Origin of the sequence: Streptomyces longispororuber, assembly GCF_024448165.1 — a bacterium.
Taxonomy (GTDB): Bacteria; Actinomycetota; Actinomycetes; order Streptomycetales; family Streptomycetaceae; genus Streptomyces; species Streptomyces longispororuber_A.
The window spans coordinates 1-41748 of the sequence record NZ_JAMOLN010000074.1 but is presented as its reverse complement, the minus strand read 5'-3'; the positions used below and the strand labels follow the sequence as shown (position 1 = coordinate 41748).

The following is a 41748-nucleotide window of genomic DNA, read 5'->3' as shown; positions in this document are numbered from 1 at the left end:
ATGCGGCACAGGTTCGCGTGCGCGGGGCGCTCCGCGACATGGACAAACGTGTCCCGGGCACTGGACATCCGTCGGCACCCGGGACCGGCGCCGTGACTCCGGGTGTCCGTGGTCCGGTGCGGGTCCGGTGGGGGCTGGTCGCGCAGTTCCCCGCGCCCCTGGAGCATGCGGCTTCGCCGCAGCCCCATCGGCGCCCCCTGAGATGGCGCACGAAGTGCGCATCGCAGGGGCGCGGGGAACTGCGCGAGCAACCACGACGAGAGCCGCACCCCGCGACGAGAGCCCCGCACAGCAGACGCAGTCCGTCTTCAGGGGCGCGGGGAACTGCGCGGTCAGCCCCCACGCACCCGCACCCCCGTGCCTAAGCTGAGTCTCTGAAGGTACAGGGGGCGGCATGCGGCACCAGAACACCCGGAACACCGTGACCGGCACACAGGTGGACGGGGCACTCGTACAAGTCGGCGGATCCGTGGGGCAGTTGACCGTGCACACGGGCACCGCCGCGCCCGGCCCCACGGAGCGGCCCGACGCCTGGGTCGCCGCGGTGCGCGACTCCGGTGTGTGGCGGCACGTACCGCCCCACCGCGACGTCGAACCCTGGCGGACCGGCGCCGCAGTCGTGGCCGCCCGCCTCGCGGAACTGCGGGACGCGGCCGAGCCGCGCCTGCTCGACGACCCCTGGCAGGACCCGGAGTTCCCGGAGCGTTTCACGGACCGGATGGAGTGGCTGCTGGGCGAGCCGGACCCCGAACCCACCAGCGGCACGGGCACCGGCCTCGACCTGTACCCGGCGGAAGCCGCCCTCATCGCACTCCTGCCGTTCCTGTACCGCGTGCACACGCTGGACGCGCTGCTCGGGCTCCGCGACGTGGAACCCTGGGACCTGTCGAACCGCCCCGCCGCCGGGGAGCGGCGCCGCGCCTTCGAGGCGTACGGCGCCCGGTACCGGCTCCTCGTGCAGCGCGCCCGGCTGCGTCCGCACGCGGCGCCGCCGCTGGGCTGGTGGCTGGCCCACCGCTGGCTGGTGCACCGCGGCGACGACGTGTCGCCCACCCACGTCCGGCACACGCTGGATTCGCTCGGCGAGGCGGCCGGCGCACTCGGCGACGTGCTCGCCCCGGCCCGCGTCGCCCGGCTGCTGCACGGGGTGCGCCGCGGCCCGGACGTGTGCAACCCCGACTTCCTGGACTCGCTGCCGCCCGACGAGGGGCTGCGCGGCCCGGGCCAACAGCGCGTCCGCGAACAGCGGTTGGCGCTCCTCGCCGCGTCGGCCTTCGCGCTGGCGATCGAGCCGACGGCCCTGCCCGATGTGGTGGCCGAGCACCTGGGCATCCCGCACCCGGTCCTCCTCGACCAGCTGCGGGACACCCTGGCCGGGGCCTCGCTCGGCGGCTCGCGCGACCAGCCCGTCCTGCGCGCCGCCTGCCACCACGAGGCCGTGATCGAGGGGCTGCACGCGTACGCGGCGCGGGTCGACGAACTGCTGCGCGCGGTCCGGCGCACCGCGCAGGAGCGGATCACCCAGACCTTTCCCGCGCTGCCCAGCCACCTCTCGTCCGACGGGGTGGCGCCGGCCGAGGACGCCTTCACCAGCTGGGCGAGCTTCCGTCTCGACGAGCGCCGGGTGCGGGACCTGCTGATGGGCGAGCAGCTGTACAAGGACCGCGATCTCGCGCTGCGGGAGCTGTACCAGAACGCCCTGGACGCCTGCCGCTACCGCCGGGCACGGACCGAGTACCTGGACCGGAGCACGCCGGGGGCGTCGTTCGCGTACACGGGCGGCATCACGTTCGTGCAGGACGTCGACGCGGACGGGCGGGCGTACATCGAGTGCCGGGACAACGGCGTCGGCATGGGCGAGGCCGAACTGCACGGGGTCTTCTCCAACGCGGGAGCCCGGTTCGCCGAGCAGCCGGACTTCCTCGACGAGCAGGCCGCCTGGGCGGAGGCCGAACCGCCGGTCAGGCTCTTCCCCAACAGCCGGTTCGGGATCGGCGTGCTGAGCTACTTCATGCTGGCCGACGAGATCCGGGTGACGACCTGCCGGATGGGTCCCACGGGCACGACGGGGCCGCTGCTGGAAGCGTCGATCTTCGGGCCGGGGCACCTCTTCCGCATCGCGCGGCTGGCGGACGCGGGACCGGAGCCGGGCACCACCGTCCGCCTCTACCTGCAGGCGGCGTCCGACGGTGTCCGGGCCCCGTCCTGCCCCCGGGTGCTGCGCCGGCTGCTCGGGGTCGCCGAGTTCGCGACCAGCGCCCGGCACGACGAGTACGTCGAGGAGTGGGCGGCGGGCGAGTTCAAGGCGGGGCGGGAGCCCGAGGACGGAAGTGTCGGGCTGACCGGCCGCGGCCGGCTGCTGCCCTGGCCCGACGCACCGGAGGGCGTCCAGCTCTTCTGGTGCGAGCGGGGCGGTGACCTGCTGGTCGACGGACTGGTCGTGCAGCCGTCCGTACGGGGCGGCGCGGTCTCCCGGGAGCCGTCCGGCCTCACCGGCCTCGTCGTGAACCTCTCCGGCCCGCGCGCCCCGCAGCGGCTGTCCGCCGACCGTCTCGAAGTCCTCGACGACCTGCGCCCCTTCCTGACGGACGTGCTGCCGGACGCGGCGCGGCACCTGGTGTCGGCCCGGCCCGACTTCCTCCACTTCGCCTGGCTGTGCCGGGCCGCCGACGGCAGCCTCGTGACCGCCGACCTGATCACCGAGGAGTGCGTGCGGCAGGGCCGGGTGATCGGCGGACGCGCCCGCGAGGTCGACACCGCACGGGCGGGCTGCCTTCCCCTGGACGCGTCCGTTGTCCGTCCGGCGCTGACCCGGTACGACGAGACGGAGGCCGGTTCGCTGGCGGACGCCCACCCCGCGCTCCCCGACCACGTCTTCCTGTGGCGGATGCTGGCCCACGGCACGCACGAGGCCCTGCCGGAACTGAGGACGCTCTGCCCCGAACTGGCGGCTCCCATGGACCTGTTGCCCGCTCTCCCCTCGGACCAGCGGCTCCTGGACCTGCACGCGTTCCCCTACCGCCACGACCCGTTCGCGGCCTGCGAGAAGCTCATCGAGATCGCCGCGGCGCTCGCGCTGCCCGCGCGCGACGTGGCCGAGCGGGCGGCGCTGCTGGGGCTGCACGAGCTGCCGCCCGACGTCTTCGACGCCGAGGTCCCGCCGGATGCGCAGGACACGGAGTTCGCCTCGGCACAGGCGCGCGCCGCGATCGCGCGGCGCCGCCCGGTCAGCCCGTCCGGTCTCGTCCGTGAAGCGGTCTCCACCGGTTCCACGGTCGCCGAGGTGGCGCGGCTGCGGGCGGCCGAAGGCTGCGTGGTGCCGCCCGAGTTCGTGGAGTGCGCCCGGCTCGCCGAGGCGGACGAGAAGCTGTCCGCCCGGGTGAAGCAGTACGGCAGCGACTGGTTCCGGCCCGGCCTGCCGGTGCACCCGGGCATCATCGCGGAGCTCGCCCTGGATCTGGAGGAGACGGTGCCCGAGGTGTGCGAGCGCCTCGCCCTGTGCGGCCTGGAAGCGGACGGCACCGGCCTGCCGCGCGAGCCGGTGGACAGCCTGCCCGCGCTGCTCCGGCAGTGGCCGGTGGACCAGGAGGTGTGGCTGCCCCTGGACAAGCCCGTGCCCGCCCTGGACGTCCTGATCGCGGCGGAGAACCTGGGGATCTCCCAGGACCGGGCGATGGACTGGTACACCGGGATGGGCTTCACGCTCCCCGTCCCCTTCCCGAGCATCCACCCCGACGAGCTCCAGGAGTACATCGACCTGCTGGCGTACGAAGGGGACGAGTACGGATACGCGCCGGCGCCGCTGCGCCCCGGTGACGCCGTCCCCTACTGCCACCTCATCGAGGTGGCCCAGGACCTGGAGCAGCCGCTGGACGAGATCGCGCGGCGGCTGCGCACCTTCGGGCTGACGGTGCCGCTGACCCGGCCCGCCGCGCCGGACCCGCTGGACGACGAACTGTTCCAGCTCGAAGGGCCGCTGGACTGGATCGACGTGAACACGGACGAGGACCTCCCCTTCGCCCATGTCCTGGGCGCCGCGCGGACCCTGCTGCGCTCGCCCGCCGAGATCACGGCCCGGCTGACCGCCTGGGGCGTCGCCGTGTCGTGCCCGAGGCTGCCGGAGGGCCTGTCGGAGTCCACCGCCCTGATGCTGCTGTCCGGCGACGACGACATGCTGCTCACCGTCGCCGACCACGTCGACTTCGAGACGCTGGTCCGCAAGGCCCGCGGGATGCACGAGCCGGTCGCCCGGGTGCACGGCTGGCTGACCGCGCTGGGACTCGACGTGGCCGACCCCGCCGCGACCGTCGTGGCGGCGCTGGCCCGCGTGCCCCGCCGCCGCGGCTGACGCGGCGGCGGGGACCGGCTCACATCCCGGGGATGCCGCGCGCCGCGAAGGCGGCCCGGACAGCGGTCGCGGCCTTCGTCCCGTACATCCGCTGCGCCGTCGCGACGGTCGTCGCGGCGGCGTCGGCGAAGCTGGTGTCGGGGGCGAACCCGAACTGCGCGTTCACGATGATCCGGTCGGCCGTGCGCGCGCCGAGTGCGCCCCGGACGTCGAAGAGCGCCCGGGACCAGATCTCGCCGTCCGCGTGCACTTCGCCCACCCGGTCCGCGTACGTCTTGTCGGTGTCGACGCGGCGCAGACAGTGCGGGGCGGTGTTCGTGTACTCGACGGAGTCCCAGTCGGCGACGCAGGCCAGGTCCGTCTTCATCGGCCAGCCGTACTTGGCGTCGGCCGCCGCGCCGACCTCGACCGCGAGGTAGTCGCCGAACGCCTCGCCGATCGAGCCGGCCTCCAGCGAGGTGCCGAAGCCCGGGACCTGGGCGTTGTGCACGGCGTGCCCGTACTCGTGGACGATGACCTCGGCGTCCTCCGCGTCGTCGACGCCGCCCTTGCCGAAGCGGATCTCCGCCTTCTTGTCGGTGAAGAAGGAGTTGTCGGCGCCCCACTGGTTGATGCGCACCGGCTGGGCGCGGTCGTTCGCGCCGGGCAGGTCGCCGCCGAAGCCGAGGCCCTGCAGGTACTCCTGTGCCTCGTTGACCCAGAAGTACGCCATGACCTGCTCGAACCGGTCGTCGTGCCGGTCGTACCCGGCGACGTCCGCGGCCTTGGCCGGCGCGCCGGTCTCCGATCTGACGTAGGCCCACGTGCCGGACAGGCCGCCGCTGCCGTCGAGGTTGCGGAGCGCCGCCTGCGCGTACGCGGTGGCGGGGACGGCCGACGCCGCGTCCTTGGCGTCGGTGAGGGACTGGTCGCCGGTCGACTGGACGGGGTTGACCATGAAGATCCGGGCCTGCGGCGCGGCGGGCGCGGCGAGGGCGGGCGACGCGAGGGTGGTGAGGGCCACGGTGAGGGTGGCCGCGGCGAGCAGACCGCGGGGTGTGCGGTGGGACATCGAACATCCTCCGGATGGGTCGGACGCGGGGGGTGGCTGCTGCGCGTCGCGGATCCTCCCGCATCCTGAACGCCTTGGCCAGAGTGCGTCGCACGTGATCCGATGTGCCGCATGAGCAGCAGCAGCACTGTCACCGTCACGACCTGGTCCCTCGAACAGACCGCACCGTCCGACCTGCGCCCGGCCGCGGCCCCGCCCGGCGACGACGTGCGCATCGTCCGCGCGGAGGTGCCCTCACCGGAGTTCAGCCGTTTCCTGTACGCGTCGGTGGGCGCCGACATCAAATGGGTCGACCGGCTCGGCTGGACCTACGCGCAGTGGGCCGAGCAGATCGGCCGGCCGGGCTCGGAGACGTGGGTCGCCTACGACCGGGGGACCCCGGCGGGTTTCGTGGAGCTGGCGGCGCAGGACGACGGCGTCGTGGAGATCGCCTACTTCGGCCTGATCCCGGCGTTCCGGGGCCGCCGGATCGGCGGTCACCTGCTGTCGTACGGCATCGCGCGCGCCTGGGACCTGGCCGAGCGCCGGCCGGAGCGGACGCCGACGAAGCGGGTGTGGCTGCACACGTGCTCGCTGGACGGTGAGCACGCGATGGCCAACTACGAGCGCCGCGGCTTCCGGTTGTTCCGGACGGAGACCGCGGAGCAGCCGGAGGTGGCCAGTCCGGGGCCGTGGCCTGGAGCGTTCCCCTCCGCCTGACCTCATTCCGGGCGTATACGACCTTTCACCAGCACTTCATGTGACCGGCGCCACCAAAGTCCACGATCCGAGACGTTCTCGTCCAGATCGTGGACGATGGTGGACCGGGCCCAAAGTCCCATGACACGCTTCCGTCATGTCTACAGCTGGAATTGCCTTGGTGAGTCGGCGGCACGTCGACTTCGGCCGCATGTCCAGCGCCATCTGTCCGGCGCGCTGACAGAACCAGCCCCGCCGACTTCCGTTTCACCTGATCTCCCTGCGCACCGCCGCGCCCTCGCGCGAAGTGTGCAGGTCAGAGCCGTCTAAGCCTGCCTTGAAGGACGTACACCCATGGCTGCCACCCCTGAAAAGCCTGCCGACGCCGCGCCCCGCCGCAAGGTGAGCCGTCACCGCGGCGAGGGTCAGTGGGCCGTGGGCCACTTCACGCCGCTCAACGGCAACGAGCAGTTCAAGAAGGACGACGACGGTCTCAATGTGCGGACACGCATTGAGACGATCTACTCCAAGCGCGGTTTCGACTCCATCGACCCCAATGACCTGCGCGGACGCATGCGCTGGTGGGGCCTGTACACCCAGCGCAAGCCCGGGATCGACGGCGGCAAGACGGCCGTCCTGGAACCGGAGGAGCTGGACGACCGCTACTTCATGCTCCGCGTCCGCGTCGACGGCGGCCGGCTCTCCGTGGCGCAGCTGCGCGCCATCGGCGAGATCTCCGAGCAGTACGCGCGCGGCACCGCCGACATCACCGACCGGCAGAACATCCAGCTGCACTGGATCCGGATCGAGGACGTGCCCGCGATCTGGGAGAAGCTGGAGGCCGTGGGCCTGTCCACGACCGAGGCGTGCGGCGACTGCCCCCGCGTGATCATCGGTTCCCCGGTGGCCGGGATCGCCGACGACGAGATCATCGACGGCACGCCCGCCGTGGACGAGATCCACGACCGGTACATCGGCAACAAGGAATTCTCCAACCTGCCGCGCAAGTTCAAGACCGCGATCTCCGGCTCCCCCGTCCAGGACGTGGTCCACGAGATCAACGACGTGGCCTTCGTCGGCGTCGAGCACCCCGAGCACGGGCCCGGCTTCGACCTGTGGGTCGGCGGCGGCCTGTCCACCAACCCCAAGCTCGCGCAGCGGCTGGGCACTTGGGTACCGCTCGACGAGGTGGCGGACGTCTGGGCCGGTGTCGTCGGCATCTTCCGCGACTACGGCTACCGCCGGCTGCGCAACCGCGCCCGCCTGAAGTTCCTGATGGCCGACTGGGGCCCGGAGAAGTTCCGCCAGATCCTCGAGGACGAGTACCTGAAGCGCAAGCTCGTCGACGGCCCGGCGCCCGCCGAGCCCTCGCAGCGGTGGCGCGACCACATCGGTGTCCACCAGCAGAAGGACGGCCGCTTCTACGTCGGGTTCGCCCCGCGCGTCGGCCGGGTGGACGGCACCACGCTCACCAAGATCGCCGAACTGGCCGGTGCGCACGGCTCGGACCGGCTGCGCACCACCGTCGAGCAGAAGATGATCATCCTCGACGTCGCCGAGGACCAGGTCGACTCGCTCGTCGCGGGTCTGGAGGCGCTGGACTTCCAGGTCAGGCCGTCGCCGTTCCGGCGCGGCACGATGGCCTGCACCGGCATCGAGTTCTGCAAGCTCGCCATCGTCGAGACCAAGGGCCGCGGCTCGCAGCTCATCGACGAACTGGAGCGCCGCCTCCCGGACTTCGACGAGCCGCTCACCATCAACCTCAACGGCTGCCCGAACGCCTGCGCCCGCATCCAGGTCGCGGACATCGGTCTCAAGGGCCAGCTGATGCTCGACGCCGACGGCAACCAGGTCGAGGGCTACCAGGTGCACCTCGGCGGCGCGCTCGGCCTGGAGGCCGGGTTCGGCCGCAAGGTGCGCGGCCTGAAGGTCACCTCGGACGGTCTGCCGGACTACATCGAGCGGGTGCTCAAGAACTTCCAGGCGGAGCGCGAGGACGGCGAGCGCTTCGCGACCTGGGCGGCCCGCGCGAGTGCGGAGGCCCTGTCGTGAGCGAGCGTGCCGCACCGTTCTTCTGCCCGTACTGCGGCGACGAGGATCTTCGACCCGGAGAGGAAGGTCACGGCGCCTGGGAATGCGCGTCGTGCAACCGGGCCTTCCAGTTGAAGTTCCGCGGGCTGCTCGCCCGTGGGCTTCAGCGCACCGACGGTGGAGGGGAACAGATATGACCACGGCTCAAGTGGCTTCCGATACCGATGAGTTGAAGGCGCTCGCCGAACAGGCCGGGCGCGACCTGGAGGACGCCTCCGCCCTGGAGATCCTCACGTGGGCGACGGAGACCTTCGGCAAGAAGTTCTGCGTGACCTCGTCCATGGAGGACGCGGTCGTCGCCCACCTCGCCTCCCGCGCGATGCCCGGTGTGGACGTCGTCTTCCTCGACACCGGCTACCACTTCGAGGAGACGATCGGCACCCGCGACGCGGTCGAGGCGGTGATGGACGTCAACGTCATCACCCTGACGCCCCGCCGGACCGTCGCGGAGCAGGACGCCGAGTTCGGCCCGAAGCTGCACGACCGCGACCCCGACCTGTGCTGCGCGATGCGGAAGGTGAAGCCCCTGGAGGAGGGGCTGACCCGGTACGCCGCGTGGGCCACGGGCCTGCGCCGCGACGAGTCCCCCACCCGGGCGAACACCCCGGTCGTCGGCTGGGACGAGAAGCGGCAGAAGGTCAAGGTCTCGCCGATCGCGCGCTGGACGCAGGACGACGTCGACGCGTACGTCGCCGAGCACGGCGTCCTCACCAACCCCCTCCTGATGGACGGCTACGGGTCCGTGGGCTGTGCCCCCTGCACCCGCCGCCTCCTGGAGGGCGAGGACGCGCGCGCCGGACGGTGGGCGGGCCGGGGCAAGACCGAGTGCGGGATCCACGGCTGATGACCGCAGCGACACAGACTTTGGAGAAGCAAGTGACCGGAGCCACCATCTGGCTCACGGGTCTGCCGAGTGCCGGCAAGACCACCATCGCGAACGAACTGGCGGACACCCTGCGCGCCGAGGGCCGGCAGGTCGAGGTGCTGGACGGCGACGAGATCCGCGAGTACCTCTCGGCGGGCCTCGGCTTCAGCCGCACGGACCGCGACACGAACGTCCAGCGCATCGGCTTCCTCGCCGAACTCCTCGCCCGCAACGGCGTGTTGACGCTCGTGCCGGTGATCGCCCCGTACGCGGACAGCCGTGAGGCCGTGCGCAAGCGCCACCAGGCGGGCGGCACGGCGTACCTGGAGGTGCACGTCGCCACTCCCGTGGACGTCTGCTCCGTGCGCGACGTGAAGGGTCTGTACGCCAAGCAGGCCGCGGGCGAGATCTCCGGTCTGACCGGGGTCGACGACCCGTACGAGGTACCGGACTCGCCCGACCTGCGCATCGAGTCGCAGAACCAGACCGTGCAGGAGTCCGCGGCCGCGCTCCGCGTGCTGCTCACCGAGAGGGGTCTCGCCGCATGACGACCGTAGTGACCGTCTCCGAGGAGACCGACAGCCCGTACGCGCTGAGCCACCTGGACGCCCTGGAGTCCGAGGCGGTGCACATCTTCCGCGAGGTGGCGGGCGAGTTCGAGCGGCCGGTGATCCTGTTCTCCGGCGGCAAGGACTCCATCGTCATGCTGCACCTGGCGCTGAAGGCGTTCGCCCCCGCGGCGGTCCCCTTCTCGCTGCTGCACGTCGACACCGGGCACAACTTCCCGGAGGTCCTGGAGTACCGCGACCGCGTCGTCGCCGAGCACGGTCTGCGGCTGCACGTCGCGTCCGTGCAGGACTACATCGACCGCGGGGTGCTCAAGGAGCGCCCGGACGGCACCCGCAACCCGCTGCAGACGGTGCCGCTCACCGAGAAGATCCAGGCCGAGAAGTTCGACGCCGTGTTCGGCGGCGGGCGCCGCGACGAGGAGAAGGCCCGCGCCAAGGAACGCGTCTTCTCCCTGCGCGACGAGTTCTCCCAGTGGGACCCCCGGCGTCAGCGCCCCGAACTGTGGCAGCTCTACAACGGCCGCCACGCGCCCGGCGAGCACGTCCGCGTCTTCCCGCTCTCCAACTGGACCGAGCTGGACGTCTGGCAGTACATCGCCCGCGAGAACATCGACCTTCCCGAGATCTACTACGCGCACGAGCGGCCGGTGTTCCAGCGCAGCGGCATGTGGCTGACGGCCGGCGACTGGGGCGGCCCCAAGGACAGCGAGACGGTCGAGACCCGTCTGGTGCGCTACCGCACCGTCGGCGACATGTCCTGCACCGGCGCCGTCGACTCCGACGCCACGACCATCGACCGGGTCATCGCCGAGATCGCCGCGTCCCGCCTCACCGAGCGCGGCGCCACCCGCGCCGACGACAAGATGTCCGAGGCCGCGATGGAAGACCGCAAGCGCGAAGGGTACTTCTAGACATGAGCACCACCACTGCCGAAGAGCTGGCCGGTCTCTCGGCCACCACCCTGCTGCGGTTCGCCACGGCCGGCTCCGTCGACGACGGCAAGTCCACGCTCGTGGGCCGCCTGCTGCACGACTCCAAGTCGGTCCTGGCCGACCAGCTGGAGGCCGTCGAGCACGCCTCGCGTTCGCGCGGCGCCGCCGAGCCCGACCTCGCGCTGCTCACCGACGGCCTGCGCGCCGAGCGCGAGCAGGGCATCACGATCGACGTGGCCTACCGCTACTTCGCGACCCCGCGCCGCCGCTTCATCCTCGCGGACACCCCGGGCCACGTGCAGTACACCCGGAACATGGTGACCGGCGCCTCCACCGCCGACCTCGCCGTGGTGCTCGTCGACGCGCGCAACGGCGTCATCGAGCAGACCCGCAGGCACGCCGCCGTCGCCGCGCTGCTGCGCGTCCCGCATGTGGTGCTCGCGGTCAACAAGATGGACCTCGTCGGCTACGAGGAGACCGTCTTCGCGACGATCGCCGAGGAGTTCACCGCGTACGCGAGCGACCTCGGCGTCCCGGAGATCACCGCCATCCCGATCTCGGCGCTCGCGGGCGACAACGTGGTGGAGCCCTCCGCCAACATGGACTGGTACGGCGGCCCGACCGTCCTGGAGCACCTGGAGACGGTGCCGGTCAGCCACGACCTGACCAGCTGCCACGCCCGGCTTCCCGTGCAGTACGTGATCCGGCCGCAGACCGCCGAGCACCCCGACTTCCGGGGGTACGCGGGGCAGATCGCCGCGGGCACCTTCCGCGTCGGCGAGTCGGTGACGGTGCTGCCGTCCGGCCGCACGTCGAAGATCGCCGGGATCGACCTGCTGGGCAAGGCCGTCGACGTGGCGTGGACGCCGCAGTCGGTGACGCTCCTGCTGGAGGACGACATCGACATCTCGCGCGGCGACCTGCTCGTGCCGAGCCATGACGCGCCCGCCACCTCGCAGGACGTCGAGGCGACCGTCTGCCACGTCGCGGACACGCCGCTCGCGGTCGGCCAGCGGGTGCTGCTCAAGCACACCACGCGCACGGTCAAGGCGATCGTCAAGGAGATCCCGTCGCGGCTCACGCTCGACGACCTCTCCCAGCACCCCGAGCCGGGGCAGCTCGTCGCCAACGACATCGGCCGTGTCAAGGTCCGCACCGCCGAGCCGCTCGCGCTCGACAACTACGCCGACTCGCGGCGCACCGGCTCCTTCCTGCTGATCGACCCGTCCGACGGCACCACCCTCGCGGCGGGCATGGCGGGCGAGTCCTTCGCGCAGACGGCACAGACGGCACAGGCCGAGCCGGCCACGGACGACGAGGGCTGGGACTTCTGATCATGAACTCCTTCGACTACTACGGGACGTTCGCCAAGGAGGGCGGCCGCGTCGGCAGCGGCACCCTCGGCAGCGGGCAGGGCGGGGTCGCGCGATGTGCGTAGTCATCCGCTCCCGCACCCCCCGCACCGCGTACCACGTACGACGAAGACGAAGACCTGCCGACTTCCCGGCCACGCCCTGAGCGCGTGACCCGCCGGGCCAACGAGAGGAACCCCTCCCGTGCCTGCCAACCGTTCCACCTCCGTGCGCCGCGGCCTCGCCGCCGTCGCCGCCCTTCCGCTCCTCGCGCTCGCCGCGACGGCCTGCGGCTACGGCTCCGACGCGGAGGACAGCGCCAAGGAGAACGTCGCCGCCAAGGGCAAAGCCCTGTCGGCCGACACCGTCAAGATCGGCTACTTCGGAAACCTGACGCACGGCACCGCCCTCGTCGGCAACCAGAAGGGCTTCTTCCAGAAGGAGCTCAAGGGCACGAAGGCGTCGTACCAGGTCTTCAACGCCGGGCCCTCCGAGATCGAGGCGCTGAACGCCGGTTCCATCGACATCGGCTGGATCGGCCCCTCCCCCGCGATCAACGGCTACACCAAGTCGCAGAGCAAGTCGCTGCGCATCATCGGCGGTTCGGCGTCCGGCGGCGTGAAGCTCGTCGTGAACCCGAAGAAGATCAAGTCCCTGGACGACGTCAAGGGCAAGAAGATCGCCACCCCGCAGCTCGGCAACACCCAGGACGTCGCGTTCCTGAACTGGATCGCCGAGAAGGGCTGGAAGGTCGACGCGAACTCCGGCAAGGGTGACGTCTCCGTCGTCCGCACGGACAACAAGATCACCCCGGACGCCTACAAGTCCGGTTCCATCGACGGCGCGTGGGTGCCCGAGCCGACCGCGTCCAAGCTGGTCGCCGAGGGCGGCAAGGTGATCCTCGACGAGGCCGACCTGTGGCCCGACAAGAAGTTCGTGATCACGAACATCATCGTGTCCCAGAAGTTCCTCAAGGCCCACCCGGACGTCGTCGAGGCCGTGCTGCGCGGCTCCGTGAAGACGAACAAGTGGATCAACGCGAACCCGGACGAGGCGAAGGCCGCCGCCAACAAGCAGCTGGAGAAGGACTCGGGCAAGGCGCTGCCCGCAAACGTCCTCGACCCGGCGTGGAAGTCCATCGAGTTCACCGACGACCCGCTGGCCTCGACGCTCGACTCCGAGGCCGACCACGCGGTGAAGGCCGGACTCCTGGAGAAGCCGAACCTGACCGGCATCTACGACCTGAAGCCCCTGAACAAGGTGCTGAAGGCCGAGGGTGGCACCGAGGTCGACGACGCCGGTCTCGGCGTCAAGTAAGCACCCAGCCAACCCAGTTCCCAGGAGGTGACGACCATGGCGACGACCCTCGCCAAGGCTGCCGACTCCGCCGCGGTGGCGGACGGCCAGGCGGCCCGGATCGAGCACGTCTCGAAGTCGTTCGGCACGCCCGCCGGCCCGCAGCTCGTCCTGGACGACATCAGCCTCGATGTCGCTCCGGGCGAGTTCGTCACCCTCCTGGGTGCCTCGGGCTGCGGCAAGTCGACCCTGCTCAACCTGGTCGCGGGGCTCGACGCCCCGTCGGCCGGCTCCATCGCGACGGACGGGCGGCCCGCCCTGATGTTCCAGGAGCACGCCCTGTTCCCGTGGCTGACCGCGGGCAAGAACATCGAGCTCGCCCTGAAGCTGCGGGGCGTGCCGAAGGGCGACCGGCGCACCCGCGCCCAGGAACTCCTGGAGCTGGTGCGGCTGCAGGACGCGTACGGCAAGCGCGTCCACGAGCTGTCCGGCGGCATGCGGCAGCGGGTGGCGCTGGCCCGGGCGCTCGCCCAGGACGCCCGGCTGCTGCTGATGGACGAGCCGTTCGCGGCCCTCGACGCGATCACCCGCGACGTCCTGCACGGCGAACTGACCCGGATCTGGGCGGAGACGAACGTCTCCGTCCTGTTCGTCACGCACAACGTGCGCGAGGCGGTGCGGCTCGCGCAGCGCGTCGTGCTGCTGTCGTCGCGGCCCGGCCGGATCGCCCACGAGTGGACCGTGGACATCCCGCAGCCGCGCCGCATCGAGGACTCGGCCGTGGCCGAACTCTCCGTCGAGATCACCGAACAACTGCGTGGGGAGATCCGCCGCCATGGCAAGGACTGAACCGACGGCCGTGGCCGACCGGGCCGAGGCGGGCAAGGACGATCTCGCCGGTCTGGAGGCGGGCCTGGACGCGCTGGAGACGGTGCAGTCGGGCCGCACCCCGTTCTCCCGGACGTTCCGGGAGAAGATCTTCCCGCCGCTCGTCGCGATCGTCGTGGTACTGGCGGTCTGGCAGGCGCTGGTCTCGTTCAAGATCGTCGACGATCCGACCAAGCTGCCCGCGCCGTCCGCCGTCTGGGACGAGGTCCAGAACGCCTGGCTGCAGGGCACCCTGCTCGAATACATCTGGACGAGCGTCTCGCGCGGTCTGCTCGGCTTCCTCTTCGCCCTCGCCATCGGCACGCCGCTGGGTCTGCTGGTGGCGCGCGTGAAGTTCGTGCGCGCCGCGATCGGCCCGATCCTGTCGGGCCTGCAGTCGCTGCCGTCGGTGGCCTGGGTACCCCCGGCCGTCCTGTGGCTCGGCCTGAACAACTCGATGATGTACGCGGTGATCCTGCTCGGCGCGGTCCCCTCGATCGCCAACGGACTGGTGTCCGGCGTCGACCAGGTGCCTCCGCTGTTCCTGCGGGCGGGCCGTACGCTCGGCGCGACGGGGGTGCGCGGGCTGTGGCACATCGTGCTGCCCGCGGCGCTGCCCGGCTACCTCGCCGGCCTGAAGCAGGGCTGGGCGTTCTCCTGGCGCTCGCTGATGGCGGCGGAGATCATCGCCTCCTCGCCCGACCTGGGCATCGGCCTCGGCCAGCTCCTGGAGAACGGCCGCAACGCCTCCTCCATGCCCATGGTGTTCCTCGCGATCCTGCTCATCCTGATCGTCGGCATCGTCATCGACCTGCTGATCTTCAGCCCGCTGGAGCGCCGCGTGCTGCGCGGCCGTGGCCTCCTCGTCAAGAACTGAGCCACCTGATGCGAACCTCCCCCGTCCTCCTGGTCATCGCCCACGGCAGCCGCGACCCGCGGCACGCCGCGACGGTGCACGCCCTCGTGCGCGAGGTGCGGGCGCAGCGGCCGGGCGTGCGGGTGGAGACGGCGTTCCTCGACTTCAACGTCCCGTCGGTGCACGGGGTGCTGGAGTCCCTGGCGGCGGACGGCGTCCGCGACGTGATCGCCCTCCCGCTGCTGCTGACCCGCGCCTTCCACGCGAAGGCGGACATCCCGGCGGTGCTGCGCACGGCGCCGCGCGGGCTGCGGATCCGCCAGGCGGACGTCCTCGGCCCGTCACCGCTGCTGGTGTCGGCGCTCGAACGCCGGCTGTACGAGGCCGGGCTGAGCCCGGCCGACAAGCCCACGACCGGGGTCGTCCTGGCCTCGGCGGGCTCCTCCGACCCGGAGGCGATCGCAGTGATCGCTGAAATCGCGCGGGAGTGGCGGCACACCGGTTGGTGCGCCGTGCGGCCTGCGTTCGCCTCCGCATCTCTGCCGCGCACGGCCGACGTCGTGCGCGAACTGCGCGCCCTCGGCTGCGCGCGCGTGGCCGTCGCCCCGTACGTCCTCGCCCCCGGCCGGCTGCCCGACCGCATCGCGGCGGGCGCGGCCGAGGCGGACGTCCTGGCCGACGTCCTCGGGCCCGCGCCGGAGGTGGCCCGGGTCCTCGTCGAGCGCTACGAGGAAGCGCTGGTACGGGAGTTGGCGGCGGTCGGGGCCTGATCCGGGCCCGACTCCAGGAGCACCTCCACCGTCCGCACGATCCGCTCCAGCAGCTTCTCGTCGTACGGCAGGAACGGCAGCGCCCGGGCCTTCGGTCCGTCCGGTACGGCGATGTCGACCGGCTCCCCGCCGCGGCTGACGCGGCCCGTGGCCAGGTGCACGGTGTGGCCGTGGACCGTGACGTGCCGGTCGGCCACCTCGGCGCCCGGGGTGGCGGCGAGGATCCGGCGCAGGGCGGCGCGGCGCAACCGGGCCTGCTCGCCCAGCGGTTCGGCGTGCAGGCGGCGCAGGCTCGCCCGGCGCTCCCCCGTGTCGTCGGTGGTGTCCCACCAGGCGAACGCGCCCACGCTGACCAGCAGGTCGACGGCGCGCAGTGCCTCGGAGCGGAGCACCGGGCCGAGGTCACCGAGCGGCCGGTCGAACCGGACGGCTTCGACGGAGAACCAGCCGGTGGTCCCCGGGAAGAGGCTCCCGCCGAAGTCGACCCCCACCTCGACCGGGCCGAACCGCCGCCACAGCATGTCGTCGTCGATGGTCCAGCCCTCCCGCGCGGCCAGCCCGAGCACGGTCTGCGCGTCGAGCATCGGCCCGTCGAACAGGGCGGCTTCCCGGCCGGGCTCCGGCAGCGGGTACTGCTCGCGGAAGGCCTGCCGGAACGGCTGGCGGACGGCGAGCGCCACGACACGGTCGCGCCAGGCGGTCCGCTGTGCGGCGGCTCCGGCGCGGGCCGGGTGCCAGAGCCGGACGGCGGTCGCCGGGTCGGCGTCGGGCAGGCCGTCGTCGGCGGGCAGGAAGGCGTGCCAGTCGCCCGGGGCCCGCTCGATCTCCCAGATGAGGCGCCGGGTCACCGTGTTCCCCACCACGTGCTCGGCCAGCTCGGTGCGCCAACGCCCGTACCGGTACACGGTGTCGAGGACGTAGCCGCTCTCCAGGGCCAGGGCGAGGGTGCGCTGCTGGGCACGGAGCTGCTTGACGAGGGTGCGGGCGGCGGCCACGGCTTCGGGGTGGTCGCGGCGGGCGGCGGCGGGTGCGGTGCGCAGGGGTGTGCCGTCGTCGGCGCGCTCCCAGGTGAGCGAGGGGCCGTCGGCGGCGAGCGCGACCACCGCGGTGTACGGGCCGACGGGCAGGCGGCGGACGCCCGTCGCGGGATCGAGGCCCAGGTCCGGGAGGCGCAGGGCCACTTCGGGGCGCTTGCCGAGGTTCTTCTCGGCGCGGCGCAGGCTGCGGTCGAGCTTCTTGGCGAGGCCGGCGTGCCGGACGACGCGGCGGGCTTCCCGCAGCGCGTCCAGGGCTTCCGGGGTGGGCTGCTCCTCGACGGCGTGGGCGAGACCGATGCTGACGCTCTGCGAGGGCACGGTCTTCGCGGCGGTCGGGGCGACGCTCACCTTCGGCAGGATCTCGGCGAGCAGCGGCCCCGCCCACGGTTCGTCGCGCCGCAGTCCGGCGCCCACCGCGTGCCGCAGGGTCTCGCCGTCGGGTCCGGCGAACGCCGTGTCGGAGGCGTACGGCAGCTCGCCCCGGTGCAGGGCGGCGAGCTGCCCGGCGGCCGCCCGGGCGATCCGGTGCGCCGCCCGCGCGTACCGGTCGTCGGCGGCCGGGCGGCCGGCGGCGTCGGGCAGCGGGGGCCAGTCCTGCGGCGCGCGGTAGCGCTTGTCGTCGGCGAGCAGGGCGCGCTCGTGGACGTCCGCCGCACGCAGCCCGTCGAGTTCGAGCAGGGCCAGGGGACGCTCGGCCAGCACGGCGGCCAGCCGCTCGCCCGCCGCCCGCTCGGCGTCCGGCCCGGCGAGCGCGGCGACGGCGAGGATCGCGGCGCACCGGTCCGGGTTCGGCCCGGCGTCCACGGCGGCGCGCACCAGGACGGCGGCCGGGGCGGCGAGCGCGGCGGTGTCCCACGGCTCGGCGCAGCGCGCCAGGACGGCGGCGGCGAGGTCCACGTCCGGCGGGCGGGGCGTCGTCGCGAGCACGGCGAACAGCTCGGCGCAGGCCTCCGCCGTGAACTCGGGTGCCCCGCCGTGCCACTGCACCTGCCGGGCGAGCCGCACCACGTCGTCGCGCGGGTCCCCGGGGCCGGACTCGGCCTCGCGCCGCTCGGCGATCACCCGGTGCACGAGCGGCAGCAGCGAGCCGAGTTCGCGCGGGGTGAGCGCCCGCACGTCGTCGGGCCCGGGCAGGAACCGCGGGTCGGACGGCGGCGGCCCGCTCAGGGCCGCCCGCAACCGGCGTACGTGCGGCGACAGTTCGTTCGACGTCATGGTCACGAACGTAGCGACGGGGTCTGACAACCGGGCCCCGGCCGGCCCCTCAGCCGCACAGCCGCTCCCCCAGCTCACTGCGCACGTACCGCACGCTCCGGCCGCTCCTGGCCCGGGTCAGCAGCCCCGCGTCGTACAGGACCGCGAGGTGCTGGCTCACCGCGCCCGGGGTGACGGCGAGGAGGTGGGCGAGCTCCGTCGTGGACGCCGGTTCGGCGAGCAGGTGCAGGAGGCGGGCGCGGGCGGCGCCGAGCAGCCGGGTCAGGGCCTCGTCGGTGACCGGGGGCGGCGTCTCGGAGATCGTGGCGCGGCCCCGCGCCGGGTACACGAGCATCGGCGGCAGCGTGTAGTCGATCGAGGTGTGCGCGCCGGCGGCGAAGAGCGTCGGCAGGACGACGAGTCCCCGGCCGCCGATGCGGACGTCCGCCTTCGGCCACGGGTGCCGGTCGAGCTTCTTGACGAGGGTGAGCACCTCGCCGTTGAAGGTCAGCCGGGGGTCGAGGCTCGCGAACAGGCCGCGCGCACCCTCCTCGGCGAGCACCTTGCCGCGGTGCGCGAGGTCGGCCTCCAGGATCGTGTGGGCGCGCGGCCACCAGTCCGGGGCGAGGCAGCTGTGCCAGTAGGCGGCCAGGACGTGGCAGATGCGGTCGAGGAAGGCGGCGGGTTCGGCGAGCCCGTCCCGTACGACGGGCGGCAGCGGGGCGCGGCCGTACGCGGCGGTGAACTCGCCCGCCAGCAGCGCGGGGTCGGTGCGGGACAGCTCGTCGAGCTGCCGCTCGAAGCCGGGGCGCGGCCGGTCAGGGCGCGGGGTGAGGAAGTCGGGGATCCACAGGCTCGGTGCGATCAAGCCGGTCAGCAGCTCGGTGTCCAGGCGCGCGAAGGCCGGGGCGAGGCGGCGCAGCCAGGGCCGCTGGTGCGGATAGCGGGCGGGGTCGCGCCAGGTGCGCAGCGAGTACACCGCCTCCTGGAAGGGCGAGTAGGCGAACGAGGTGCGGGCGAGGTCGCCCACCACGAAGCGGAACTCGATCATCATTCACCCCCAGCCTTTAGCGCCACGCTAAAGGAATGCCGACGGGCGGCGGAACCTCGTTTCGTAGTGGGCATGACCACAACGCCGACCACGACGCCGACCGCACCGCTGCCGCCGGACCCGCCCGGGCGGACCACCCGCCTGGCCGGGATGCTGCCCACCGATCCGCTGCTGCTGCGCCTGTCTCGGTTCACCCTGCTCAACGCGTTCGGGCGGGGCCTCTTCTTCCCGGTCAGCGTCCTGTACTTCACCCGGGTCATCGGACTGAGCGCCACGTCGGTGGGCGTCGGGCTCACCGTGGCCGGTCTGTTCGGGATCGCGGCGGGGGTGCCGGCCGGGCGGGCCTCGGACCGGTGGGGGCGGCGGCCGGTGCTCACGGGGCTGTGGATCGGGTGCGGCGGGGCGCTGGCGGCGTACCCGCTCGTCGGCTCCTACGCCGCGTTCCTCGCGACGGCGATCTGCTACGCGGCGCTGTGCCAGGCGAGCATGGGCGTGCGCAACGCGCTCTACGCCGACGTGCTGCCCGCCGGCGCGCGGGTGGAGGGGCGGGCCCATCTGCGGATGGTCACCAACGTCGGCATGGGCGTGGGCGGCGCGTTCGGCGCGCTGGCGCTGCAGATCGACAGCCGGGCCGGGTACACGGCGCTGATCCTCGTCGACGCGCTGACGTTCGTCGGGTCGGCGGTGCTGGTGCACCGGCTGCCCGGTGGGGCCGGGCGGCGGGCCGCCGCCGACGCTCCCACGGGCAGCCGCTGGCGGGCGGTGCGCGATCTGCCGTTCCTCGCGGTGACGTTCCTCAACGCCGTACTGGCCCTGCAGTACAGCCTGTTGGAGGTGGGCCTGCCGCTGTGGATCGTGCAGAACACCGAGGCGCCGCGCTGGTCGGCGGCGCTGGTGATGGTCCTCAACTGCGTGCTGGTGGCGCTGCTCCAGGTGCGGGCGACCCGCGGGGTGGAGGACCTGCCGGGCGCCGTGAAGGCGATGCGCCGCTCGGGGCTGCTGCTCGCGCTGTCCTGTGCGGTCTTCGCGTGCACGGCGGGGCTCTCGCCGCTGTGGGCGGTGGCGGTCCTGGTGGTCGGGGCGGTGGTGCAGGTCCTCGCCGAGGTGCTGTCGGCGGCGGGCGGCTGGACCGTCGGCTACGGGCTGGCCGACTCCCGGGCGCAGGGCGTCTACCAGGGCGTGTTCAACTCGGGCCAGGCCGCGGCGACGATGGCCGCGCCCGCCCTGGTGACCGCCACCGCGATCGAGCACGGCACCACGGGGTGGGCCGTGCTCGGCGTGCTGTTCGTCGGCGCCGGCCTCGGGGTCGGTCCCGCCGTGCGGTGGGCGGGCCGGGACGCGGAGTGGCGCGGCGAGTGAGCGGGCCGGTCGTCGGGGTGCGGACGGGGTGCTCGGACGGGCTCTCTCGGCGCGGACCCTCTCAGCGCGGATCGCGCCCGCTGAGGGCCAGCGCCCGCGCGAACTCGTCCGCCCCGTCCGGCAGTTCGGTGGCGGCGGCGAACCCCTCGTACTGCCGGTAGACCTCGGCGTTCGCCGTGACCACGGCCAGCAGCAGCCGGCCCGCGTCCGCCGAGACGCGGAACTCCTGGCCGGTGGCGGCGGCCACGTCCCAGCCGTGCAGGGCGAGTTCGAGCAGCAGCAGCGCGGCGACCTCGGGGGCGGGCTGCGCGGCGAACCCGAGGTCCACCTCGCCCTCCCACGCGGCCGGCTCCGCCCAGGCGGCGACGGCCCGGTCGAGCCGGGCGGCGAAGTCGTCCGCCCAGCCGGGGTCGGCGGTGAAGTCCCGCCCGGTCAGTTCGTCGGGCAGCTGGACGCGGCGGGCCCGGTGCTCCAGGCCGTGGGCGCCGTACAGGACCCAGTGGTTGACGAGGGTGCGCACGTCCCAGTCGGCGCAGCGGGACGGCGCGTCGAGCTGGTCGGGCTTGACGCCGGAGGCCACACGGGCGGCCTCGGCGGCGCATTCGATCAGACAGGGCTGGACGTTCTCACGGCGCGGTTCCATGCCCCGGACACTACGGGCGGGCGCACCCGCCCCGCTTGAACAAACGCGACGGCGTCAGCTGCCGGACGCGGTGCGGGCCACCCGCGCCTCGACCGCCGCGACCAGGTCGGCGACCGAGGTCGCCCCGGGCGGACGGCCTTCCCGCGCGGCCTCGTTCGCCCGCTCCTGGAGGACGTCGTTGACCGGGGTCGGCACCCCGTGCAGCCGGCCGAGCAGGGCGATCTCACCGTTCAGGTAGTCGGCCTCGATGGTGCCGGCGCCGCGCTGGAGCGACTGCCAGGAGGAGCCGCCGCCGCGCGGGGACCCGTCGAAGGGCTCGAAGCGGATCTTGTCGGCCCGCACCCGCTGCTCCTCCTCCGGGGAGGTGTACGCGATCCCGGCCGCGGCCAGGACCGCCTCGCCCTCGGCGCGGGCCCGGCGGAACAGGGCGATGCCCTCCTCGCTGGTGAGCACCCCGGAGACCGCCTCGATCGAGTTGGCCAGATTGGCCAGGAGCTTGGCGTACTTCCAGCGCATCGCGTCGGCGACGACCGGGGCGTCGAGCCGGCACCGCTCCAGGCCGGCGGCGATCTCCCGGGCGGTGTCGTCGGCGCCCGCCGGATAGCGCCCCAGGTGCAGGATGCCGGTGAGCGGGGTGCCGTCGGCGCGGACGACGCCCGGCTCGACGAACGCGGCGGGCAGCCACACGCACATCGCGTACACCCGCTGGAAGGTGCGCAGGGCGAGCCGCTCGCTCTCCACCCCGTTCTGCGCGCACACCAGAGGCAGCCGCTCCGCCGCGGTGCCGCCGCCGTCGACCGGGCGCGGCCCCCACGCGGCGAGCGCGGCGGCGCTGTCCTGGGTCTTCACGGAGAGGACGAGGACGTCGTCGGCGCGCAGCACGCCGAGGGCCTCAGGACCGTTCACGACGGGCAGGCGGTGAGTGTGCGGCCCGTCCGGCGTCTGCAGGACGAGCCCCTGCTCGCGCAGTGCCTCGTACTGCTTGCCCCGTGCCACGAGCACGACCTCGCAGCCGCCCTGGGCGAGCCGTCCCCCGACGGCCCCGCCGACCGCCCCTGCCCCGATGATGACGTAACGCATGCGGCGACCCTTTCACAGATGGGTGCAGGACGCATCGGTTACCGTCGGGCCATGACCGACACCGCTGCCCCGTCCACCGTCCGTCTCGGTTCCGAGCTGCCCGTGCGCCGTCTCGGGTACGGCACCGTGCATCTGACGGGGCGTGGCGCCTGGGGTCCGCGGGGGTCCGACAGCAATGCGACGGCGGTGCTGCGGCGGGCGGTGGAGCTGGGGGTGACGCTCGTCGACACCGCCGACAACTACGGGCCGGGGGTGGCCGAGGAGCGGGTCGCGGCGGCGCTGCATCCGTACGCGGAGGACCTGGTGGTCGCCACCAAGGGCGGGGTCGTGCGCACGTCGGCGGAGGCGTGGCACGTCGCGGGACGGCCCGAGCAGCTGCGGGCGATGTGCGAGGCGAGCCTGCGCCGGCTGCGGGTCGAGCGGATCGACCTGTACCAGCTGCACCGCCTTGACCCGGACGTCGCCATGGCCGAACAGCTGGGCGCGCTCGCGGAGTTGAGGGACGCGGGCAAGGTCGGGCACGTCGGCCTCGACTCCGTCACGGCGGAGCAGTTGCGGGCCGCGCTCGACCTGGACATCGTGCCGATCGCCTCCGTGCAGAACCGCTACAACGTCCTGGACCGGGTCTCGGAACCGCTGCTGGAGCTGTGCGAGGAGCGCGGCATCGCGTTCCTGCCGTGGTTCCCGCTGGGCAACGGCACGCTGCCCGACAACCCGGTGTGCGCCGAGATCGCGAAGGCGCACGGCGCGACCCCGTCCCAGATCGCGCTCGCCTGGCTGCTGCACCACTCCCCCGTGCTGTGCCCGACGCCGGGCACCGGATCGGTGGCGCACCTGGAGGAGAACATCGCGGCGGCCGACGTGCGGCTCACCGCGGACGACCTGGCCCGGCTGGACGCGCTCACGGACCGGCGGTGAGCTCCACCAGCTTCACCACGGTGTTCCAGTTGCGGCTCGTCGCGATCAGCCCCTTGGTGAGCGCGGGGCGCGCCAGCCGGGCGCCGAGCTTCGAGGTGCCGAGGCCGTCGGGGGCGTAGAGGTAGAGGACGCGGTCGCCGAGGCGATAGTCCTCGGGCGCGTACGCCGCGGGGTCCACGGCGGCGAAGCGTTCCTCGGTGACCGGCTCCGAGAAGTACGTGACGTGCAGCTGCTTGCCCTGCAGTTCGGCGGCGGGGAACGGGCACGCCTCCATGACCGCCCTGAGGTGGGCGTGGTCCCGTACGACGACGTCCACGGCGAAGCCGAACTCCTCCGCGACGGCCGCCTCGATGTCCCGTGCCCAGGACGTCTCGTCGCCCGAGTCCGCGGCGAAGGTGACGTTGCCGCTCTGCAGGTAGGTCCGGACGTCGGTGCAGCCCAGCCGCTCCACGACCGGCCGCAGCCGGGCCATCGGGACCTTCTTGTTGCCGCCCACATTGATGCCGCGCAGCAGCGCCGCGTATCGCTCGGTCGTCGTCATCCGCACACGATAGGACGGCCGCCGCGCCCCGTGGGGGTGGGCGCGGCGGCCGCCGGCTCGGGGATCGCGGTGGTTACTCGACGATCTTCAGGAGCTTGTTCGCGGTGCCGTCCGACGCGTTCTTGATGGCGTCGGGGGTGGCCCCGTCGGTGAGCGCCTTGGCGACGTCGGCCGGGGCCGCGTCCGGGTGCCCGCCCAGGTAGACGGCGGCGGCGCCCACGACGTGCGGCGTGGCCATCGACGTACCGGAGATGGTGTTGGTGGCGTCGTCGCCGGTGTTCCAGTCGGACGTGATGTCCGAGCCGGGGGCGTAGATGTCCACGACGGAGCCGAAGTTGGAGAAGTCCGACTGCTCGTCGTCCTTGGTGGAGGACGCGACCGTGATGGCCTCGGGGACCCGGGCCGGGCTCGACGAGGAGGCGTCGGCCGACTCGTTGCCCGCCGCCACCGCGTAGGTGACGCCGGACGCGATGGACTTCTGGACGGCCGCGTCGAGCGCCTCGTCCACGCCGCCGCCGAGCGACATGTTGGCGACGGAGGGGCCCTGGTGGTTCTGGGTGACCCAGTCGATGCCCGCGACGACCTGCTCGGTGGTGCCGGAGCCCTGGTCGTCGAGGACGCGGACGGCGACGATCTTCGCCTTCTTGGCGACGCCGTGCGCGTCACCGGCGATGGTGCCGGCGACGTGCGTGCCGTGCCCGTTGCCGTCGTCGGCGTTGTCGTCGTTGTCGACGGCGTCGAAGCCGGACGAGGCGCGGCCGCCGAAGTCCTTGTGCGTGGTGCGGACCCCGGTGTCGATGACGTACGCGGTGACGCCCTCGCCCGCGGTGTCGGGGTAGGTGTACTTGCCGTCGCCCGCGGTCTCCGCCTGGTCGATGCGGTCCAGGCCCCACGACGGCGGGTTGTCCTGGGTGGCGTCGATGTGGAACTTCTTGTTCTGGACGACCTTGGCGACGGACTTGTCCGCGGCGAGCTGCTTGGCCTCGGTCTCCGAGAGACCACTCACCGAGAAGCCGTTGACGGCCGACTTGTAGTTGCGCTTGAGGGTGCCGCCGTACTCCTTGGCGAGCCCCTTCTTCGCGGTGGTGCCGGTCTTCTGGTCGAGCAGCACGATGTAGCTGCCGGAGACGGCGCCCTTGGCGTCGAGGCCGTACACCTTGCCCTCGGCGGGTGCGGCGGCGCCGGCGAATCCGCCGGTGAGAACGGTGACGCCGACGGCGGTCGCGGCCGTGGCTATCGCGGCGGTCAGCTTCATCGAACGCGCACGCTTGTGAAGTGCCATGAAGAGTGAACTCCTCGCGGTGTGTGGGGGGTTGTGGAGAGTTCAACGACTACTACGTGACTTCTACGCGCGTGGGGGCGCGTAATTTCACGTGACCTCCGGCAATCTCCGGAAGATGTCCGGGGGTTGAGACGAAACCCTGACCGATTGACGCGACCAGATCAAGACCTACATACACCTGTGACTTGTTCAACAAGGTTCTGTAATAACAAACCGGACAGATCCACCTGACCGGCCCGTCGGCTCAACCCCTCATAGATGTAAGGGGCGTCGGTCATCCTGTACGCCGAGACGGCCGTCCACGCTTCGTCGAGCAGCACGACGAAACGGCTTTATCCCGCCCATACCTTCGAATCCGGAGGTGACCTCATGGCGAGGAACGGGGAAGGCCGGGACCGGCGGGTGCGCGGCTTCGCGGCCCGGGCCGGCGGATGGAGCGTCCGGCACCGCTGGGCGGCGGTGGGGATCTGGGTGCTGTTCGTCGTCCTGGCGATGGGCCTCGGCTCGGCGGCCGGACGCGTGGACGTGTCGGACGGCGACCAGCTCAGCGGGGAGACCAGCCGGGCCGCCCGCATCGTGGACGACGCGGGGATCGACGAGCCGGCGGGCGAGACCGTGCTCGTCCAGGCCAGGGACGGCCGGCTGACGGCCACCGCACCCGAGTTCAGGAAGGCCGTGGCCGACGTGGTCGCGGCGGTGCAGGGTACCGGCGCGGTGACGAACGTGCGCTCGCCCTACGCGGCCGGGGCGCAGACGGTCTCCCGGGACGGCCGCACGGCGCTCGTCCAGTTCGACATGCGCGGCGACCCGGACACGGCGTCCGACCGGGTCGAGCCGGTCCTGAAGGCGGTCGAGGGCGTCGCCGACGACCACGACGCGCTGCGGATCGAGGAGATCGGCGGCGCCAGCATGGGCAAGACGTTCGACGACGCCTTCGGTGACGACTTCCAGCGCGCCGAGTACTCGGCGGTGCCGGTGGCGCTCGGCATCCTGCTGATCGCGTTCGGCGCGCTCGTCGCCGCGCTGCTGCCGGTGGCCCTCGCCATCACGGCGATCATGGCGACGATGGGCCTGATGGGCGTGGTCAGCCATCTCCAGCCGATGAGCGAGACGGCCAACTCGGTGATGCTCCTGGTGGGGTTGGCGGTCGGCGTCGACTACTGCCTGTTCTATCTGCGCCGCGAGCGCGAGGAGCGGATGAAGGGCCACGACCCGAAGACCGCCCTGCGGGTGGCCGCGGCCACCAGCGGCCGGGCGATCATCGTCTCCGGCGTCACGGTGTGCGTGGCGATGGCGGGCATGATGTTCACCGGTCTCGCCGAGTTCCAGGCGATGGGCCTCGCCTCGCTGATGGTGGTGGCGGTCGCGATGGTGGGCTCCGTGACGGTCCTGCCCGCCCTGCTCTCGCTGCTCGGCGAGCGCGTGGAGAAGGGCCGCATCCCCTTCCTGCACCCGACCAGGCGCAGGAAAGGCGGCAACGGCAACGACGGCAGCCGCTTCTGGAAGCGCGTCCTGACCGTCGTGCTCGCCCGGCCCGCCGTCTCCGTCGTCGTCGCCGTCGGCGCGCTGCTGGCCATCGCCGCGCCCGCGCTCGGCATGAAGACGCAGAACCTCACCCTGGACCAGGAGTTCGGCGACTCGCTGCCGATCGTGCAGACCTACGACCGGGTCAACGCGGCGTTCCCCGGAGGCTCGGATCCGGCCGAGGTCGTGGTGCGGGCGGACGACATCAACTCCGCCGCGGTCCGCGACGCCATCGCCGACTTCCGTGCGCAGGCCGTGAGTTCGGGCGCCTCGCGCGGCCCGGTCGAGGTGACGGTGCACGGCGGACAGAACGTGGCGTTCATCGACGTGCCGCTGGTGGGCGGCTCCGACCAGGGCAAGGCGGAGCAGAGCCTGGCGCTGCTGCGGGACCGGGTCCGTCCTGACACCCTCGGCACGGTCGACGGCGTCGAGGCGCCGATCACCGGGCAGGTCGCGGGATCGAAGGACTTCAACGACCAGATCGTCGGGTCGGTCGTCCCGGTCTTCGTCTTCGTGGTCGTCTTCGCCTTCCTGCTCATGCTGCTCTCGTTCCGCTCGCTGACCGTCGCGATCACGTCGATCGCGCTCAACCTGCTGAGCGTGGGCGCCGCCTACGGGATCCTCGTGGCCGTCTTCCAGAACGGCTGGGGTGCCTCGCTGGTGGGCGCGGAAGGGGTCGGCGCGATCATCTCCTGGCTGCCGCTGTTCCTCTTCGTCATCCTCTTCGGCCTCTCGATGGACTACCACGTGTTCGTGGTGTCGCGGATCAAGGAGGCGCGGCTGCAGGGCCGTTCGAACCACGACGCCATCCGGCACGGCGTCGTCACGACGGCGGGCGTGGTCACCAGCGCGGCCGTCATCATGGTCGCCGTCTTCTCGATCTTCGGCACGCTGTCGATGCAGTCGTTCAAGCAGATGGGCGTGGGCCTCGCCGCGGCCATCCTGATCGACGCGACCGTCATCCGGGGCGTGCTGCTGCCGGCCGTGATGGCCCTGCTCGGGGAGCGCAACTGGTACCTGCCGAAATGGCTGCACCGGCTGCCCGACCTGACGCACGACGAGGTCGCGCTCGACGCGCCGCGGACGGGGTCCGACGAGGGGGCGGTGCGCGTTTCTCCATAAACCGTGGCCGGTAACAGGCGGTGCGGGAGGGCCCGTTGGTTCCAGCCGGAACCGGCGGGCCCTCCCACGCATCTCCGGGCCAGACGCGTTTCCACGGTTCCAGGGGGAGGATCACTGATGGACAGGCGAAGTCTGCTCAAGGGTGTCGCGGCGGGCGCGCTGGCCGCGCCGGCGGCGGCGCTGCTGCCGGCCGGGGCGGCGAGCGCGGCACCGGCGGCGTTCGACGTGCTGGTCGGCGACATCACGTCCGGCAGGATCATGCTGTTCGACCGGAACAAGGCGTTCACCTCGGCGAACGTCAAGTGGTCGCTGGACCCGGCGGGCGGCCACCCGATGGAGCACCGCTTCCGGGCCACGGACGGCGACGGGGAGATCCTGCTGGTCGCGGCGGGGACAACGACCAGCGGCACGGCGAGCATCTACCGGCGCAGCGACAAGCAGAAGCTGTGGTCGGCGAACGTGCCCAACTATCCGCACTGCATCGAGCGGGCCCGCGGCACCGGCGTGGTCGTCGTCGCCGGGCGCAGCGACGGCGGCAGCGGCGGCACCGCGACGGGCGGCAGCCTGCACGTCTTCCGGCCGCAGAACAAGTACAGCAGCTCGCTGGTACCGGCCCAGACGATCCCGTTCCACCAGGCCCACGGGCTGCTCTGGGACCCGCAGCTGGACCGCATGTGGGCGATCGGCGGCAGCGTCCTGACCGCCTACCGGATCGAGACGACCTCGACCTCGGCCAAGCTGGTCGAGGACACCGCACGGCGGATCACGGTCACCCGCGGCCACGACGTGCAGCCCGACTACCGGGACACGGGCCGGCTGCTGATCTGTGAGACGGGCGGCGTCCACGCCGTCGACAAGGCGACCATGAAGAAGACGCAGCTGCACGACCGCGACCTGGTGAAGTCGTACGTGCAGCACGCGTCGGGCGAGCAGATGTGGACGGGCGCGGTGGCCGACGGCAACGCGTTCGGCACCCGGTACGTGCACTTCAACCTGGGCACGACCCGCCCGGTGGAGACCGCGGGGGCGGTCGTCTACCGGGCGCGGATCGACACCACCTTCTACCAGTGACCGCCCCTATCCCTGGGGCAGTTCGGCCTCGATGAGGTCGGCGGCCCGCCGCGTGCCGCCCTCGTCCGCCATGTCCCGCTGGAGCGCGGCGAGGCGGCGCGCGACCTCCGGGTCGTCGACGAGTGCGAGCACCGCGGCGCGCAGCGTCCCGGCGGTCGCCTCCTCCTTGGGCACGTGCCGGGCGACGCCGAGGCCCTGGAGCATGTCGGCGTTGCCGAACTGGTCGACGGCCTGCGGGACGGCGACCATCGGCGTGGCGGTGGCGAGCCCTTCCTGGCTGCCGCCGGCGCCGGCGTGCGTGATGAAGGCGTCGGCCTGCTTCAGGATCGCCAACTGCGGGACCCACGACCGCACGTCGATGTTCGCGGGCACCTCCCCGAGGTCGTCCGCGGTCACGTGGTGGCCGACCTGGAGCACGACGTGCCAGCCCGGCAGGCCGCCGAACGCCTTCACGCACTCCCGGTAGAACTCGGGCTGCTTGGTGAAGGAGGAGCCGAGCGAGACGAGCAGCACGCGCTCGGCGTCGGCCGGCCGCGCCCAGTCGCCCTGTGCGCCGCGGTCGCCCTGGCAGGCGCCGACGAAGGTGTTCCGCTGCTCGTCGACCCGGTCGGCGTGGGGCTGGAGGGCCTTCGGGATGAGGACGAGGGTGCGGTCGTAGACGCCCCAGAACTCGTCGGCGCTCCGCGGGACTCCGTACTCCTTCAGCCACGCGTCGAACTTCGCGAAGTACGCCTTGCCGCGCGGCGTCGCACGGGGCTCGGCCCACATCGGCTTCGCGACCTCCTCCTCGTAGCCCTCCCAGGCGACGAGGTTCGGCGAGAGCGTGATCGCGGGCACGCCCCAGCGGTGGGCCAGGACGCCCGCCGGGTACGAGGTGATGTCGTGCAGGACGAGGTCGGGCACGCCCGCGCCGCCCTCGCCCTCGTACGCCTCGACGAGCTGCGGGAGCGCGTGGATCGCGTCGTCCAGGAACGGCTCGACGTTGTCGAGGAGCGTGCTCCCCCAGGCCTCCGGGTCGTCGTCGGGGCCGGGCAGCGTGGTGCGGTAGAGGACCGGCTCGGCGCCGGTCTCGGCGATCTTCTCCTCGAAGAGGTGCGGGATCGCGTACGTGACGCGGTGGCCACGGGCGACGAGCTCCCGGATCACTTCGAGGCTCGGGTTCACGTGCCCGTGGGCCGCGATGGAGAACATGGCGATGTGGGCGGGCCGGCCGTGGTGCGGGTGTTCCGGGTTCGTCATACGTCCACCGTAAGCGAGACGAGACGTCTCGTGCAAACCAGATGTCCCGCCCACGCCCGGACCGGGAGGCCGGAGGGGTGCCGCGGCCCCCCGGCTCTCCGTCCGGCGCATCAGCGGGGTCCGGGCCGATGTCGTGTGGGGTGACGGAGATGCGACGAGTGTGCGGACCGGCGCGGGCCGGGAACAGCACAGCGGACGCAGAGTTCGCCCGCGGTGTGCGGAAAACGAACGCGGCGTCAGGCGGCCCCTCGGGACAGCAGGCTCTCGCGCGGGCGCCGGCCGTACGCGGTGCGGTACAGGGCGGAGAAACGGCCCGGGTAGACGAAGCCCCAGCGGGCGGCGATGTCCGTGACGGTCGAGCCACCGCGCGGGTCGGCCCGCAGCAGTTCCCGGTGCGCGTGGGTCAGCCGGACGTGCCGCAGATAGCCGAGCGGCGTCGTGTTCAGCTGCCGCCGGAAGGCGTACTGCAGCGTACGGATGCTGACGTGGGTGGCCTCGGCGATGTCGGCGAGGGTGATCGGCCGGTCGGCGTGGTCGTCGATGAAGGCCACGGCGCGCCGCAGCGTCAGGGAGTGGGCGTCCGCCCGGTCGGTGCCGCCCGGTTCGGTGAGCGCCGTGTTGGGGAAGGTCGCGAGGACGACCGCCGCCAGGTGCTGCTGGGCCGTGGACACCACGAGCGGCTGGCCGGCGATCGCCGGATCGGGCAGCACGTGGTCGCGCAGGTAGTCGATGGCCGCGTGCAGGGCGTGCGCCCGGCCGGGCGCGTGCGGGCGGTGCCCGGTCAGCCGGACGGGGCCCGGCCTGGCGCACGGGGTGGCCGCGGCGACCTGGGTGAGCAGCGCCGGGTCGAACGTGACGACGTTGTAGCGGGCCCGGTGCACCACGCCGGAGTAGGGCAGGTCGGGCGGGGCGAAGGACACCACGTCGCCGGGGCCGAAGTCGTCCTCGACGTCCCCGAACCGGTGGTCGCGTACGGCGCCCTCGTGGACGACGCCGAGACAGATCCGGCCGAGGGGGTCGAGGGAGTAGCTCATGTCGAAGTCCACGTCCAGCGCGTCCACCGCGAGTGAGCCCAGCGTGTTCCGGGCGAACCGGGCGAACCCGCCGGCCGGGGTGCGGCTGCCGATGCGCAGCCTGGTGTACGCGCGGCTGAAGAAGTCCTCGGCCCTGTCCAGGTCGCTGCTTTCGAAGAGCATCGCGTCCATGACGACCTCGCAGCCCTTTCGGACTCTCACCATCCCACCGATTCCCCGGGCAGGAGGGCGACTTGACCACTGGTACCGCGCGGACTACCTCTGGTACCGCTTGAGCACCAGGTTCCCGTCGGTGACCAGGCGGCGGCGCAGTTCGCGCAGGCCGATGGCGCCGCTGTAGTACTCCTGGAGGGCGGGTGTGGCCACCTTGTCCTTCCATTCCGGGTAGCCGCGCACGGACTGGGCGGGCGCCGAGCGGAGCCGGGACGCGAGGGCGGTGCCCGTCGCCCAGTCGTTCTCCGTGGTGCGCAGCGCCGGGTCCTCCAGGGCCTGGGTGCCGGTCGGCAGCATCCAGTCGCCGAGAGCGAGGCGCACCATGTTGCGCGGCTGGAGCAGGAAGTCGAGGAACCGGGCCGCCTCCTTCTTGTGCGGGCTGTCCTCGGCGATGGACAGGGTCTGCGGGCTGACGCCCTGGGCGAGCCCGTCGGCACCGGCCGGTGCGGGCAGCACCTGCCAGTCGAAGCCCTTGGGTGCCTGCTGCACGATCTGCTGCCGGTAGGAGAAGCCGAGCGGCACCATCGCGTACTTCCCGGCGAAGAAGCCGGGGAGCGTGTCGGAGCCGCCCATGCCGAGGGTCGTGGCGGACGCGCTGTGGTCGACGTTCACCTGGTCGTGGACGGTGCGGGGCATGATCTGGTCGGCCGGGTCGAAGCGGATCTCGGTCTTTCCGTCGGCGCCGCGGTGGAACATCCGGCCGCCGGTCGACAGGGACAGGTTGAGCGTCGCCGACACGGGCTCCTTCAGCGGCCAGGCGACGCCGTACTTCCCGTCGCCGCTCAGCTCCTTCGTGATCCGCCGGAACTCCTCCCAGGTCCACGGCTCGTCCGGGGTCGGCACGCGCACGCCGGACTTCTTCAGCCAGGTGGCGTTGGCGATCAGCACGCGCGGCTCCTGGAGGAACGGGACGCCGTAGACCCCCTTCCCGAACGTCGCGGTCCGCCAGCTCTGCCGCGGGATGTCGGACGTGAGGCGGGCGGGGAGCAGGTCGCGCAGATCGGCGAGGTAGCCGCCGTACGCGAAGTCGGCCAGGTCGTCGGACGCGTCGTGGATGATGTCCGGCGCCTCGCCGCCCTCGAAGGAGGTGAGGAGCTGGTCGTGGACGCTGTCCCAGCTGCCCTGGACGTACTTCACCCGGATGTCGGGGTGCCGCGCGTTCCACTCCTTCACCAGCTGCTTGTTGGCGTCGACGGACTCCTTCTGCCAGGCGAGGGACTGGAATGCGAGGGTGACGACGCCGTCCTGCTCCGGTGGTCCCGAGGAGCATCCGGCGCCGAGGAGCAGCGCGGTCACGGCCGCGAGGGCCGTCGCCAACTTCTTCGCCCTCATGGTCACTTCACCGCCCCGGCCAGCATGCCGCCGGTGATCCTGCGCTGGATGAGCGCGAAGATCAGCAGCGACGGCAGGGTCGCGAGGAACGCGCCCGCGGCGAGCGGGCCGAGGTCGGCGACGCCCTCGGCCCCGAGGAAGTGGGTGAGGACGACGGGCAGCGTCTGCCGCTCCGGCGTCTTCATCAGGACGAGGGCGAAGAAGAACTCGTTCCACGCGGTGATGAACGCGAACAGGCCCGTCGCCACGATGCCGGGCGCCAGCAGCGGCGCCGTGACCGACACCAGGACGCGCAGCCGCCCGGCCCCGTCGACCGCCGCCGCCTCCTCCAACTCCTTTGGCACGGCGCGCACATAGCCGACGAGCATCCACAGCGCGAAGGGCAGCGCCCACACCACGTAGACCATGGTCAGTCCCGGCAGGGAGTTGATCAGGTGCAGGTTCTTGAGGATCAGGAACAGCGGGATGATCACCAGGACGAAGGGGAACGCCTGGCTGACCACCACCCAGCCGGTGGCCGCCCGGGACAGCAGGGAGCGGTGCCGGGCCATGACGTACGCCATCGGGGTCGCGATGACGATCGCGACGACGGCGGCGCAGACCGCCACGAGCAGCGAGTTGGCGGCGGCGCGCAGCAGCGGCTGCTCGTCGAAGGCCTGCCGGAAGTTGTCGAGGGTCGGGTTCTTCGGGAGCCAGGTCGGGTGCAGGCTCGCCAGTTCGCGGGGCGGCTTGAACGCGGTCGAGATCAGCCAGAGGAACGGGAAGACGAGGAAGACGAGATAGGCGAGGAGCGCCAGGTACTGGCCCGCGCGCGCGGGCTTCGACACCTTCATCACTGCTCGTCGCCTCCCTTCAGGCGGCCCACCAGGTAGAGGGCGAGAAGGACCGAGATGACGGCGACCATGACGCAGCCCATCGCCGCCGCGTAGCCGAACTGGCCGTAGCGGAAAGCCTCTTCGTACGCGAAGAGCATGGGGAGGCGGGTGCGGCCGCCGGGACCGCCGTTGGTCAGGACGTAGACCAGGGCGAAGGAGTTGAAGTTCCAGATGAAGTTGAGCGCGGTGATGGCGAGTGCGACGGGGCGGATCGCGGGCCAGGTCACCGTGCGGAACCGGCGCCAGGCGCCCGCGCCGTCCATGGCGGCGGCCTCGTGCAGTTCGCGCGGCGTGTGCTGCAGCCCGGCGAGCAGTGCCACCGTGGTCTGCGGCATGCCCGCCCAGACGCCGACGACGATCACGGCGGGCAGCGCGGTGGCGAGGCCGGTGAGCCAGTCGCGTCCGTCGCCGAGGCCGAGGTCGCGGATCGTCTCGTTGAGGATGCCCGCGTCGGGGTGGTAGACGAGCCGCCACATGATGCCGACGACGACCTCCGGCATCGCCCACGGCACGATCGCCAGCGCCCGGGCCAGCCAGCGCAGCCGCAGGTCCTGGTTGAGCAGGAGGGCGAGGCCGAGGGCGAGCAGGAACTGCGGGACCGTCACCCCGACCGCCCACAGCAGGCCGATGCGGAACGACTCCCAGAACAGGGTGTCGTGCAGCAGGTCCTGGAAGTTGAGGGTGCCGACCCACTGGGTGGCGGCGGTGCGGCCCGACTGGGAGTCGGTGAACGCCAGGCCCACCCCGTACAGCAGGGGACCCACGCTCAGGACGAGGATCGGGATCAGCGCGGGCAGCACCAGGAACCAGGCGCCGCGCTCCCGCCCGGCCCGCTCCGCCGTCGGATCCTTCGCCGGACCTCGCGTCCGTCTTGTCGTGATCGCCGTGGTCACGGAGGCGGCTCCTTCGGGCGGTCCGGATGGCGCAGGCGGCTTCCGGCCGCCCCGGCGGCCTCCGTCATGGTCCTGACAAGGCCGGACGGCGTCAAGACGTGCGGACCAGGGTGACGACGGGTGGGAGACTGGGCCCGTACCAGGTGGAACGCGGGAGGCGTGGGATGGACGAGGCACGGGCACGGGACGTGCTGGCGCAGGCGGATGTCGTGGACGGCCCGGCGGGCGGCGCCCGGCTGCTGGCGCTCGGCGAGAACGCGGTGTTCGCCGCGGGCGACCTCGTCGTCAAGGTGGGCCGCGACATCGGGCAGGGCGGGTCCGAGCTCCTCGACCGGGCGCGCCGCGAGCTGGCCGTGGCCGGGTACCTCGCCGAGCACGGGGTGCCGGCGGTGCGGGCCGCGAAGCCGGAGGTCCTGGTGGTGGACGGGCATCCGGTGACGGTGTGGGAGCGCGTCCCGGCGGCCGTCCGGCCGGCCGAGCCGCGGGATCTCGCCGAACTCCTCAGGCTGGTGCACGCGCTGCCCGCGCCGTCCGGTCTCACACTGCCCCGGCGCGAGCTGCTGGGGGGTGTCGAGCGGTGGCTGCGGCTCGCCGGGGACGCCGTCGATCCGGCGGACGCGGCCTACCTGCGGGAGCGGCGGGACGGGTTCGCGGCGGCCGCGGCCGCGCTGACGCCCCGGCTCGCGCCCGGGCCGATCCACGGGGACGCGCTGCCGCGCAACGTGCACATCGGTCCCGACGGGCCGGTCCTGGTCGACCTGGAGACCTTCTCCGCGGATCTGCGCGAACACGATCTGGTGGTCATGGCGCTGTCGCGGGACCGGTACGGGCTGGCGGCGGACGCCTACGACGGGTTCGTCGAGGCGTACGGGTGGGACGTGCGGGAGTGGGACGGGTGCGCCGTGCTGCGCGGCGCGCGGGAGACGGCGTCCTGCGCGTGGGTGGCGCAGCACGCGCCGAGCAATCCGAAGGCGCTGGCGGAGTTCCGGCGGCGGGTGGCGTCACTCCGGGACGACGATCCCGCCGTGCGGTGGTATCCGTTCTGAGCCGGCCTCGGCCAGCACGGCCCGTCCGGCGTTCGAGGACCGGGGGGCCGGGGGCAACGCCCCCGTGCCCACGGGCGGAGGGCGGGCCGGTCCTCAGCCCCCGACCGCGTCGGCCGTCGTGTCGAGCATCCGCAGGGGCCACGCCGGGTCCACCACGGCGGAAGCGTCCCCCTTTCGACGCAGGAACGCCTGGAAGTCCGCCGCCCACTCCGCGTACCACTCCACCTGCCGGCGGTGGAGCTCGGCGGCGCCGAGGGCCGCGACCTTCGTGTGGCGCTCGCCTATCGCCCGGGCGAGCCGCGCCGCGGCCAGGGCGTCCGCCGAGGCGTCGTGCGCGGCGTCGAGCGTGACCCCGTACTCGGTGCAGACCGCTTCCAGATTGCGCTTGCCCTTGCGGTACCGGTCCACGGTGCGGTCGATCGTGTACGGGTCGACGACCGGGGCCGGGTCGAAGCCGAGCCGGTCCCGCAGGGACGGCAGGCCGTACCGCGCCAACTCGGCGGAGAGCAGGGTCAGATCGAACGCCGCGTTGTACGCCACCACCGGCACGCCCGTGCGCCAGTAGCCGACGAGGGCCTCTGCCATGGCGTCCGCGACCCGGTCGGCCGGCTCGCCCTCGGACGCCGCCCGCTCATTGCTGATCCCGTGCACGGCGACCGCGTCGTCCGGGATCGGCACGCCGGGGTCGGCGAGCCACTGCCGGTGGCCGAGCACCGCGCCGTCCCTGACCTCTATGACGGCGCCGGTGACGATGCGCGCCTCGCGCGGATCGGTCCCGGTCGTCTCCAGGTCGAAGCCGATCAGCAGCTCCCGGTGCCAGCCCATGGCAGCCCCCTTCTCGTGGTGCGGTGGTGCGTTCCCCCAATGACCACCACGATCGCATGCGCCACTGACAATCGGTCCGGCACCCGTCCCGGTCCCGCTAGGACACCGGCCGCCCGTCCACCCACGCCTGCTCGAACTCGTCGCGGTATGTCACGAAGAGTCCGTTCTCACCCATGTCCGGGGACGCCCCCGCCTTCACGACCCGGCCGCCGCCGCGGAGCACCAGGACCGGCGCCTCCATGCCGCGGCTGCGACGCAGGTACGACTGGATCACCCCGATGCCGTCCGAGCCGTCGCCGTCCACGAGGTAGGCGGTGAAGCGGGGCGTCTCGTCGAAGACCTGGATCTCGAAGGCCCCGGGATCCCGGAGCCGGGCCCGCACTCTGCGCATGTGCAGGATGTTCATCTCGACGGCCCGGCTCAACTCGCCCCGTTTGAGCCCGAGTTCCCTTTCGCGCCGTTTGACCGCGCTGGACGCCGGATTCAGGAAGAGGAGACGGACGCGACAGCCCGACTCGGCCAGGCGCATCAGGCGGCGGCCCGAGAAGTTCTGCACGAGGAGGTTCAGGCCTATCCCGATGGCGTCGAGGCGGCGGGCCCCGCCGAAGAGGTCCTCGGCGGGGAACTGGCGCAGCAGCCGCACCCGGTCCGAGTGGACGCCGACGACGTCCGCGTACCGGTCGCCGACCAGGTCCTCGACGGCGTCGACGGGCAGCCGGCGGGCCGAGGGGACGTCCGAGCCGGCCCCGAGCATGTCCAGGAGGCGGGCGGAGGCCCGCTCGGCCTGGGCGAGGACGGTCTCGGACAGGGCGCGGTTGCGGGAGACCACGTTCCGGGTGACCTCGAGCTCGTCCAGGGCGAGTTCGACGTCGCGCCGGTCGTCGAAGTACGGCTCGAAGCACGGCCAGTGCTGGACCATCAGCTCGCGCAGCTGCGGGAGGGTGAGGAAGGACAGCACGTTGTCGTCGGCCGGGTCCAGCAAGTAGCCCTTGCGGCGGCTGACTTCGCGCACGGCGACGGCCCGCTGCACCCACTCCTGGCCGGCGGGCCCGGCGGCGGCGACCACCCAGTCGTCGCCGTGCACGGGCTCGTAGATCGGGCGGAGCACGGCCGCGACGACGGCGCGCAGCCGCTGCTCCACCAGGTTCAGCCAGATGTAGGCACGCCCGGCTCGTTGCGCGCGCGTACGGACCTCGCGCCAGGCGTCGGCACCCCAGTCCAGTTCGGGTCCGATCTGCGATCCCACGTCCATGGGCCTGGCAAGCGACACCGCTCCGGGTGGGATGTCCGTGGAAGCTGCCCCCTGACCGTCCTGGCCCTCGTGACCGTCGTCACCAGGGGGCAGCTCACGACCTCCCGAGCTCACCCGCTCCGCACCGCCTTCCGCTCCCCCGAGCTTGTCGAGCACACTCCCCCAGCAACGATCAAGGAAGGGTACTCCGGGAGCGGCGGGCGGTGCAGCCGGATGGAGATGAGAGTTTCTCAACTACCGTTTCTGGGAACGCCGTTCTGATCCGCCAGGTCGCCGGGAGTGAGCGGATTCATAGCGGTCACGTCCCTGGGGGCGAGGGAGAAGCCCTGCCAGTGCACCGGCATGGGCTGCTGGTCCTCGTCCCGGGCGATGTGGTGGAACCCGATGTTGACCCAGGTGATCGGGTGCGTCAGCGTCTGACCGCCGACCCACTTGTCCACGCTCCTGCCGCCGCAGCTCGACGACGGGTTGTCGCTCGCGTACTGCTCGCACTTCTTGTACTCGGTGAAGTACACGTCGTGCTTGGTGAACGAGCGGCCGGGGTACTTGCTGGAGCGGCCGGGCACGAACTCGTAGGAGCGCGGGTGCCCGTCCTGGTTCTTGCCGGCGGTGGACACCACGCGCCACCACCGCATGTCCTTGGCGTCGCCGGCGAGTTCCTTGGTGACCGGGGTGCGCGTCGTCCTCGTGGTGGGCGAGCCGCTGCCCCGCGGCGGGGTCACCTTCGAGTCGTACTGCTCGACCTTGGTCCTGGTGGAGCCGTCGAGGCCGAAGTTGAGCCGCCAGAAGACGTTGTGGTTGTGGCTCTCGGCGTAGGCGCTGGCGCCCTTGCCGATGGGCCAGCCCTTGCCGTCGGTGCCCTTGTAGTCGTACGGGGAGAGGCTGCCGGTCGCGCCGACGTTCGACGAGATGGTGCCGTCGGAGGAGAAGCGCCACTCGGTGATGTACTCGTACCAGGACGCCTTGTTGACCGTGTAGACCAGCAGGTCCTTGCCCTGGGCGCTGTACAGCTTGCCGCTGCCGCCGGTCGACTCGTCGTCGTTGAGCCGGTACGCGTGCCCGCGCGCACGCGTGGTCGCGCACAGGCCCTTCACGTTGCCCATGTCGGGGACCTTGACGGTCTTGATGGTGCCGCCGGGGCACTCGGCGGGCTTCAGGTTCTGCAGGGCCATGCCGAAGTCGGTGCCGGTGACGTCGTCGTACTCGTTCTCCCCGTCGTCGTAGGGGACGTGGACCTGCGCGAGGCGGGCACTGGTGAGGACGGCGATCGGCTTGGGCTCGCCCTTGGGCTGGTAGCTGACGTTGTCCAGGACGAGTCCGGACAGGGTGTTGTAGTGCCAGCACATGCGCCAGGTGGTGCCGAGCAGCGCGGTGACCGCGAGACCCGTCAGTGCGGCTGCGGGTCCGGTGCGGGCGCGCCGGGCTCTGGTGCCGTGCGGGCCGGGCATGACGTGCGTGACGTGCATACGGAAGGGCTCCCTTGTGCAGGAGAAGCGGCGGAGGACGGTGGCGGGGCGGGTCTCAGGAGAGACGGCCGATCCTGCGGTCGCTCAGGTCGACGACGAGGGCGCGGGTGTCGATCCACGGTCCGTTCGTGACCTTGGCGACGACGCGCAGGCAGCGGTGCTTGCCGCACTCGGTCAGGTCGGAGGGGACCTTCGCGACGGTCTCCTTGCGGAACACCATGCCGCTGAGCTGGAGCTGGTCCGCCTTGGTGAGCTCCTTGCCGGTCGCGTCCCGGTAGTCGTCGCGCAGGTCGGCCCCGAGCTGGTCGGCGATCAGCAGCTGGGCGGCCTCGGTCAGTTCGTCCCTGCTGGGCGGCGGCTGCACGCCCTGGTCGGTCTGTGTGTCCTCGACCTTCCCGGAGTCGAGGTTCACCGTCTTCGTGACGACGGAGTCGGTCCGGTAGTCGTAGTAGACGACGTCGGCGCGGCGCTCCTGGGCGGCGGCGCCGCCGAGGGCCGGGTCGACCTCGGTCAGGTTCGTCGACAGGTGCTGGGGGCCGCGGTCGCCCTCCACGTCCCGGGCGTCGAGGCGCAGCGCCCTGGGGGCCACCGCGAGCTTCTCGGCCCGCTCGATCTCGGCGTCGGTGAGCGGGTCGCGCCCGACGCCCTTCTCGCCCTCCTCGGGAGCAGCCTCCACGGTGCCCTCCGGGGCCACCGCGTCCTGCTGGGCCGTGCCGGCCCTGGCGGCGTCACCGCCGTCGTCCGGCAGGCTCACGCCGACCGCGACGGCGGCACCGGCGACCGCGAGGGCCACTCCCGCCACCAGTCTTCCGAGATGGCGTCTTGCTAGCTCGCGCACATCTTCCCCCTCCTCCTGTCCCGGCCGTCCCGGTCGAGGACATACCGGTAATGCGTGGTCTTCGTGTAAGAGGGCCCCAACTCCCGTTAGGTTCCGCCACTTTCGGGGAGAGACTGTGCGATGTCGCCCGGACGGCCGGGCCGTAAGTGGAAGAGTCGTAGCCATGCAGGTCTGGCCTGGACAGGCGTATCCGCTGGGTGCCTCGTACGACGGCGCCGGAACGAACTTCGCGGTCTTCTCGGAGGCCGCGGACCGCATCGAGCTGTGCCTGCTGCACGACGACGGCTCGGAGACCGCGGTGGAACTGCGGGAGTCCGACGCGTTCGTGCGGCACGCGTACCTGCCGGGGATCATGCCGGGGCAGCGGTACGGGTACCGCGTGCACGGCCCGTACGATCCCGCGCGCGGGCTGCGCTGCAACTCGGCGAAGCTGCTGCTCGATCCGTACGCGCGCGCCATCAGCGGGCGGATCGCGTGGGACGAGTCGGTGTACGGGTATCCGTTCGGCTCGCCGGACGAGCGCAACGACCTGGACTCGGCGCCGCACACCATGGCGTCGGTGGTGGTCAATCCGTACTTCGACTGGGCCGACGACCGGCCGCCGCGCACCGAGTACCACGAGACCGTGCTCTACGAGGCCCATGTGAAGGGCCTGACGATGCTCCATCCGGCGCTGCCCGACGAACTGCGCGGCACGTACGCGGCGCTCGCGCACCCCGCGGTCATCGAGCACCTCATCGAGCTGGGCGTCACCGCGCTCGAACTGATGCCGGTCCACCAGTTCGTCAACGACCACCGTCTGGTCGACATGGACCTGAACAACTACTGGGGCTACAACACGATCGGCTTCTTCGCCCCGCACAACACGTACGCGTCCTGGGGCGACCGGGGCGAGCAGGTCCTGGAGTTCAAGTCGGCGGTCCGGGCCCTGCACCAGGCGGGCATCGAGGTCATCCTGGACGTGGTCTACAACCACACGGCCGAGGGCAACCACCTGGGCCCCACGCTCTCCTTCAAGGGCCTCGACAACGCGTCGTACTACCGCCTCGCCGACGAACCGCGCTACTACATGGACACCACGGGGACCGGGAACTCGCTGCTGATGCGGTCCCCGCACGTCCTCCAGATGATCATGGATTCGCTGCGCTACTGGGTCGAGGAGATGCACGTCGACGGCTTCCGCTTCGACCTCGCGGCCACGCTGGCCCGGCAGTTCCACGAGGTGGACCGGCTGTCGTCGTTCTTCGACCTGGTGCAGCAGGACCCGGTGGTCTCGCGGGTGAAGCTGATCGCGGAGCCGTGGGACGTCGGCGAGGGCGGCTACCAGGTGGGCAACTTCCCGCCGCTGTGGACCGAGTGGAACGGCAAGTACCGCGACACCGTGCGGGACCTGTGGCGCGGCGAGCCGCGCACGCTCGCCGAGTTCGCGGGCCGGCTCACCGGCTCGTCGGACCTCTACCAGGACGACGGGCGCCGGCCGCTGGCGTCCATCAACTTCGTGACCTGCCACGACGGTTTCACGCTGCACGACCTGGTCGCGTACAACGAGAAGCACAACGAGGCGAACGGCGAGGACAACAACGACGGCGAGTCGCACAACCGGTCGTGGAACTGCGGCGCCGAGGGCGACACCGACGATCCGGAGGTGCTCGACCTGCGGGCGCGCCAGATGCGCAACTTCGTCGCCACGCTGATGCTGTCGCAGGGCGTTCCGATGCTGAGCCACGGCGACGAGTTCGGCCGCACCCAGAGCGGTAACAACAACGCCTACTGCCAGGACAACGAGCTGGCGTGGGTCGGCTGGGCGGATCAGGACGCCCCGCCCGAGCCGTTCCTGGAGTTCACGCGCGCGATGGTGAAGCTGCGCCGCGAGCACCCCGTCTTCCGCCGGCGCCGCTTCTTCCACGGCCGTCCCGTGGAGGGCACGCACGACGAACTGTCGGACATCGCCTGGTTCACGCCCGAGGGCGAGGAGATGACGCAGCAGGACTGGGGCGCGGCGCAGGCCAGGGCGCTGTCGGTGTTCCTGAACGGCAACGCGATCTCGGAGCCGGGCGAGCGCGGCGAGCGCATCCAGGACGACTCGTTCCTGCTGCTGTTCAACGCGTCGTCCGAGGAGCTGGAGTTCGTGGTTCCGGTCAATCACGGGCGGCAGTGGCGGGCGGTCGTGGACACGGCGCTGCCCGACGGGCTCCCGGCGGACGACGGTCAGAAGGTGCAGGCCGGTGACCGGCTGAC

At 72.2% G+C, this 41748-nt stretch carries 34 protein-coding genes; 18 read left to right on the top strand and 16 right to left on the bottom strand.

Annotated elements, in window-relative coordinates:
- Positions 1-394 precede the first annotated feature (394 nt).
- A complete protein-coding gene (locus tag M4J07_RS21460) occupies positions 395-4348 on the top strand; it encodes a wHTH domain-containing protein (RefSeq protein ID WP_255974327.1) in 3954 nt (1317 codons plus the stop codon).
- 19 nt (positions 4349-4367) lie between these two features.
- Here M4J07_RS21460 and M4J07_RS21455 read toward each other — a convergent pair whose 3' ends face one another.
- Positions 4368-5399: a M4 family metallopeptidase gene (locus M4J07_RS21455; RefSeq protein WP_255974325.1), complete on the bottom strand. Its 1032-nt coding sequence runs from the start codon at positions 5397-5399 to the stop codon at positions 4368-4370.
- 111 nt (positions 5400-5510) lie between these two features.
- Here M4J07_RS21455 and M4J07_RS21450 point away from each other — a divergent pair, with 111 nt between their 5' ends.
- The 11 genes from M4J07_RS21450 (at position 5511) to M4J07_RS21400 (ending at position 15675) form a co-directional block, all read left to right on the top strand.
- Positions 5511-6098 carry a GNAT family N-acetyltransferase gene (locus M4J07_RS21450; RefSeq protein WP_255974323.1) on the top strand — a complete coding sequence of 196 codons (588 nt, stop codon included), beginning with the start codon at positions 5511-5513 and terminating at the stop codon, positions 6096-6098.
- A gap of 333 nt (positions 6099-6431) precedes the next feature.
- Complete coding sequence (locus M4J07_RS21445) at positions 6432-8129, top strand: nitrite/sulfite reductase (protein WP_255974321.1); 1698 nt, start codon at positions 6432-6434, stop codon at positions 8127-8129.
- Positions 8126-8305: a hypothetical protein gene (locus tag M4J07_RS21440; protein ID WP_255974319.1), complete on the top strand. Its 180-nt coding sequence runs from the start codon at positions 8126-8128 to the stop codon at positions 8303-8305. Before M4J07_RS21445 ends, M4J07_RS21440 begins: the two co-directional genes overlap by 4 nt.
- The gene (locus M4J07_RS21435; protein ID WP_255974317.1) at positions 8302-9012 is read left to right on the top strand and encodes a phosphoadenylyl-sulfate reductase; all 711 of its coding nucleotides are present in this window, start codon (positions 8302-8304) and stop codon (positions 9010-9012) included. Before M4J07_RS21440 ends, M4J07_RS21435 begins: the two co-directional genes overlap by 4 nt.
- On the top strand, positions 9012-9581 hold the full coding sequence (gene cysC, locus M4J07_RS21430) for an adenylyl-sulfate kinase (protein WP_255974316.1): 570 nt from the start codon (positions 9012-9014) through the stop codon (positions 9579-9581). Before M4J07_RS21435 ends, cysC begins: the two co-directional genes overlap by 1 nt.
- Positions 9578-10513 carry a sulfate adenylyltransferase subunit CysD gene (gene cysD, locus M4J07_RS21425; RefSeq protein WP_255974314.1) on the top strand — a complete coding sequence of 312 codons (936 nt, stop codon included), beginning with the start codon at positions 9578-9580 and terminating at the stop codon, positions 10511-10513. The genes cysC and cysD overlap by 4 nt, the downstream gene beginning before the upstream one ends.
- A 2-nt stretch (positions 10514-10515) precedes the next feature.
- The gene (locus tag M4J07_RS21420; RefSeq protein ID WP_255974312.1) at positions 10516-11868 is read left to right on the top strand and encodes a sulfate adenylyltransferase subunit 1; all 1353 of its coding nucleotides are present in this window, start codon (positions 10516-10518) and stop codon (positions 11866-11868) included.
- A 222-nt stretch (positions 11869-12090) separates the two neighbouring features.
- The gene (locus tag M4J07_RS21415; protein ID WP_255974310.1) at positions 12091-13203 is read left to right on the top strand and encodes an aliphatic sulfonate ABC transporter substrate-binding protein; all 1113 of its coding nucleotides are present in this window, start codon (positions 12091-12093) and stop codon (positions 13201-13203) included.
- 36 nt (positions 13204-13239) lie between these two features.
- A complete protein-coding gene (locus tag M4J07_RS21410) occupies positions 13240-14031 on the top strand; it encodes an ABC transporter ATP-binding protein (RefSeq protein ID WP_255974308.1) in 792 nt (263 codons plus the stop codon).
- Positions 14018-14926, top strand: coding sequence for an ABC transporter permease (locus M4J07_RS21405; protein WP_255974306.1), 909 nt, complete (start codon positions 14018-14020; stop codon positions 14924-14926). The genes M4J07_RS21410 and M4J07_RS21405 overlap by 14 nt, the downstream gene beginning before the upstream one ends.
- A gap of 8 nt (positions 14927-14934) precedes the next feature.
- Positions 14935-15675: a sirohydrochlorin chelatase gene (locus tag M4J07_RS21400; RefSeq protein WP_255974304.1), complete on the top strand. Its 741-nt coding sequence runs from the start codon at positions 14935-14937 to the stop codon at positions 15673-15675.
- Here M4J07_RS21400 and M4J07_RS21395 read toward each other — a convergent pair.
- Together M4J07_RS21395 and M4J07_RS21390 are read right to left on the bottom strand one after the other, a co-directional pair.
- Complete coding sequence (locus M4J07_RS21395; protein WP_255974302.1) at positions 15630-17927, bottom strand: DUF4132 domain-containing protein; 2298 nt, start codon at positions 17925-17927, stop codon at positions 15630-15632. The genes M4J07_RS21400 and M4J07_RS21395 overlap by 46 nt on opposite strands.
- A 49-nt stretch (positions 17928-17976) precedes the next feature.
- Positions 17977-18960, bottom strand: a complete 984-nt coding sequence (locus M4J07_RS21390; RefSeq protein WP_255974300.1) for an ArsR/SmtB family transcription factor — start codon at positions 18958-18960, stop codon at positions 17977-17979.
- A gap of 69 nt (positions 18961-19029) precedes the next feature.
- Here M4J07_RS21390 and M4J07_RS21385 point away from each other — a divergent pair, with 69 nt between their 5' ends.
- Complete coding sequence (locus tag M4J07_RS21385) at positions 19030-20316, top strand: MFS transporter (protein WP_255974298.1); 1287 nt, start codon at positions 19030-19032, stop codon at positions 20314-20316.
- Between the two features lie 61 nt (positions 20317-20377).
- Here M4J07_RS21385 and M4J07_RS21380 read toward each other — a convergent pair whose 3' ends face one another.
- Entirely contained in the window at positions 20378-20959 is a 582-nt protein-coding gene (locus tag M4J07_RS21380) for a TIGR03086 family metal-binding protein (RefSeq protein ID WP_255974296.1), read from the bottom strand.
- A 54-nt stretch (positions 20960-21013) separates the two neighbouring features.
- On the bottom strand, positions 21014-22039 hold the full coding sequence (locus M4J07_RS21375; RefSeq protein WP_255974293.1) for a ketopantoate reductase family protein: 1026 nt from the start codon (positions 22037-22039) through the stop codon (positions 21014-21016).
- Between the two features lie 51 nt (positions 22040-22090).
- Here M4J07_RS21375 and M4J07_RS21370 point away from each other — a divergent pair, with 51 nt between their 5' ends.
- On the top strand, positions 22091-22957 hold the full coding sequence (locus M4J07_RS21370) for an aldo/keto reductase (protein WP_255974291.1): 867 nt from the start codon (positions 22091-22093) through the stop codon (positions 22955-22957).
- On the opposite strand, the gene M4J07_RS21365 is transcribed toward M4J07_RS21370, so the two are convergent.
- Both M4J07_RS21365 and M4J07_RS21360 read right to left on the bottom strand, forming a co-directional pair.
- Entirely contained in the window at positions 22941-23498 is a 558-nt protein-coding gene (locus M4J07_RS21365) for a DUF1697 domain-containing protein (RefSeq protein WP_255974289.1), read from the bottom strand. The genes M4J07_RS21370 and M4J07_RS21365 overlap by 17 nt on opposite strands.
- 73 nt (positions 23499-23571) lie before the next feature.
- Positions 23572-24780: a S8 family peptidase gene (locus M4J07_RS21360; protein ID WP_255974287.1), complete on the bottom strand. Its 1209-nt coding sequence runs from the start codon at positions 24778-24780 to the stop codon at positions 23572-23574.
- Between the two features lie 369 nt (positions 24781-25149).
- On the opposite strand from M4J07_RS21360, the gene M4J07_RS21355 reads away from it, so the two are divergent.
- Positions 25150-27426, top strand: a complete 2277-nt coding sequence (locus M4J07_RS21355) for an MMPL family transporter (RefSeq protein WP_255974285.1) — start codon at positions 25150-25152, stop codon at positions 27424-27426.
- Between the two features lie 117 nt (positions 27427-27543).
- Positions 27544-28497 (top strand): hypothetical protein, encoded by a 954-nt coding sequence (locus tag M4J07_RS21350; protein ID WP_255974283.1) that lies wholly within the window; start codon positions 27544-27546, stop codon positions 28495-28497.
- Between the two features lie 6 nt (positions 28498-28503).
- Here M4J07_RS21350 and mgt read toward each other — a convergent pair whose 3' ends face one another.
- The 5 genes from mgt to M4J07_RS21325 form a co-directional block, all read right to left on the bottom strand.
- Positions 28504-29736, bottom strand: coding sequence for a macrolide-inactivating glycosyltransferase (gene mgt / locus M4J07_RS21345; RefSeq protein ID WP_255974281.1), 1233 nt, complete (start codon positions 29734-29736; stop codon positions 28504-28506).
- Positions 29737-29972: 236 nt separating this feature from the next.
- Positions 29973-30974, bottom strand: a complete 1002-nt coding sequence (locus M4J07_RS21340) for a helix-turn-helix transcriptional regulator (RefSeq protein ID WP_308284760.1) — start codon at positions 30972-30974, stop codon at positions 29973-29975.
- Between the two features lie 51 nt (positions 30975-31025).
- Positions 31026-32315 carry an ABC transporter substrate-binding protein gene (locus M4J07_RS21335; protein ID WP_255974279.1) on the bottom strand — a complete coding sequence of 430 codons (1290 nt, stop codon included), beginning with the start codon at positions 32313-32315 and terminating at the stop codon, positions 31026-31028.
- 2 nt (positions 32316-32317) lie between these two features.
- A complete protein-coding gene (locus tag M4J07_RS21330; protein ID WP_255974277.1) occupies positions 32318-33148 on the bottom strand; it encodes a carbohydrate ABC transporter permease in 831 nt (276 codons plus the stop codon).
- Positions 33148-34071 (bottom strand): carbohydrate ABC transporter permease, encoded by a 924-nt coding sequence (locus M4J07_RS21325; protein WP_255974329.1) that lies wholly within the window; start codon positions 34069-34071, stop codon positions 33148-33150. Before M4J07_RS21325 ends, M4J07_RS21330 begins: the two co-directional genes overlap by 1 nt.
- 176 nt (positions 34072-34247) lie before the next feature.
- Here M4J07_RS21325 and M4J07_RS21320 point away from each other — a divergent pair, with 176 nt between their 5' ends.
- Positions 34248-35129, top strand: a complete 882-nt coding sequence (locus M4J07_RS21320; protein WP_255974275.1) for a phosphotransferase enzyme family protein — start codon at positions 34248-34250, stop codon at positions 35127-35129.
- 93 nt (positions 35130-35222) lie between these two features.
- On the opposite strand, the gene M4J07_RS21315 is transcribed toward M4J07_RS21320, so the two are convergent.
- The 4 genes from M4J07_RS21315 to M4J07_RS21300 all read right to left on the bottom strand — a co-directional run bounded on the left by M4J07_RS21315 (position 35223) and on the right by M4J07_RS21300 (position 39474).
- Positions 35223-35954, bottom strand: coding sequence for a 3'-5' exonuclease (locus tag M4J07_RS21315; protein WP_255974273.1), 732 nt, complete (start codon positions 35952-35954; stop codon positions 35223-35225).
- A gap of 97 nt (positions 35955-36051) precedes the next feature.
- Positions 36052-37320: an SAV2148 family HEPN domain-containing protein gene (locus tag M4J07_RS21310; protein WP_255974271.1), complete on the bottom strand. Its 1269-nt coding sequence runs from the start codon at positions 37318-37320 to the stop codon at positions 36052-36054.
- A 116-nt stretch (positions 37321-37436) separates the two neighbouring features.
- Positions 37437-38672, bottom strand: a complete 1236-nt coding sequence (locus M4J07_RS21305; RefSeq protein ID WP_255974269.1) for a copper amine oxidase — start codon at positions 38670-38672, stop codon at positions 37437-37439.
- Positions 38673-38727: 55 nt separating this feature from the next.
- Complete coding sequence (locus tag M4J07_RS21300; RefSeq protein WP_255974267.1) at positions 38728-39474, bottom strand: Tat pathway signal sequence domain protein; 747 nt, start codon at positions 39472-39474, stop codon at positions 38728-38730.
- A 199-nt stretch (positions 39475-39673) separates the two neighbouring features.
- Here M4J07_RS21300 and glgX point away from each other — a divergent pair.
- Positions 39674-41748: glycogen debranching protein GlgX (gene glgX / locus M4J07_RS21295; protein ID WP_255974265.1), on the top strand; the 2075-nt coding region annotated here is incomplete at its 3' end.

Excerpts from the sequence above, each read along its gene's own strand:
- M4J07_RS21460 (WP_255974327.1), top strand. The coding sequence starts at position 395 with ATGCGGCACCAGAACACCCGGAACACCGTGACCGGCACACAGGTGGAC.
- M4J07_RS21455 (WP_255974325.1), bottom strand. The coding sequence starts at position 5,399 with ATGTCCCACCGCACACCCCGCGGTCTGCTCGCCGCGGCCACCCTCACC.
- M4J07_RS21450 (WP_255974323.1), top strand. The coding sequence starts at position 5,511 with ATGAGCAGCAGCAGCACTGTCACCGTCACGACCTGGTCCCTCGAACAG.
- M4J07_RS21445 (WP_255974321.1), top strand. The coding sequence starts at position 6,432 with ATGGCTGCCACCCCTGAAAAGCCTGCCGACGCCGCGCCCCGCCGCAAG.
- M4J07_RS21435 (WP_255974317.1), top strand. The coding sequence starts at position 8,302 with ATGACCACGGCTCAAGTGGCTTCCGATACCGATGAGTTGAAGGCGCTC.
- cysC (WP_255974316.1), top strand. The coding sequence starts at position 9,012 with ATGACCGCAGCGACACAGACTTTGGAGAAGCAAGTGACCGGAGCCACC.
- cysD (WP_255974314.1), top strand. The coding sequence starts at position 9,578 with ATGACGACCGTAGTGACCGTCTCCGAGGAGACCGACAGCCCGTACGCG.
- M4J07_RS21420 (WP_255974312.1), top strand. The coding sequence starts at position 10,516 with ATGAGCACCACCACTGCCGAAGAGCTGGCCGGTCTCTCGGCCACCACC.
- M4J07_RS21410 (WP_255974308.1), top strand. The coding sequence starts at position 13,240 with ATGGCGACGACCCTCGCCAAGGCTGCCGACTCCGCCGCGGTGGCGGAC.
- M4J07_RS21405 (WP_255974306.1), top strand. The coding sequence starts at position 14,018 with ATGGCAAGGACTGAACCGACGGCCGTGGCCGACCGGGCCGAGGCGGGC.
- M4J07_RS21400 (WP_255974304.1), top strand. The coding sequence starts at position 14,935 with ATGCGAACCTCCCCCGTCCTCCTGGTCATCGCCCACGGCAGCCGCGAC.
- M4J07_RS21395 (WP_255974302.1), bottom strand. The coding sequence starts at position 17,927 with ATGACGTCGAACGAACTGTCGCCGCACGTACGCCGGTTGCGGGCGGCC.
- M4J07_RS21390 (WP_255974300.1), bottom strand. The coding sequence starts at position 18,960 with ATGATGATCGAGTTCCGCTTCGTGGTGGGCGACCTCGCCCGCACCTCG.
- M4J07_RS21385 (WP_255974298.1), top strand. The coding sequence starts at position 19,030 with ATGACCACAACGCCGACCACGACGCCGACCGCACCGCTGCCGCCGGAC.
- M4J07_RS21380 (WP_255974296.1), bottom strand. The coding sequence starts at position 20,959 with ATGGAACCGCGCCGTGAGAACGTCCAGCCCTGTCTGATCGAATGCGCC.
- M4J07_RS21375 (WP_255974293.1), bottom strand. The coding sequence starts at position 22,039 with ATGCGTTACGTCATCATCGGGGCAGGGGCGGTCGGCGGGGCCGTCGGG.
- M4J07_RS21370 (WP_255974291.1), top strand. The coding sequence starts at position 22,091 with ATGACCGACACCGCTGCCCCGTCCACCGTCCGTCTCGGTTCCGAGCTG.
- M4J07_RS21365 (WP_255974289.1), bottom strand. The coding sequence starts at position 23,498 with ATGACGACGACCGAGCGATACGCGGCGCTGCTGCGCGGCATCAATGTG.
- M4J07_RS21360 (WP_255974287.1), bottom strand. The coding sequence starts at position 24,780 with ATGGCACTTCACAAGCGTGCGCGTTCGATGAAGCTGACCGCCGCGATA.
- M4J07_RS21355 (WP_255974285.1), top strand. The coding sequence starts at position 25,150 with ATGGCGAGGAACGGGGAAGGCCGGGACCGGCGGGTGCGCGGCTTCGCG.
- M4J07_RS21350 (WP_255974283.1), top strand. The coding sequence starts at position 27,544 with ATGGACAGGCGAAGTCTGCTCAAGGGTGTCGCGGCGGGCGCGCTGGCC.
- mgt (WP_255974281.1), bottom strand. The coding sequence starts at position 29,736 with ATGACGAACCCGGAACACCCGCACCACGGCCGGCCCGCCCACATCGCC.
- M4J07_RS21340 (WP_308284760.1), bottom strand. The coding sequence starts at position 30,974 with ATGGTGAGAGTCCGAAAGGGCTGCGAGGTCGTCATGGACGCGATGCTC.
- M4J07_RS21335 (WP_255974279.1), bottom strand. The coding sequence starts at position 32,315 with ATGAGGGCGAAGAAGTTGGCGACGGCCCTCGCGGCCGTGACCGCGCTG.
- M4J07_RS21330 (WP_255974277.1), bottom strand. The coding sequence starts at position 33,148 with ATGAAGGTGTCGAAGCCCGCGCGCGCGGGCCAGTACCTGGCGCTCCTC.
- M4J07_RS21320 (WP_255974275.1), top strand. The coding sequence starts at position 34,248 with ATGGACGAGGCACGGGCACGGGACGTGCTGGCGCAGGCGGATGTCGTG.
- M4J07_RS21315 (WP_255974273.1), bottom strand. The coding sequence starts at position 35,954 with ATGGGCTGGCACCGGGAGCTGCTGATCGGCTTCGACCTGGAGACGACC.
- M4J07_RS21305 (WP_255974269.1), bottom strand. The coding sequence starts at position 38,672 with ATGCACGTCACGCACGTCATGCCCGGCCCGCACGGCACCAGAGCCCGG.